At 49.5% G+C, this 56,934-nt stretch carries 54 protein-coding genes and 1 tRNA gene (2 of these 55 only partly in view); 29 read left to right on the forward strand and 26 right to left on the reverse strand.

What is annotated here, in order from left to right; all coding sequences use genetic code 11:
- The 4 genes in view from thrA to ung are tightly spaced (at most 9 nt apart) and all read left to right on the forward strand, a layout consistent with a single transcriptional unit that may run on beyond the window.
- A protein-coding gene (gene thrA / locus AC5SV9_RS15160) for a bifunctional aspartate kinase/homoserine dehydrogenase I (protein WP_475150934.1) crosses the window boundary here: on the forward strand, positions 1-1,251 show its 3' portion. Its footprint begins 1,209 nt before the window's first position; only the last 1,251 of its 2,460 coding nucleotides appear in the window; the start codon falls outside the window, past its left edge; it ends in the stop codon at positions 1,249-1,251.
- 5 nt (positions 1,252-1,256) lie between these two features.
- Positions 1,257-2,225, forward strand: coding sequence for a homoserine kinase (gene thrB, locus AC5SV9_RS15165; protein ID WP_475150932.1), 969 nt, complete (start codon positions 1,257-1,259; stop codon positions 2,223-2,225).
- 9 nt (positions 2,226-2,234) lie between these two features.
- A complete protein-coding gene (gene thrC, locus AC5SV9_RS15170) occupies positions 2,235-3,518 on the forward strand; it encodes a threonine synthase (RefSeq protein WP_475150930.1) in 1,284 nt (427 codons plus the stop codon).
- Entirely contained in the window at positions 3,518-4,174 is a 657-nt protein-coding gene (gene ung, locus AC5SV9_RS15175) for a uracil-DNA glycosylase (RefSeq protein ID WP_475150928.1), read from the forward strand. Before thrC ends, ung begins: the two co-directional genes overlap by 1 nt.
- A gap of 47 nt (positions 4,175-4,221) precedes the next feature.
- Here ung and AC5SV9_RS15180 read toward each other — a convergent pair whose 3' ends face one another.
- The 3 genes from AC5SV9_RS15180 to tal form a co-directional block, all read right to left on the reverse strand.
- The gene (locus AC5SV9_RS15180) at positions 4,222-4,395 is read right to left on the reverse strand and encodes a DUF3545 family protein (protein WP_134051760.1); all 174 of its coding nucleotides are present in this window, start codon (positions 4,393-4,395) and stop codon (positions 4,222-4,224) included.
- 113 nt (positions 4,396-4,508) lie between these two features.
- Entirely contained in the window at positions 4,509-6,128 is a 1,620-nt protein-coding gene (gene pgi, locus AC5SV9_RS15185; protein WP_475150926.1) for a glucose-6-phosphate isomerase, read from the reverse strand.
- A gap of 26 nt (positions 6,129-6,154) precedes the next feature.
- A complete protein-coding gene (gene tal / locus AC5SV9_RS15190; RefSeq protein ID WP_475150923.1) occupies positions 6,155-7,105 on the reverse strand; it encodes a transaldolase in 951 nt (316 codons plus the stop codon).
- Between the two features lie 204 nt (positions 7,106-7,309).
- Here tal and AC5SV9_RS15195 point away from each other — a divergent pair, with 204 nt between their 5' ends.
- The 3 genes from AC5SV9_RS15195 to AC5SV9_RS15205 all read left to right on the forward strand — a co-directional run bounded on the left by AC5SV9_RS15195 (position 7,310) and on the right by AC5SV9_RS15205 (position 11,105).
- Positions 7,310-8,926: a response regulator gene (locus AC5SV9_RS15195; protein WP_475150921.1), complete on the forward strand. Its 1,617-nt coding sequence runs from the start codon at positions 7,310-7,312 to the stop codon at positions 8,924-8,926.
- A 27-nt stretch (positions 8,927-8,953) separates the two neighbouring features.
- Positions 8,954-9,730, forward strand: coding sequence for a peroxide stress protein YaaA (yaaA, locus tag AC5SV9_RS15200; protein WP_475150919.1), 777 nt, complete (start codon positions 8,954-8,956; stop codon positions 9,728-9,730).
- Between the two features lie 76 nt (positions 9,731-9,806).
- Positions 9,807-11,105, forward strand: coding sequence for an inosine/guanosine kinase (locus tag AC5SV9_RS15205; RefSeq protein WP_475150917.1), 1,299 nt, complete (start codon positions 9,807-9,809; stop codon positions 11,103-11,105).
- Between the two features lie 4 nt (positions 11,106-11,109).
- On the opposite strand, the gene AC5SV9_RS15210 is transcribed toward AC5SV9_RS15205, so the two are convergent.
- From AC5SV9_RS15210 to srmB, 3 genes are all read right to left on the reverse strand, one after another.
- The gene (locus AC5SV9_RS15210) at positions 11,110-12,744 is read right to left on the reverse strand and encodes an FMN-binding glutamate synthase family protein (protein ID WP_475150915.1); all 1,635 of its coding nucleotides are present in this window, start codon (positions 12,742-12,744) and stop codon (positions 11,110-11,112) included.
- Positions 12,745-12,870: 126 nt separating this feature from the next.
- Entirely contained in the window at positions 12,871-13,926 is a 1,056-nt protein-coding gene (locus tag AC5SV9_RS15215) for a S66 peptidase family protein (protein ID WP_475150913.1), read from the reverse strand.
- A 129-nt stretch (positions 13,927-14,055) separates the two neighbouring features.
- Positions 14,056-15,279, reverse strand: a complete 1,224-nt coding sequence (gene srmB / locus AC5SV9_RS15220) for an ATP-dependent RNA helicase SrmB (RefSeq protein ID WP_475150910.1) — start codon at positions 15,277-15,279, stop codon at positions 14,056-14,058.
- Between the two features lie 72 nt (positions 15,280-15,351).
- Between srmB and AC5SV9_RS15225 the strand changes: the two genes are divergently transcribed.
- Positions 15,352-16,071, forward strand: coding sequence for a tRNA1(Val) (adenine(37)-N6)-methyltransferase (locus AC5SV9_RS15225; protein WP_475150908.1), 720 nt, complete (start codon positions 15,352-15,354; stop codon positions 16,069-16,071).
- 13 nt (positions 16,072-16,084) lie between these two features.
- Positions 16,085-17,275, forward strand: coding sequence for a winged helix-turn-helix domain-containing protein (locus tag AC5SV9_RS15230; RefSeq protein ID WP_475150906.1), 1,191 nt, complete (start codon positions 16,085-16,087; stop codon positions 17,273-17,275).
- Between the two features lie 45 nt (positions 17,276-17,320).
- Here AC5SV9_RS15230 and AC5SV9_RS15235 read toward each other — a convergent pair whose 3' ends face one another.
- Positions 17,321-18,202: a PEP-CTERM sorting domain-containing protein gene (locus tag AC5SV9_RS15235; protein ID WP_475150904.1), complete on the reverse strand. Its 882-nt coding sequence runs from the start codon at positions 18,200-18,202 to the stop codon at positions 17,321-17,323.
- A gap of 197 nt (positions 18,203-18,399) precedes the next feature.
- Positions 18,400-18,918, reverse strand: a complete 519-nt coding sequence (fldB, locus tag AC5SV9_RS15240) for a flavodoxin FldB (RefSeq protein WP_475150902.1) — start codon at positions 18,916-18,918, stop codon at positions 18,400-18,402.
- A gap of 131 nt (positions 18,919-19,049) precedes the next feature.
- Here fldB and xerD point away from each other — a divergent pair, with 131 nt between their 5' ends.
- From xerD to recJ, 3 genes are read left to right on the forward strand one after another with little or no spacing between them, the layout of a single operon-like run.
- Positions 19,050-19,967, forward strand: coding sequence for a site-specific tyrosine recombinase XerD (gene xerD, locus AC5SV9_RS15245; protein WP_475150900.1), 918 nt, complete (start codon positions 19,050-19,052; stop codon positions 19,965-19,967).
- A 19-nt stretch (positions 19,968-19,986) separates the two neighbouring features.
- Positions 19,987-20,703 carry a bifunctional protein-disulfide isomerase/oxidoreductase DsbC gene (gene dsbC, locus AC5SV9_RS15250; RefSeq protein ID WP_226767194.1) on the forward strand — a complete coding sequence of 239 codons (717 nt, stop codon included), beginning with the start codon at positions 19,987-19,989 and terminating at the stop codon, positions 20,701-20,703.
- A 6-nt stretch (positions 20,704-20,709) separates the two neighbouring features.
- The gene (gene recJ / locus AC5SV9_RS15255; protein WP_475150897.1) at positions 20,710-22,443 is read left to right on the forward strand and encodes a single-stranded-DNA-specific exonuclease RecJ; all 1,734 of its coding nucleotides are present in this window, start codon (positions 20,710-20,712) and stop codon (positions 22,441-22,443) included.
- A 6-nt stretch (positions 22,444-22,449) separates the two neighbouring features.
- Here recJ and AC5SV9_RS15260 read toward each other — a convergent pair whose 3' ends face one another.
- Entirely contained in the window at positions 22,450-23,937 is a 1,488-nt protein-coding gene (locus AC5SV9_RS15260; protein WP_475150894.1) for a sensor histidine kinase, read from the reverse strand.
- Between the two features lie 24 nt (positions 23,938-23,961).
- Positions 23,962-24,879, reverse strand: coding sequence for a hypothetical protein (locus tag AC5SV9_RS15265; RefSeq protein ID WP_475150893.1), 918 nt, complete (start codon positions 24,877-24,879; stop codon positions 23,962-23,964).
- 201 nt (positions 24,880-25,080) lie between these two features.
- On the opposite strand from AC5SV9_RS15265, the gene prfB reads away from it, so the two are divergent.
- The 12 genes from prfB to AC5SV9_RS15325 all read left to right on the forward strand — a co-directional run bounded on the left by prfB (position 25,081) and on the right by AC5SV9_RS15325 (position 37,499).
- A protein-coding gene (gene prfB, locus AC5SV9_RS15270) for a peptide chain release factor 2 (protein ID WP_331922515.1) occupies positions 25,081-26,179 on the forward strand; the annotation gives its coding sequence in 2 pieces (ribosomal slippage) (positions 25,081-25,155 and positions 25,157-26,179; 1,098 coding nt in all).
- Between the two features lie 249 nt (positions 26,180-26,428).
- The gene (gene lysS / locus AC5SV9_RS15275; protein ID WP_475150891.1) at positions 26,429-27,949 is read left to right on the forward strand and encodes a lysine--tRNA ligase; all 1,521 of its coding nucleotides are present in this window, start codon (positions 26,429-26,431) and stop codon (positions 27,947-27,949) included.
- A 171-nt stretch (positions 27,950-28,120) separates the two neighbouring features.
- Positions 28,121-28,519, forward strand: a complete 399-nt coding sequence (locus AC5SV9_RS15280) for a PadR family transcriptional regulator (protein WP_475150889.1) — start codon at positions 28,121-28,123, stop codon at positions 28,517-28,519.
- The gene (locus AC5SV9_RS15285) at positions 28,509-29,390 is read left to right on the forward strand and encodes a sensor domain-containing protein (RefSeq protein WP_475150886.1); all 882 of its coding nucleotides are present in this window, start codon (positions 28,509-28,511) and stop codon (positions 29,388-29,390) included. The genes AC5SV9_RS15280 and AC5SV9_RS15285 overlap by 11 nt, the downstream gene beginning before the upstream one ends.
- Before the next feature lie 31 nt (positions 29,391-29,421).
- Positions 29,422-30,429, forward strand: a complete 1,008-nt coding sequence (locus AC5SV9_RS15290; RefSeq protein WP_475150884.1) for a CPBP family intramembrane glutamic endopeptidase — start codon at positions 29,422-29,424, stop codon at positions 30,427-30,429.
- A gap of 235 nt (positions 30,430-30,664) precedes the next feature.
- Positions 30,665-30,988, forward strand: a complete 324-nt coding sequence (locus tag AC5SV9_RS15295; protein WP_475150882.1) for a DUF883 domain-containing protein — start codon at positions 30,665-30,667, stop codon at positions 30,986-30,988.
- 10 nt (positions 30,989-30,998) lie between these two features.
- Positions 30,999-31,484 (forward strand): hypothetical protein, encoded by a 486-nt coding sequence (locus tag AC5SV9_RS15300; protein WP_475150880.1) that lies wholly within the window; start codon positions 30,999-31,001, stop codon positions 31,482-31,484.
- The gene (locus AC5SV9_RS15305; protein ID WP_475150878.1) at positions 31,474-31,725 is read left to right on the forward strand and encodes a hypothetical protein; all 252 of its coding nucleotides are present in this window, start codon (positions 31,474-31,476) and stop codon (positions 31,723-31,725) included. The genes AC5SV9_RS15300 and AC5SV9_RS15305 overlap by 11 nt, the downstream gene beginning before the upstream one ends.
- A 14-nt stretch (positions 31,726-31,739) precedes the next feature.
- Positions 31,740-32,834: an AI-2E family transporter gene (locus tag AC5SV9_RS15310; protein WP_475150876.1), complete on the forward strand. Its 1,095-nt coding sequence runs from the start codon at positions 31,740-31,742 to the stop codon at positions 32,832-32,834.
- Between the two features lie 310 nt (positions 32,835-33,144).
- Positions 33,145-35,529, forward strand: a complete 2,385-nt coding sequence (locus AC5SV9_RS15315; RefSeq protein ID WP_475150874.1) for a TonB-dependent receptor — start codon at positions 33,145-33,147, stop codon at positions 35,527-35,529.
- 36 nt (positions 35,530-35,565) lie between these two features.
- Positions 35,566-36,270: a response regulator transcription factor gene (locus AC5SV9_RS15320; protein ID WP_475150873.1), complete on the forward strand. Its 705-nt coding sequence runs from the start codon at positions 35,566-35,568 to the stop codon at positions 36,268-36,270.
- Between the two features lie 2 nt (positions 36,271-36,272).
- Positions 36,273-37,499 carry a sensor histidine kinase gene (locus tag AC5SV9_RS15325; protein WP_475150870.1) on the forward strand — a complete coding sequence of 409 codons (1,227 nt, stop codon included), beginning with the start codon at positions 36,273-36,275 and terminating at the stop codon, positions 37,497-37,499.
- Between the two features lie 66 nt (positions 37,500-37,565).
- Here AC5SV9_RS15325 and AC5SV9_RS15330 read toward each other — a convergent pair whose 3' ends face one another.
- Entirely contained in the window at positions 37,566-38,330 is a 765-nt protein-coding gene (locus AC5SV9_RS15330; protein WP_475150868.1) for an SDR family oxidoreductase, read from the reverse strand.
- A 131-nt stretch (positions 38,331-38,461) separates the two neighbouring features.
- Between AC5SV9_RS15330 and AC5SV9_RS15335 the strand changes: the two genes are divergently transcribed.
- Positions 38,462-39,385 carry a LysR family transcriptional regulator gene (locus tag AC5SV9_RS15335; RefSeq protein ID WP_475150866.1) on the forward strand — a complete coding sequence of 308 codons (924 nt, stop codon included), beginning with the start codon at positions 38,462-38,464 and terminating at the stop codon, positions 39,383-39,385.
- 120 nt (positions 39,386-39,505) lie between these two features.
- Here the strand turns inward: AC5SV9_RS15335 and AC5SV9_RS15340 are convergent, their stop codons facing one another.
- From AC5SV9_RS15340 to AC5SV9_RS15360, 5 genes are all read right to left on the reverse strand, one after another.
- The gene (locus tag AC5SV9_RS15340; protein ID WP_475150864.1) at positions 39,506-40,255 is read right to left on the reverse strand and encodes an SDR family oxidoreductase; all 750 of its coding nucleotides are present in this window, start codon (positions 40,253-40,255) and stop codon (positions 39,506-39,508) included.
- A 586-nt stretch (positions 40,256-40,841) separates the two neighbouring features.
- Positions 40,842-42,815 carry a M61 family metallopeptidase gene (locus AC5SV9_RS15345; RefSeq protein WP_475150862.1) on the reverse strand — a complete coding sequence of 658 codons (1,974 nt, stop codon included), beginning with the start codon at positions 42,813-42,815 and terminating at the stop codon, positions 40,842-40,844.
- A 67-nt stretch (positions 42,816-42,882) separates the two neighbouring features.
- The gene (locus AC5SV9_RS15350) at positions 42,883-44,196 is read right to left on the reverse strand and encodes a sensor histidine kinase (protein WP_475150861.1); all 1,314 of its coding nucleotides are present in this window, start codon (positions 44,194-44,196) and stop codon (positions 42,883-42,885) included.
- Positions 44,193-44,867 carry a response regulator gene (locus AC5SV9_RS15355; RefSeq protein ID WP_475150859.1) on the reverse strand — a complete coding sequence of 225 codons (675 nt, stop codon included), beginning with the start codon at positions 44,865-44,867 and terminating at the stop codon, positions 44,193-44,195. Before AC5SV9_RS15355 ends, AC5SV9_RS15350 begins: the two co-directional genes overlap by 4 nt.
- 306 nt (positions 44,868-45,173) lie before the next feature.
- Complete coding sequence (locus tag AC5SV9_RS15360) at positions 45,174-45,656, reverse strand: hypothetical protein (protein WP_475150858.1); 483 nt, start codon at positions 45,654-45,656, stop codon at positions 45,174-45,176.
- 166 nt (positions 45,657-45,822) lie between these two features.
- Between AC5SV9_RS15360 and AC5SV9_RS15365 the strand changes: the two genes are divergently transcribed.
- On the forward strand, positions 45,823-46,170 hold the full coding sequence (locus AC5SV9_RS15365; protein WP_475150856.1) for a PadR family transcriptional regulator: 348 nt from the start codon (positions 45,823-45,825) through the stop codon (positions 46,168-46,170).
- Positions 46,170-47,111 carry an HAAS signaling domain-containing protein gene (locus tag AC5SV9_RS15370; protein WP_475150855.1) on the forward strand — a complete coding sequence of 314 codons (942 nt, stop codon included), beginning with the start codon at positions 46,170-46,172 and terminating at the stop codon, positions 47,109-47,111. Before AC5SV9_RS15365 ends, AC5SV9_RS15370 begins: the two co-directional genes overlap by 1 nt.
- A gap of 39 nt (positions 47,112-47,150) precedes the next feature.
- Here the strand turns inward: AC5SV9_RS15370 and AC5SV9_RS15375 are convergent.
- Positions 47,151-47,224, reverse strand: a tRNA-Gly gene (locus AC5SV9_RS15375).
- An 85-nt stretch (positions 47,225-47,309) separates the two neighbouring features.
- On the reverse strand, positions 47,310-47,789 hold the full coding sequence (locus AC5SV9_RS15380) for a DUF4124 domain-containing protein (protein WP_475150852.1): 480 nt from the start codon (positions 47,787-47,789) through the stop codon (positions 47,310-47,312).
- Between the two features lie 176 nt (positions 47,790-47,965).
- Here AC5SV9_RS15380 and AC5SV9_RS15385 point away from each other — a divergent pair, with 176 nt between their 5' ends.
- Positions 47,966-48,232 carry a hypothetical protein gene (locus AC5SV9_RS15385; protein WP_475150850.1) on the forward strand — a complete coding sequence of 89 codons (267 nt, stop codon included), beginning with the start codon at positions 47,966-47,968 and terminating at the stop codon, positions 48,230-48,232.
- On the opposite strand, the gene AC5SV9_RS15390 is transcribed toward AC5SV9_RS15385, so the two are convergent.
- Together AC5SV9_RS15390 and AC5SV9_RS15395 are read right to left on the reverse strand one after the other, a co-directional pair.
- A complete protein-coding gene (locus tag AC5SV9_RS15390; protein WP_475150848.1) occupies positions 48,210-49,253 on the reverse strand; it encodes a DUF5924 family protein in 1,044 nt (347 codons plus the stop codon). The two genes, AC5SV9_RS15385 and AC5SV9_RS15390, sit on opposite strands and share 23 nt — an antisense overlap.
- A 117-nt stretch (positions 49,254-49,370) precedes the next feature.
- Positions 49,371-51,281: a propionyl-CoA synthetase gene (locus tag AC5SV9_RS15395; RefSeq protein ID WP_475150845.1), complete on the reverse strand. Its 1,911-nt coding sequence runs from the start codon at positions 51,279-51,281 to the stop codon at positions 49,371-49,373.
- Positions 51,282-51,489: 208 nt separating this feature from the next.
- Here AC5SV9_RS15395 and arfB point away from each other — a divergent pair, with 208 nt between their 5' ends.
- The gene (arfB, locus tag AC5SV9_RS15400; protein ID WP_475150844.1) at positions 51,490-51,909 is read left to right on the forward strand and encodes an alternative ribosome rescue aminoacyl-tRNA hydrolase ArfB; all 420 of its coding nucleotides are present in this window, start codon (positions 51,490-51,492) and stop codon (positions 51,907-51,909) included.
- Positions 51,910-51,914: 5 nt separating this feature from the next.
- On the opposite strand, the gene AC5SV9_RS15405 is transcribed toward arfB, so the two are convergent.
- The 6 genes from AC5SV9_RS15405 to AC5SV9_RS15430 all read right to left on the reverse strand — a co-directional run.
- Positions 51,915-52,847, reverse strand: a complete 933-nt coding sequence (locus tag AC5SV9_RS15405) for a helix-turn-helix transcriptional regulator (RefSeq protein ID WP_475150842.1) — start codon at positions 52,845-52,847, stop codon at positions 51,915-51,917.
- Complete coding sequence (locus tag AC5SV9_RS15410; RefSeq protein ID WP_475150839.1) at positions 52,844-53,176, reverse strand: Cif family virulence factor; 333 nt, start codon at positions 53,174-53,176, stop codon at positions 52,844-52,846. Before AC5SV9_RS15410 ends, AC5SV9_RS15405 begins: the two co-directional genes overlap by 4 nt.
- A gap of 143 nt (positions 53,177-53,319) precedes the next feature.
- Positions 53,320-54,699 carry an ATP-dependent RNA helicase DbpA gene (dbpA, locus tag AC5SV9_RS15415; RefSeq protein WP_475150837.1) on the reverse strand — a complete coding sequence of 460 codons (1,380 nt, stop codon included), beginning with the start codon at positions 54,697-54,699 and terminating at the stop codon, positions 53,320-53,322.
- Positions 54,700-54,977: 278 nt separating this feature from the next.
- The gene (locus AC5SV9_RS15420) at positions 54,978-56,294 is read right to left on the reverse strand and encodes an amidohydrolase (protein ID WP_475150835.1); all 1,317 of its coding nucleotides are present in this window, start codon (positions 56,292-56,294) and stop codon (positions 54,978-54,980) included.
- A gap of 96 nt (positions 56,295-56,390) precedes the next feature.
- A complete protein-coding gene (locus AC5SV9_RS15425; protein ID WP_495473520.1) occupies positions 56,391-56,822 on the reverse strand; it encodes a bactofilin family protein in 432 nt (143 codons plus the stop codon).
- On the reverse strand, positions 56,726-56,934 hold the 3' portion of the coding sequence (locus AC5SV9_RS15430; RefSeq protein WP_475150833.1) for a M23 family metallopeptidase. The gene runs 742 nt beyond the window's last position; the window shows 209 of its 951 coding nt (coding positions 743-951); the start codon falls outside the window, past its right edge; its stop codon occupies positions 56,726-56,728. The genes AC5SV9_RS15425 and AC5SV9_RS15430 overlap by 97 nt, the downstream gene beginning before the upstream one ends.

The following is a 56,934-nucleotide window of genomic DNA, read 5'->3' on the forward strand; positions in this document are numbered from 1 at the left end:
GATGGTATGCGTCAACACCGGGGTGTGGCGGCGAAGTTTTTTGCTTCTCTGGCGCAGGCCAGAGTTAACGTGGTGGCAATAGCGCAGGACAGCAGTGAACGATCTATTTCGGCGGTGGTGGAGCAGGCAGCCTGCAAAAATGCGGTGAAGGTGTGTCATGAGAACTTTTTCAGCCATATCCCGAGCATTGATGTGTTTCTGGTTGGCTGTGGCGTAGTCGGTAGCGAATTACTCGCACAAATTCAGCGTCAGCAGGCGTTTTTACACAGCCGACAGGTAAAAGTCACGGTTTATGGTATCGCCAATAGCAAGGCGTTGCTGCTGAATAACGATGGCATTGATCTGCAGCACTGGCAGCAGCAGTTGCAAGGTGTGAATCAGCCGTTTTCGTTAACTGCATTGAGCCAGTTTGCTCAGCAGCAGCATCTGACTAATCCGGTACTGATCGATTGCACCAGTTCAGAGCAGATTGCAGCCCAATACGCCGATTTTCTGACGGCAGGTTTTCATGTGGTCACCCCTAATAAGAAAGCCAATACCGCGTCGCTGGCGTATTATCAGCAGCTTAGGCATGTTGCGCAGCAGCACCGGCGCAGATTTTTATATGAAACAACCGTCGGTGCAGGCTTGCCGGTCATTGACACTTTGCAGGGCTTGCTGAATGCCGGCGATGAACTGGTGGCTTTTGAAGGTATTTTGTCCGGTTCATTGTCATATATTTTCGGTGAGCTGGAAGCGGGTGTGTCGTTGTCAGAGGTTACCCGCAAAGCAAAAGCTATGGGCTTTACAGAGCCAGACCCGCGTGATGACTTATCCGGTATGGATGTTGCCCGTAAGCTGCTGATATTAGCCCGGGAAGCAGGTATGAAGCTGGAACTCAGTGATGTTGAGGTTGAGTCTGTTTTACCCTCAGGCTTTGCCCAAAGTGCGCCTATAGATGATTTTATGACGCAGTTGCCACAATTAGACAGTGCTTTTGCTAAGCGCTTAGCGCAAGCCGCGGCAGAAGGCAAAGTGCTCAGGTACATTGGTGAGATTGTTGAGGGGAAATGTAAAGTTGCGATAAAAGCCTTAGACGCATCTCATCCGCTGGCGAAAGTGAAAGACGGTGAAAACGCGCTTGCGATCCATAGCCGTTATTATCAGCCAATACCCTTCGTATTACGTGGTTACGGCGCCGGTGCGGCAGTGACATCTGCCGGTGTGTTCAGTGATGTCATGCGCACGCTTGGCTGGCAGCAGCAGGTGTAATCATTATGCAAATTACATCTGAACTAGCGCCGGGCGCTTATCTGAAACGTTATTACGCGCCGGCTTCTACCGGCAACTTCTCCGTTGGTTTTGATTTGCTCGGGGCAGCATTTGAACCCGTTAGTGGCGAGCTGTTTGGCGACGTACTGGATATTGTGGCAGAGCAAGCTGATATGCACCTGATGATAGTGGGGCGCTATGTACATCAGTTACCCGCTGAGCCGAACGACAACCTGGTGCTGAGCTGTTTTGATGCCTTTGAACGCAAAGTTGGCCGTACCTTGCCCAAGCTGGCGTTGCGGCTACACAAAAACCTGCCGGTAGGCAGTGGTTTAGGCTCCAGTGCCTGTTCCATCGTTGTGGCGTGCTACGCCTTTAATGATTATTTTGGCAACCCCTTATCTGAGGCCGAGTTGTTGCAACTGATGGCAGAAGCTGAAGGTGGCGTTAGTGGCAGTGTGCATTATGACAACGTGGCACCTTCTTATTTCGGCGGTTTACAGCTGATGTTGCCGCAAAGCCCGCAAATCTGCCGCAGTCTGCCATGGTTTAAACAGTGGCGTGTTGTGCTAAGTTATCCGGGGACAGTGTTATCAACCAAGGCTGCCCGTGCCGTACTACCACAGCAACTAAGCCTGGGTCAGAGTATTGCCTTTGCTGGTATGCTAAGCCGCTTCGTCAGTGCTTTGTACGTAAAAGATGAAGCCGACGCTGTGGCGGCACTGCAGGATTTGGTCGCAGAACCCGCACGCACGCCACTATTGCCTGAACTACCCGGATTAAGAGCCGCCCTTGCCGAAAAGGGGATTTTGCACCTTGGGATCTCCGGCGCCGGGCCGACACTGTTTGCTTTATGTAGTAATGATGAACAGGCACAGCTTGCTGCTGATTATTTATCGCGGCATTATGAAAAGAATCAGGATGCGACAACGCAAATTTGTCGCTTGTCACAAGGCGGCGCCAGAGCGCTGTAGGATGAAGACATGCAGTTAAGCAATATTAAAGTACCTGCCGAACAGGTCAGTTTTTTACAGGCAGTACGCCAGGGACTGGGGCAGCAGCAAGGTCTGTTTTTCCCGACCAGCTGGCCGAAGCTGGACATTGAAACCCTATTGGCGATGCCAATGGTTGAGCGCAGTGCCGCTATTTTGACGGCTTTGATAGGTGACGAATTAAGCGCAGGCGAAGTAACAGAGATGGTAGCAAAGGCTTTTACCTTTGCTGCGCCGCTGGCGCCGGTTACCGATGATATCAGTTGCCTTGAACTGTTTCACGGCCCAACCCTGGCGTTTAAAGATTTTGGCGGTCGCTTTATGGCGCAGGCCTTGGCCAAAGCGCAAGGAGGCAGAAAAACAACGATCGTGACTGCAACCTCAGGTGATACCGGCGCTGCTGTTGCCCATGCTTTTTATAAGCAGCCAGGGGTACAGGTAGTGATTTTATTTCCAAAAGGTAAAATCAGCCCGTTGCAGGAGAAACTGTTTACTACGCTTGGCGAAAATATTACTACGCTGGCGGTGGCAGGAGACTTTGATCAGTGTCAGGCGCTGGTTAAGCAGGTATTTGACCATAAAGCCTTAGTGGAGAAGCTCAGCATTAACTCTGCTAACTCTATTAATATCAGCCGGTTATTTGCACAAATTTGTTATTACTTTGAAGCTTTTGCCCAGGTACCAGCCGAAAAACGCAGTCAGGTGGTTATTGCAGTGCCAAGCGGTAATTTCGGTAATCTTACAGCCGGGTTAATTGCCAAAGCACTTGGTCTGCCAATCAAACGTATGGTCGCGGCGACCAATGCGAATGATACTGTTCCGCGCTACTGGCGCTCGGGGCAATGGCAACCTAAACCGACAGTGGCAACCTTGTCCAATGCGATGGATGTTGCAGCACCGAATAACTGGCCAAGGGTAGAGGCGTTGCTGGCGCAAGGAATGATTGCGCGCAGTGATATCGAAACGTTAATGGTTGATGAAGACGATACGGTGCTTGGTGTGCGATTGCTGTCACAGCTGGGTTATCTGAGTGAGCCACACGCGGCCGTTGCTTATAAAGCGCTAAAGCGCAGCTTGCAGGATGGTGAATATGGTATTTTTCTCGGTACTGCACACCCTGCCAAATTTAAAGAGCAGGTAGAAAATATCCTGGGTACACCTTTAGCCCTGCCAGAAGCTTTGGCCCGCTGCGCTGCTGAGCAGGGATTGAGCATTGATATTCCAGCGGATTTTGCTGTATTGCAGCAAGAGTTGCTGAAGCTGGAGCCTCGCTGATGTCGTGGCAACAGTTACTGGGTGAGGAAAAGCGTCAGCCTTATTTTGTTGATACGCTAAACCAGATTGAGCAGGCCAGGCAAGCCGGCCAGGTTATTTATCCGCCACAAAACGATGTATTCAACGCCTTTAAGCTGACAGAACTGGATAACCTGAAAGTGGTGCTGCTGGGGCAGGATCCTTACCATGGGCCGAATCAGGCCCATGGTCTGGCATTTTCTGTTCGCCGTGGCGTGCGCGTACCGCCATCACTGCAGAATATGTATAAAGAGCTGGCGCTGGAGTATCCCGAGTTTGTGATCCCAGCCCATGGCTGTCTGGAGGATTGGGCAAAGCAGGGCGTGTTACTGCTCAATACCGTATTAACGGTCGTGGCGACCCAGGCAAATTCACACCGGCATTTAGGCTGGGAGCAATTCACAGACAAAGTGATAGCGCAGATCAGCGCGCACTGTCAGGGGATAGTGTTTTTGTTATGGGGCTCGCATGCGCAGAAAAAAGGCCGCTTTATTGATAGGCAACGACACTATGTGCTGGAAGCACCGCATCCGTCACCGCTGTCTGCACATCGCGGTTTTCTGGGCTGTGGCCACTTTAAACAGGCCAATGAGCTGCTGGTTAAGCAGGGCAAAGCCCCGATTAACTGGCAACTTTAAGCTATAGCCGAAAACGACAACGCCCGCTTATCACAGCGGGCGTTGTTCTATAATTCGATATCGGCCAGTTCCGGTTCAATAGTCCAGTCGATGTCGCTGAGCTCTTTTTTCAAGCGCTGCCGCTCTTTCAACTGTTCTATTTCGCGCCATTTACGTTTTACCGCACGGGGTTTAGCGGCAGGACGTTCCAACATATTCAGTAAGTCTTCGAAGCTTTCCATAGTTTGGCCTCTCTGATAGTTGTTGTTGTTATTTTCAACAAATGATTTACCACACTTTGCCTGAAAATAAAACAACTAAGTGACCATACGATGACAAAACTGCTTTTACTGAATTATTTTTGTTGTGAAAATACCTTAATCAGTGCCTGCGTAGAGCTATCGAGTTTCTCAGCTGAACCGCCTGACAATGCCTGATATATCGGCCCGGATAACTGCTTACCCAACTCTACGCCCCATTGGTCAAAAGAGTTAATATTCCACAGCACGCCCTGGCAGAATACTTTGTGCTCGTATAGAGCAATTAAGGCGCCGAGATAATACGGCGAAAGTTCCGGTAACAGCAGGGTATTGCTGGGTTTATTGCCCGGAGAAACTTTATGTGGTGCCAATGCAGCTGCTTCAGCATCGCTCATGCCAGCAGTCTTGCATTCGGCCGTGGCCTCATCAAGGGTTTTGCCTTGCATCAATGCCTGAGTCTGGGCAAAGCAGTGTGCGGCTAACCGCTGGTGTTGGTCTGTTAGCTTGTGGGCGGGTTTAACCGGCAGAATAAAGTCAGCTGGTACGGCCAGCGCGCTTTGATGTAATAACTGATGGTAGGCATGCTGGCCATTTGTGCCGGCATCACCCCAAATCACCGGTGCAGTGGCATCCGTTAATGCCTGGCCCTGAACATCAACACTTTTACCGTTGGATTCCATATCCAGCTGCTGTACATAAGAGGGCAGTAAGCGCAAATAATGACTGTAGGGCAACAGTGCCTGCGCCTGACAACCAAAACCGTTGATATACCATATACCGAGCAGAGCCAGAATTACTGGCAGATTATCGCTAAAAGGCGTGTCAGTAAAATGGGTATCCATGGCTTCAGCACCTTTTAACAGCTCTGCAAAGTGCGTATTGCCTATCATCAGCGCGACCGGAAAACCAATAGCAGACCATAATGAGTAACGGCCTCCCACCCAGTCCCACATCGGCAAAATATTTTGTTCAACAATACCGAAGTCAGCGGCGGCACTGATGTTTGATGATGTGGCCCAGAAATGCCGCGCGATCGCCGCGCTATCAGCACCCTGATCTTTAAACCACTGCCGGATCGCCAGTGCATTTTGCTTGGTTTCCTCAGTGCCAAAAGATTTGGACGCCACGAAAACTAAGGTAGTGGCAGGGTCCAGCGTTTTGATAATGTCTGATACCACAGCGCCATCGATATTGCCGGCAAAATGCAAACGAACCGGACTGCAGTGATAAGGTGTTAATGCTTCAACTGCCATCTGCGGCCCCAGCAGTGAGCCGCCTATGCCTACCCATATCAGGTCGGTAATGGCTTTGCCGGTATAGCCGCGATACTCTCCGTTATGCAGCTGGCTGACCAGCGCTGTCATTCTGCTGCGGCATTCATTAATTGCATCACCAATATTTTCGCCATCCAGCATCAGCCCGGAGACGTCTGTTTTTCGCAACATCATATGCCAGACACTGCGCTGCTCGGTGTTATTAATTTTGTCGCCGCTTAGCATGGCACTAAGCACAGATTTTATCTGGCTTTGTTCTGCCAGCTGCTGCAGTGCCTGCCAGCTGTGATGATTGATCAGGTTTTTTGAGTAGTCGAGCCTGATGCCACAGGCTTGAGCTGCGTAGCGCTCTGCCCGCATCGGATCGTCAGCAAAGGCCTGACGTAACGAGCCTTGTTGTGCAGCCAGTGCTTTAAATCCAGACCATGGCGAAACGGACATACTCTAATCCCCTGTAATGTTGTAAGTTAAAGTGCTTGTTGAATAACCTGCTCCAGCTTACGCTGATCGATTGCAAATTTGCGGATCCCTTCTGATAGCTTTTCGGTTGCCATAGCATCTTCGTTCAAGGCCCAGCGGAATTCGCTTTCGGTAAGTGCTGCCGGCGCTGTTGTTGTCGCACCATCGTCACGTAAATGTACCGTTAGTTCACCCTGCTGCTGACTTAGCTCGGCCAATAATGCCGGACTGATCGTTAAGCGATCGCAACCTGCCAATGCCAGTACTTCACCGGTGTTACGGAAGCTGGCACCCATAACCACGGTTTTATAACCATGCTGTTTGTAAAACTGGTAGATGTCACGCACTGACAATACACCTGGGTCAGTTTCGGCAGTGTAGTCTTTGCCTGTGTTGGCTTTATACCAATCGAGAATGCGGCCGACAAAAGGTGAAATCAGGTACGCACCGGCTTCGGCACAGGCTCTGGCTTGCGCCATATGGAATAATAACGTCAGGTTACATTGAATGCCTTGCTGCTCCAGCACGCGGGCGGCCTGAATACCTTCCCAGGTAGAAGCTATTTTGATTAGGATACGATCGGTGCCAACGCCGTTTTCTTTATATAAGGCGATAAGCTGCAACGCTTTGTTAACTGTGGCTTCTGTATCAAATGATAAGCGGGCATCGACCTCTGTTGATACACGCCCAGGTACCAGTTTGGCGATGGCGGTACCAATGTCGACAGCAAATTTGTCAGAAGCTAGGCTCAGCTGCGCTGCGTTGTCACTGGTCTTGCTTTTCGCGTAAGCGATAGCATTGCTCAAAATCGGTTTGGCAAACTCCAATTGGCTGGCATTTAACAGCAAACTGGGGTTAGTGGTTGCATCTACCGGGCGGAACTGCTCGATGGCGGTCAGGTCTCCGCTGTCCACAACGACTGTGGTCACGGCTTTCAGTTGGCTAAGTAAGTCGCTCATATTGTTTTATTACCGTATTTTTGATCACATTCTAGTGATTCACTGTTTAATAAGCAATTAATGTAGGAATATTACAACAGCTTGCAGGGCTTAACAGAACTATAACCCTGATAGCCTTGTATACATAAAGTAAGTTACTATAACGCTTGTTGTGCCGGACATGTCCGGCGTTATGTCATTAATGTAAATTAGCACAGGATCTCGATGATCTTTCAAGCCAGCTTTTATAAAAGCAAAAAACTTCTGCTAATCGAAGACTGTGAGCCAGTGCGAGCTTCTATTAAGGGTATGCTGCAGCAAATTGGTTTCGACAATATTACCACGGTTGCAGATGCCGCGCAGGCTATGCCAATGGCGAGTAAAGACAGCTTTGATTTTATTCTGGCTGACTTTGACCTTGGTAGTGGCAAAGATGCATTACAGTTTTTTGCTGATCTGAGTCAGCAAGCGGTTTTACGCGTAGGGTGTTGTTTTATTCTGATGAGTGCAGAGCCAAGACGTATGCCTGTTCTTGGTTTACTGCAAGGCGCGCCTGATGCGTTTATTCTCAAACCCTTTTCATATGTTGAGCTGGAAAAGCGTCTGGCTAAAGCCTGGAACAACCGGGTAAAACTGCGCAAGGCGTATCAGGCTGTGCAGCAGCAGGATTATAAAACAGCGCAGTTAGAGCTTGACCCGGTCATTAACGCTGTTAATTCCTCATCATTACCGGCCTTACGCCTGATGGCCGAAGTGTTAATGGCTGATCACAGCTATAGCGCTGCACTTAAACTGTATGAGCAGGTTACGCAGCAGCGTGATTTCAGCTGGGCACTGCTGGGGCAGGCCGTGGCACTACTGCAACTGCAGGAATACCCGGCTGCTGAATCCCGCCTGATGTCATTAATTGAGCAGGATGATACCCGGCCTGAAGCGCTGGAATGGCTGTGTTGTTTGTATTTGCGCCAGGGCAAAACTGAGCTGGCAGCAAAGCAGTTAGCTGAGCTGATGAAGTTAAACAATGTCAGTGTACAGGCACATAAAGCGAATGGTTGCATAATGCTGCTGCAAGGCCAGCAGGAAGAAAGCGCCAAGTATTGGCAAAAGCAGATCCAGCAATACCGGTTTTCAGCCTTTGACCAGGCTGATTATTATTTCATTCTGACCCGATTGCAGTCAGAGCAGGCCCAAAGGGCCGCAAGGCCAGAGTTTGCTGCCAGGTTAAAAAAAGCGGTTGATACACTGGCTTTGATGCCGCAAAAACTCGTTAATGACACTACTGAAGCTGAACTGACGGTTTTGCGTGCCAGGCTAAGTTTGCTACAGGGTAATATCGCACAGGGACGGCAACAATTTATGCAATTGGTTGCTGATTATACTCCGGTAGATCCCGAATCGATTGTTGATAACGCCAGACTGGCATTTGCACTTGGCGAGATGAAGCAGGCTGACGCATTTCTTGCAATGTTAAAAGATTTTATTCCGGCTAAAGCCGATTTAACCGGAGAGTGCCAGCGTTTAACCGCGCAATATCTGTTGCAGCAAGAACAGCAACTGCGGGGCCAAATCAGACAGTGGAATCAGGCTGGCATGGAGCAGGCACAAGCGGGAAATCCTGAGCAGGCGTTAACATTGCTGCGCCAGGCTTTTGTATTTATGCCCTGTAATGCTGCGCTGGTGCTGAATCTGCTACAAACCCTTACGCAACTGCCAGCTGACAAAGCATTAAAACCTCTGGCGAAATCAGCTATGGCAGCGCTGGAGTTCAGCACCAAGTCGGCAGCTAACCAGCAGCGGCTGGCGCAGTTACTGCCGCAATTACCTGAGTTGTATCTCGATTAATTTTTCATACCAGAACGGACGTTTTTTATGTTGTTGTTAGTATCGCCCGCTAAAGATCTCGATTTTCAGCCTTTGGCAAAGCCGGTAAACGTTACTCAACCTGCTATGCTGGCGCAGAGTCAGCAACTGGCTGATATTTGCAAAGGTTTAACCCCGGCTGACTTATCTTCGCTAATGCACATCAGTGATAAGCTGGCAGGCTTAAACGCAGCGCGTTTTGCACAGTGGCAGCTGCCTTTTACCGAACAAAACGCTAAAGCTGCATTATTCGCTTTTAATGGCGATGTGTATCAGGGGCTGGATGCGGTCAGCTTAACTGACGATGATATTGCTTATGCCCAGCAACACTTGCGCATTTTAAGTGGCTTGTATGGCGTATTGCGCCCACTTGATTTGATGCAACCTTACCGGCTGGAAATGGGCACCAAGCTGGCGAACCCACATGGCAAAGATTTATATGCTTTCTGGCAGAGCAGTATTACTGAGCAACTAAACCGGCAGCTTAGCGCACTACAAACCGATGTTGTCATCAATCTGGCGTCACAGGAGTATTTCAAGGCAGTCAAACCTAAGCTGCTGCAAGGCCGGCTGATATCGCCGGTGTTTAAAGACTTTAAAAACGGTCAGTATAAAATTATCAGTTTTTTTGCGAAAAAAGCCCGCGGCCTGATGGCGCGCTATATCATTGAGCAGCGTCTTACCACAGCCGAACAATTAAAAGGCTTTGATTTAGCTGGGTATCAATATAGTGCGGAACAATCATCTGCCGATGAACCGGTATTTTTGCGCCACAACACTGAATAAGCACTGCGCCAGCGCTGGCTTTTTTGTTACAATGCCGCTCTTTGCCGGTAACGGCGTGCCAGTGGTGTTGTAACAAATGAAATTTCCCGGCCTGCGTAAAATTAAACATTATTTTCCGGTATCTCAGCCAAAACCGCAGTTACCCAGCTTTGAAGTGCGGCCAGAGCTGGACACCTATATTGTCGGCCTGGATCAAACTATTGTTGATGTCGTGGCTAATGTCAGTGACGAATTTCTGGTTAAATATGACATCCGTAAAGGCTTATCTAACCTGGTCGAACACGGCAAAGCTAATTTGATCTATCAGGAGCTGGTCGCACAGCAGGCCATTTCTGATCATTTTGCCGGCGGCACTATTGGTAACACCATTCACAACTACTCGGTGCTGGCTGACGATAAATCAGTATTACTTGGTGTGATGTCAGCCAATATCGCGCTTGGCTCGCCAGCGTACCACTATGTTTGCCACACCAGTTCTAAAGTGGATATGAACCATCTGCAAGGTGTGTCCGGTGATATTGGCCGGGGTATTACCATGATCACCCCCGATGGCGAGCGCACCTTTGTTATTGACCCCAGTGATATGGATGAGCTGAGCCAGGAATATATCCCAACCGACATTATTGCTGGGGCGGCTGCTTTTGTTGTCAGTGCCTATCCGCTGCGGGCACAGGGTAAGCCTATTCAGCCCGCGATGCTAAAAGCGTTGCAGGATGCCAAACAGCACAATGTCCCGGTAGTCATGAGTCTGGGTACGCGACATCTGGTAGAAGAGAACCGTGAGCAGATCCTCAGCACAATCAAAAATTATGTCAACGTGCTGGCGATGAATGAGCTGGAAGCCGAAGCTTTAACCGGTTTTGCCGATCCGCTAAAAGCGGCCGAGGCCATCCTGGATCATACTGACATGGTATTGATCACCGCCGGGCCGGAAGGTTTGTATTTATGCGGCCACACGGATGACAGCGTCAAACGCGAAAGCAGTAATCCGATAAAGTCTGCCAGCTTGGCCGATTTTAACCAGTATGAATTTAGCCGCCCCATGCTACGCGCGAACTGCGAACAGCCGCTGAAGGTATATTCGCATATCGACCCCTACCTCGGCGGCCCCGAGCGGATTAAAAACACTAATGGCGCCGGCGATGGGGCGCTGTCGGCAATATTGCACGATATGGCCGCTAACCACTTTCATAAACAGGTTCAGCCGTTATCTGGCAAGCATGAGCAGCCTTATCTGGCGTATTCCTCATTCGCCCAGATTTGTAAATACGCTAACCGGGTCAGCTACGAAATTCTGGTGCAGAACGCGCCCCGGTTATCCAAAGGCTTGCCAGAGCGCGAGGACAGCCTGGAAGAAGCGTACTGGGAGCGCTGAGTTTTTATGACTGCAGCGTTTTTAGCCCCTGTTCCGTTTCAGCAATGTAACGTTTAGGGGCAAAGCTGTCTGCACTGGCTTCATGCAATGCCTGAGCAAATTTCACAGGGCTTTTACCATTTAACAAACAGCCCGGTTCCAGATCAGTATAAATTTCGTCGAAGCGGCGCACCTCTGTTTCACTGATACGACGAAAAATATGCGAGCGGTTTAACTCCGACGTGTGTTTAAGGCCGGCACTGGCGATAATCTCCATACAGGCACGTACGGTTTCCTGATGAAAGCGGGCAACCCTGCTGGCTTTATCCGGTACCACTAAGCCCCGGGTTAGTGCCGGGTTTTGTGTCGCGACACCGGTCGGGCAGTGATTTGTATTACATACCAGCGACTGCACACAGCCCAGCGCCATCATCATGCCGCGCGCGCTGTTACAGATGTCGGCGCCCAGCGCCAGGTTTTTCACCAGATGAAAGCCGGTGAACACTTTACCGCTGGCGATAACTTTAACTTGCTGCTTCAGGCCAAATCCAGTCAGCACATCACAGACAAACGCCAATGCTTCACGCAGCGGCATGCCCACAGAGTTGGAAAACTCCAGTGGTGCGGCACCGGTGCCGCCTTCACCGCCATCGACAGTGATAAAATCAGGTGCCAGGCCGGTTTCTATCATGGCTTTACAGATCGCCACAAACTCGCTGGCGCGGCCAATTGCTAACTTTATGCCGACAGGTTTGCCGCCCGATAACTGCCGCAGTTGCTGAATAAACTGCATCATTTCCAGCGGTGTACCAAAAGCGCTGTGCGCCGGTGGTGAGTCTACCCGGGTACCGGGCTGCACCAGCCTGATACGGGCAATTTCGGCGGTGTTTTTGTCTGCAGGCAAAATGCCGCCATGGCCGGGTTTGGCGCCTTGGGACAATTTAATTTCGATCATTTTGATAGACGGTTTAGTTGCCACTAGCTCAAAAGACGCTGCATCAAAGTTGCCGTGCTTGTCGCGACAGCCAAAATAGCCGGTACCAATTTGCCACACCAGATCGCCACCATATTTCAGGTGATAATCGCTGACGCTGCCTTCTCCGGTATTATGATAAAAACCACCGAGCGCTGCGCCTTTATTCAGAGCCAAAATAGCGTTATTGCTAAGTGCGCCAAAGCTCATCGCTGAAATATTAAAGATGCTGGCCTGATAAGGCTGGCTGCAGTGCGGGCCACCAATGCTGATTTTGGTCACCGGATCGTGTGGTGCATGATGACGGGCAGCAATAGAGTGGCCTATCCATTCATAACCAACGCGTTGTGTATCCAGCTTGGTGCCATAAGGATTAGTATCCAGGCTACCTTTAGAGCGCTGATAAATGACTGAGCGGAACATCCGGTTTATCGGGGTACCATCAGTTTCTGATTCAAACAGGTACTGACGCACATAGGGCCGGATAAACTCCATCAGCCAGCGGGCATGTGCAATCAGCGGGTAGTTACGCAATAAACTGTGGCGTGTTTGCAACATATCATAGATGCCGCGCAGGATCAGAGGCACAATGATAACCAGTGTCCACCAGACCCAGGGCCAGCGCAGGCTCAGCAAGGTAACAAGCAGTAGTGTTGCGACAGACAAAATAATAAATAAACGACGCATAGCATTGATTCATTGGTGGCAGTTGTAACACACCCTAGCACAGCATAGTGCAAAGTGCAGTTTGCAGAAACGATAAAGCGATGGTAAAAAAGCTAACCTGCCGTTTGCACGGCAGGTTAGCGGGTTTTAAGCAGATTGAAATACACTGTCTAGCAAGCGGAAGCTACCCGCATCCGCATCCAGCTCAACCCGGCCGCCAACCGGTACAATAAACTGCTGCTTTATATGGCCAATCATAGCACCGCGGTAAGCGGGTATATTCAGCGGCTTGATATGATCATCAAAAATCTGGTCCATCGTCAGCCAGCCATAACCCCCGCTTGGACGGCAGTCGGTGCATTCACCAAAAATAAAACCGGCAATTTTGTCCAGCGCGCCCATCAGTTTTAAAGTACTTAACATACGGTCTATGCGATAAGGGGCTTCTTCTACATCTTCGACAAACAGAATTTTGCCGCTGAAATCGGGCAGGTAAGGAGAGCCGGCAAGGGCGGTCAGCACGGTAAGGTTACCGCCAATCAATTCGCCCTGCACCTTACCACCGATGATGGTGATGGTGCGGTTTTGTCTGGGCGCCAGCTCGTCTTTAGCATCCATCACGTTTTGGTAGTGCATTAACTCGCGGTCAAAAAATACCCGGCGGAACTGATCGGCATTAAAACTATTCCAACTGCCGGTGCCGTTCGGGCCATGAAAAGTGACCAGACCGGTCTGGGCATGAATAGCGTTATGTAAAGCGGTTATGTCGGAGTATCCAAGCAGAATTTTCGGGTTGTTGCGGATCAGGTTGTAATCCAGCAACGGTAGCACCCGGGCAGCACCTGAGCCGCCGCGTAAGCAGATGATGGCTTTGACGTCTTTGTCAGCAAACATGGCATTAATATCACTGGCGCGCTCAAGGTCAGTGCCGGCAAGATGGCCACGGCGTGATGCCAGGTGCTGGCCGGTTTTTACTTTTAGCCCCAGCGCCTGCATGACTTCGGTGGCAATTTGCAAATCTATTTTGTTGTCAGTGGCTTTTGACGGGCTGACCAGTGCGACCGTATCGCCAGGGTTCAGCGCTACCGGTAACACCCGCTTGCCCTTGTTGGCAGCAGGTGCTGCTATGACGTTGGCACAACTTGCCAAGGGGATCAGGCTGGCTGCCAGCGCGCAGTTTTTTATAAATTGTCTTTTATCCATCTGACGGCTCCACGTTTGTAATAATTTATTCAGCATACCAATAGCAGCTTTACTAAAAAATTCCAAGACGGTAGCGTAAAAATGCGACAACCGCCGCCGGTTTTACGGGCAGCGGCAATCAAAGGCAGGTTATTTTTTGGTCTTTTTTACCACTTTTTTAGCGGCGACTTTGCCCGGCTTCTTCTTTTTCACCGGTACTTTGGCTTCTTTGTTGTTAGGGCGCAGACTGTCAACAACACGGCGTTTCAGTTTTTGTTCGCTGTAGCGTTCTATTTTCGCCAGAATCGCCATGTCGTGTGCTTCTACCAGCGAAATGGCTATGCCTTTTTTTCCGGCCCGGCCGGTGCGGCCAATGCGGTGTACATACACATCTGCAGTACGGGGCATATCAAAGTTAATCACGTGGCTGATATCATCAATATCCAGCCCACGTGCAGCAACATCGGTTGCCAGCAGAATATTTACCCGGCCACTACTGAAGCGTTCTACTGCCTGCATCCGTTTGTCCTGCGGCATTTCGCCCTGCAACCAACCACAGCGCAGACCGGCGGTTTCAAGCTGGCCGGTTAAACTGGCCAGCCGCTCGCGGGTTTTGACAAATACAATAGCTTTAGTCACGTCTGGCTGTTTTAGTAAGTGAATAAGCAATGCCAGTTTATGCTGCGCATCGTCTGCCAGGTGCACCCACTGCAGAATTTTGGCTTTTTCTTTGCGTGACGGTATGGCTTCCAGCCGCTCGGGCTCTTTTAATGCCCGCTCGGCAAAACGCTCCAGGTTATTACCTTCCAGCGTGGCAGAGAATAAAAACGTCTGCCGGCGGCGGCGGGCTTCCAGCACTATACGGTTCATTTCACCAATAAAGCCCATATCCAGCATACGATCGGCTTCATCCAGTATCAGTACTTCTACTTCGTCGGCCTGAAAGCTTTCTTCATCCAGATATTCGGTCAGGCGCCCTGGTGTCGCGACCAGTATGTCGTTATTTTTTTCCAGCGTATCTTTATGGCTGCCGTAATTAATCCCCCCGGTAATCACACCTACGTTTAACGTCGTGTGCTTAGTGAAGTGTTTGAATTCGTCATACACCTGATATGCCAGTTCGCGGGTAGGGGTCATCACCAGTACACGGGCAAACCCCGGGTCTTTGCGGCCGAAGTCGAGTAAATACTGGATTGCAGGTAATACGTAGGCCAGCGTCTTGCCGGTGCCGGTTGGTGCACTGGCCAGAATATCTTTACCATCCAACGCCAGTGGGATCGCCATTTCCTGGATCAGCGTTGGCTGCTCAAAGCCGCGTTCGCTAATGGCGCGGTTAATGTCGTCATCCAGTTGAAATTCTGCGAATGTTGTCATGTAGTCCTCAGCATTATTGCCTGCCCGGTGACAGTTTGCCCGCTTCGCCGTAAACTGGCGGCGGAGGTACTGATGTCAGCCGGTTTTCAATGTAAAAAATTTTATGTAGCCCATGATCGGTGCGCGATGAAAGTCGGCACAGACGGTTTATTACTTGGCGCTTTTGCACCGCTACCACCAACTGGCAGTGCTATTCTCGATATCGGTGCCGGCTCAGGCCTTATTAGCCTGATGCTGGCGCAGCGCACTGCAGGCGCCAACCCGATTGACGCCATTGAACTTGATGCCGCTGCAGCGGAGCAAGCTGCTTTAAATGTCGCTGACAGCCCGTGGCCGGAAGCAATCCGGCTGATAAAGGGCGATATTCTAACCTATCACACTGATAAACGTTACCGCTTAATTGTGTCTAATCCGCCGTTTTTTCAGCGTGCCGTAGCCGCGCAGGATGCCAGAAGGCATCAGGCCAGGCATACAGATAGCTTACCCTTTACCCGTTTGCTCAATGTTGCAGCCGGCTTGCTGTGTGAAGAAGGCACATTAGCCATAGTGCTACCCGTTAGCAGCGCTGAAGACTTTATCCGCCTGGCGCTGTCTGGTGGCTGGCAGTTACAACACAGCTGTACCGTTTTCACTAAACCGGCCAAAGCACACCGTAGTTTGTTATGCTTTGGCCGCAGTGGCAGCGCAGGTAAACTGCAGCAGACACAGCTGTATATCCATGATGAAAGCGGTGCTTACTCATTGCAGTACCAGCAGTTACTCAGCGCTTTTTATCTGAAGTTCCCAGATTAAACAGGCCAACCTTATGCAAAGCAGCCCCTTTTCGGCACAGGAATGGATACATATTTTACTGCGGCAGCAAGGGCTGTTGCAGCCGCCAGCGTCCCTTGAAGCGGCGGTACAGCAACTGGGCTACGTGCAGATTGATTCTATTAATGTGGTACAGCGTGCTCATCATCATGTGCTGCACAGCCGTTTGCCACACTATCAGCCCCAGATGCTCGACAACGCTGTTGCCAGTGGTCAGGTATTTGAATACTGGGCGCATGCCGCAGCTTATCTGCCGATGGCTGATTATCGGTTCAGTTTATACCGTAAACACCAGCTGAAACAGGGTGAACGGCACTGGCATGAACCGGATCAGCAGATGATGGCGCAGGTGCTGGCCAGACTGCGCGAAGAAGGGCCGCTGACGGCAAGCGATTTTAATGATGATGTGAAAAGCCGCGGTAGCTGGTGGGACTGGAAGCCGGCGAAAAAAGCGCTGGAGCAGTTATTTATGCACGGTGAGGTAATGGCACTGCGGCGTGACAATTTTCAGAAAGTGTATGACCTGACCGAACGTGTCTTACCCGCTACGGTAGATACAAGGCTGCCGGACGAGGCGGAGTTTTGTCGTTATCTTATTCAGCGTTATCTGCAGGCTCACGGGTTTGGCACCGTAGGCCAGATCGGTTACCTGCGTAAAAACATTAAAGCTGCGCTGCAAACTGAGCTTACTCATATGCTGGAGCAGGGCGAATTAGCGCAGTTTAGCTATCAGGGTAAAACGCATTATTTTTTACCAGACGTTGATTCTGCCGCGATTGAAACCGGTAATACCGTCTGGTTACTTAATCCCTTTGATAATGTGCTTATCCAGCGCGACAGGTTAAAACAGTGGTTTAATTTTGACTACCAGATAGAGGTGTATGTGCCTGCGCAGAAGCGCCGTTTTGGCTATTACAGCCTGGCGATTTTGTGGCAGACGCGAATGGTTGGCCGGGTAGATGTAAAAGCTGACCGGGCCAGCAAAACCCTATTGTTGCAGCAACTGACACTGGACGATGGCGCTTACGATAGCCACGGTATGGTGAGTAGTAGCTTTATTGAGGCTTTTGAGCATGCGGTGGCGGCTTACACCCGCTTTAATGACTGTGTACGCTGGAAGTTAGTGTCATGCCATGACAAGCTGCTAAAGCAGAACTACAGGCGCTTACAGTATCTTCAGGCATAAAAAAACCACCGCTTGCTGCGATGGTTTTTTGCATTGGGTTAGAGCTTAGTGTTTACGGCGTAAACGCAGCCCCAACAAACCTAAACCCAGAATGGCGACAGTAGCAGGCTCGGGTACTTGCACCTGAGTGACAAAGCTTGGATCACGTAACCACAATGACACATGAGACAACCCGGCTGGGTTTTTACCATTTGGTGTCTTAAGAACCTTAGACATATCCCAGGTACCGCTAAACATATAGTTCTCGTCGTCTGTACCCACGACAGGATCCAGCAACAAATCTTTCAGCGAGAAATTATAAATCGCGTAATCATTACCGCCTTTAAAAATTACTGCGGCCTGATCAAAGAACTTATTGGCACCCAGGATATTCATCAGTGTCTGAGGATTATATTTAGGTGGTGTATAAGTCCAGGTGCCAGAGGTGCCACCGCTAATATCAATAATACCTTCTTCAAAGGTGTAACTGTCAAAACCATCCCGCTTCACGGTACCTGACTCGTATGCGCCGGTGTCTAAATCAAGTTTACCGACAAAAATCCAGCCCGGGTCAACAAACACGTCTTTGTCTTTTAGATCCTGCAGATCAGATTGATCAACAAAAGCGCCATAAGGGCCGAACAACGAAGTATCGTTTAAAAAGCTGGTATCTTTCCAACCCAGGTTTGAGTTAAGGCCTGGGCCAAAGTCGTAAACTCCAGCCGGATAAACAGTCTTGTCGTTATATACTCCAAGGCAGTCGCTTGGCACAGCAGTCCCAGCCGGAAGCAAAATGGGCGTACTACCTGCACTCTGTTTCTGAATACTGGTTATCTGAATAGCAGCAGGGGTAACTTCACAGTTACGGATGCTGGTCAGCGTTGCCTGTGCATTAAAACTGCCTACAACTGCAGCCATAGTAAGGCTGGTCAATACTAATTTATTCATACACAACTCCCTATCCTTGAGGAGCGCGCTGTTGAGACAGACGGCGCTTTAACAACTAATAGCGATACACTTAATAACGCTAATTCTACAGCAATATCTGTGCCTGAAATAAAATCTGTTAACATTTCATCTGTTTACAAATGTACAGCGGGAATTGGCGGGTTTAATTGTAAACAGAACTGACATATCTATCTGTTTTATAAGTGCTGAGCAATTTCCTGTAGTACCTGACTAACCCAGTCATTTAGCCGCTCGTCAGTCTGGTCATACTGGTTTTCATCGTCCAGTGCTAAACCGTAAAATAATTCACCATCTGCTGTCAGCGCTTTAGAAGCAATAAAATCGTAACCTGCGGTTGGCCAGAAACCAATTCTTACCGGTTGTTGTGGTGCTATGGCTTCGTGCAGCATACCCACGGCGTCGATAAACCATTCGGCATAGCCAAGTTGATCGCCCATACCGTAGATGGCGACTATTTTGCCGCCAAGGTTTACGTTGCTGATCTCATCCCAGTGTGCTTCCCAGTCTTCCTGTATCTCGCCAAAATCCCAGGTAGACAGGCCAAGGATCAGAATATCGTAGTCAGCCATCCGGCTAAGCGGCGTATGTTTGATATTGTGCAGCTCAACGGTATCAGCGCCAATCAGCGCCTGAATTTTCTCGGCCACCATTTCGGTGTAGCAGGTGGTTGAGCCATAAAATAAGCCAATTTTCATGCCGTTCTCATTACAACATTTGGGCGGTAAAAGTGCGCGCAGTGTAGCAGATTAGCTGGTGTTACAAAATCCCGGCTTTGCCTCAGGCCATGCTTAGGCTACCATAGCTCAGGTTTTACAGGCGGATAGCTATGGCAGAAAACACAGCCCAACTGCAGGCTGCTGACGGTGTGCTGATTACTGAGTTTCTCGACCAGCTTTGGCTGGACAAAGGTGTCAGCGAACACACGCTTAGCGCTTACGGTACTGACTTAAGAAAGTTTGCTACTTTTCTGGTGCAGCAAAGAAAGGGCTTACTGGATGCCGATGCCCAACTACTAAACCGTTATCTGGCACAACGCATCGACAAGGCATTTAGCCCCCGCAGTACGTCCAGAGCGCTTAGCAGCCTGCGGCGGTTTTATGCTTATGTGCATCAAAGTGGCAAAATAGCGCAGAACCCGTTAAGTCAGTTATTAAACCCCAAAATTGGCCGCAGCTTGCCAAAAACGCTGTCTGAGCAGGATGTTAATGCCTTGCTCAGTGCCCCCGATGTGAACGACCCTATTCAGTTTCGGGATAAAGCGATGCTTGAACTGCTGTACGCCAGTGGTTTACGCGTATCGGAATTAGTTGGGTTGTCGATGCAACAAATTAACCTGCAGCACGGTCTGGTAAGGGTAACGGGGAAAGGGCAAAAAGAGCGGCTGGTGCCGATGGGCGAAGAAGCTGCGCACTGGTTGCGGCTTTATCTGCAGCAGGGCAGGGTGTTGCTGCTGGGTGGCCAGTTGCTGGATGTCGTGTTTCCCAGTAGCCGGGCGCAGCAAATGACGCGGCAAACCTTCTGGCACCGTATTAAATTTTATGCCAAAGTAGCGCACATTCAGGCTGAGCTGTCGCCTCACACGCTGCGTCATGCTTTTGCGACCCATTTACTGAACCATGGTGCCGATTTGCGCGTTGTACAAATGTTGTTAGGCCACAGCGATTTGTCGACGACTCAAATTTATACCCATGTCGCGCAGGCACGTTTGCAAAGCTTGCACCAGCAACATCATCCGCGCCCTTAGGCGCTTAGCAGGAAAGTATATGAAGAAGTTTGTTTTAGCCTTATGCAGTATTGGATTTATCGCCTCAGCGCAAGCGCAGCTAAAAGCGCCGGAGGCCGAATATGAGCAGGTACGTGAGCAGTTCAGCCAGTTGAATCTGACAGTCAAAGCCGTGGCTGATGCGCCGCTGGATGGGTTATTGCAGGTATTTACCAACAGAGGGCTGTTCTTTACCTCAAAAGATGGCCAATACTTTATCGAAGGTAATATTTACGATCTGAAAAATAAGGTGTTGGTAAACGACGAACAAATGCGGCCTTATATTCAGAAGCAGCTGGCAGCTAGTGAAAACGACACTATTGAATACAAAGCAAAAAACGAAAAGTACGTGATTAACGTGTTTACGGACCCGACGTGTGGTTATTGCCGTAAGTTACACAAGGAAATGCAGCAATATAATGATGCAGGTATCACCGTGCGCTATCTGGCCTTTCCGCGCAATGGCCTGGGCTCTGATACCTATCTGCAGATGCAGCATATCTGGTGTAGCAAAGACAGCCAGTCTGCACTTACCGCTGCAAAAAATGGAAAAGACATTACACCTGCGATGTGCCAAAACCCGGTAAAGGCACAATATGAATTGGGCCAGTCTTTTGGTATCAGCGGTACACCTGCCATTATTCTGCCCAGTGGCCGGTTAATTCCCGGGTATCAGCCGGTAAAAGCGTTACTGGAACAACTGAAAACAGATGCATAACCTGTTATGTCTGCAGTAAACCGTTTTATTCAGCGCCGGGCTTTACCCGGCGTTTTACCAAGCTTAGCCGGTGTGCAACATCCGGTGTTGCAGCGCTTATACATCAGCCGTGGTATAACCGACATGCGCGAACTTGAGCGTGGTGCCGCGGCGTTATTGCCCTTTAACAGCCTAAAAGGCATCGACGCAGCGGTAGAGCTTCTGGTACAGGCATTGTCAGAGCAGCAACATCTGGTAATCGTTGGTGATTTTGATGCGGATGGTGCCACCAGTACCGCTGTACTGCTAAGTGGCCTCAAAGCGCTGGGCTTTAAGTATGTCGAATATCTGGTACCAAACCGTTTCGAGTACGGCTACGGCCTGACGCCGCCAATGGCCGAGCTGGCTGTCGCGCAGGGAGCTGAGCTGATTATTACCGTTGATAACGGTATTTCTGCTGTTGACGGTGTGGCGCTGGCAAAAAAAGCCGGTGTTAAAGTACTTATTACCGACCACCACCTGGCGGGCAATGAATTGCCTGACGCCGATGCTATTGTTAATCCTAATCAGCCAGGTTGCAGCTTTGGCAGTAAAGCGCTGGCAGGCGTAGGTGTGGCGTTTTATCTGCTGTTGGCGCTTAGAGCGGTATTACGTGAGCAGCACTATTTTACCGGACAGCAAAGCGAGCCTAACTTAGCCGAGCTGCTGGATTTGGTTGCTCTTGGCACGGTGGCCGATGTGGTGCCACTGGATAGTAATAACCGTATTCTGGTGCACCAGGGGCTGATGCGAATTCGTAGCGGTAAATGCCGCCCCGGTATTCAGGCACTGATTGATGTCGCAAACCGCAATGCGCAAAAGCTCACTGCCAGTGACTTTGGTTTTGCGCTGGCGCCGAGGCTAAATGCCGCTGGCCGGTTGGATGATATGTCACTGGGCATAAGCTGTTTACTGGCACCAGAGCTTGGGTTAGCAAGGCAATACGCTGCTGAACTGGACAGTTTAAATGTCGAACGCCGGGCGATTGAGCAAAGCATGCAAACTGAAGCTCAGGCATTTTTAAGCCAGTTATCTTTTGATGGCAAGGAGCTGCCCGAATGCCTGTGCCTGTATCGGCATGACTGGCATCAGGGGGTTATTGGTATTTTAGCCGGACGGATAAAAGAGCAGTTTCACCGGCCAACGATAGTATTCGCCCAAGGCGATGATGGCGAACTGAAAGGCTCAGCCCGTTCAATAAATGGCTTGCATATCCGCGATTTGCTTGAAGAAATTTCTACACAGTATCCCGGTTTAATTAAGAAGTTTGGCGGTCATGCGATGGCCGCCGGGTTAACCATCAGTGCCGAGCGGCTTGATACCTTTAAGTTGGCGTTGTCGTTAACAGCCAAGAAGCATCTGACAGCAGAGCAACTGACTGCCGTTGTTTATACTGATGGTGAACTGCCGGCAGATTGCTTCGAGCTGGATTTTGCCAGGCTGTTGCAACAGGCCGGGCCCTGGGGGCAGGCGTTTCCTGAGCCGGTATTCGATGGTGAGTTCAGCCTAATCAGCCAAAAAATGCTGTCCGATAAGCATCTGAAAATGGTACTGCAAACGGCAAGTGGTAAATTGGTGGATGCAATCTGGTTTAACGCCGACAACAAGGCCTGGCCTGATGTTAACGTACAAAAAGTACAGCTGGCGTATCAGTTGGATATTAACGAATTTCGCGATAAGCAAAGTTTGCAGTTAATTGTCCGGCATATGCTGGCATGCTAATGACTGTTATTCAGCAGGCAGGCTAAACCAAAACAGGCTGCCGCCGTCTGGCGGTGCCTCGTAACCGGTTTCGCCGCCCAGGCGCTGCACGATTCTGGCTACAATGGATAAGCCCAGGCCGTGTCCGTCAGCTTTTTTGGTATCCAGACGGTTGAACTGTGCAAACAGCGCAGTTTGTTTCTCCAGCGCTATGCCCGGGCCACTGTCTTTTACCCAATAGCGGATCTGGCCATTTGACAGCTCATTAGCCCCCAATACTACTGTAGGTGCCTCACCGCCGTATTTAATGGCGTTAGAGATGTAGTTTACCCATACCTGCTCCAACCAGGGCGAAAAACCTATTGCCTTAGGCCAATATTCGGTAAAGCGGAAATTGGCATTATGTTCACTGGCGAAGCTGGATAAGGTGGCAGCGGCTGATGTAGCTATTGCTTTGATATCAAGTAATTCTGTAGCGATATTATCAGTGCGGCGGACACTGGCAAGCATTAGCAAGGCATTAATAATGGTATTCATCTTCTCTGCACTGCTATGAATGCTTTGCAGCAGACTGCGGCGTTGTTGTTCAGACAATGCGCTGGCAGCACCCTGTAATAATGCCGTTTGTCCCAGCAATGCTGTTAAGGGGTGCTTTAAATCGTGTGCCACTGTATGAGCATAAGCATTTAACTCGGCATTCTGCTCAGACAGTTCTGCAGACTGCTGCTGTAATGTATGGTTGTTCTGTTCCAGTTCTTTTGTCCGCTCCGATACAAGCTTTTCAAGATCCTGCCGATGTCGGATCAGCTCCAGCTCAATTTCAGTGCGTTTGTTTAAATCATCCAGAATGTTCTGCCGCATTTTGTTTATCGCTTCGACAACCATATCCAGCTCGTCAGGTTGCCTGGTCGCCGGGCGGTTCAGGCTAAGCGGCTGGTCCATGTTGTCACTGTCGAGTGTTGCCGCATAACGCGCCATGTTTTCCAGATGCCGGCTAATGGCATGGCGGAATAAATACAACAGAATAAGAGCGGCAACCAGTAATGATAAACAGGTGGTGATACTGATAGCGACGGCTTTGGTTTTTAGCGACTGGTAAATGGCATCATCCATCAGCGTCACCTGCAGCTCACCAAGCAGATACTGATCATTGCCAATATGATACTGCAGCGAAAAGCTGCGGCTGTCTGCTGCCTGCTTTTCAGAGGTGTTATTGCGTTGCCAGCGGGTACCAATATCATCCAGCAAGGTGATATCGCCGACACCTGGCAAGGCTGCTAAGCCATTCAGCAGCACATTGATGCGCTGCTCATCGACAGCCCACATGGCCTCTTTCAGGCTTGGAATGTAACTTTTTTCTATCTGGTCAAACCGGTCCCGCAAAGCGGTCATTTCGCTTTTGTAAGTCAGGTAAATCTGTAAGCCGGTTACCATCACCGCCATCAGTGCAGTGAAACTGAGCGTGATAACAACGAAATAGACACTGAGCTTACGTCTAACTTGTGTTATGGGCATCGACTGTCCTTAATACAGGCTGTCTCAGTAGCCAAGCTGTGGATTAAACCATAGCTCTGGCTCTGTCAGCGGTGTCGCCTTGGGCAAATCTGGGTTAGTCAGCGTTATTACAGTACGCGAGTGCAAAGCTGACTTATTAATTGAGTCAGAAAAGTGTTTAAGAAACAAGAGTTTCATACTGCCATCTGCCATAGCCGCCCGTAAACCTTTTTCGATAGCTACTGCCAGTTGTGGTTTACCATGGCTGACAAAGAAGTACAGTGGCGCAGGGTAGTACAGCGCCCAGTGGCTATCAACGCTAATTCCATCCTCGTTATGCTGTGTTACCTCGGGCCAGATCTCAGTAGCTGAGCGCGGAAAATAACTGATACGCCGTCGTTTTAACATTGAAAACAAGCCGCTGTAGCTGGAGCTTGGGAAAACATTAAAGCCGTTTTGCTGCAATACGTTAAGATCTGGCCAGTCATGTCCCTGGCCGCTTCGCAGCTGTTTCAGTTCATTGATGCTGAGGGTGTCAAACTGTTGCTGATCCTGGCTATTGATTAGCAATAACCGCCAGCCAAGTAAACCGCGATCTATAGGGATCCGTATTGCCAATAGCTCTTGTTCGCGCGTTGTGGTGGTAAATGTCCAGACTACGTCTAAATCCCGCTCAAGCTGCACATGTCGCAGCGTACGGTATTGGCCAAGTTCATGTTTACTGGGCAGGGCAATGTAATTTTCGCCAGAGCGTGCCAGTGCCAGCTTAAGCAGGTCAATGGGGTAGTGGCCTCTGGGGTCATCAGCCATAGCTTCTGACCAGGCGTATATAACAGGAGTTTTTTCCGGGCTTGTTGCTTGCTCTGGAGCAGCAAAGGCTGCAGACACCATAAGCACAGCAACACAGTAGCCGAGAATATTAGCTTTGGTCGCCAGCAGGAGCATTGCGCTTAGTTTAAACATAACCTGAACAAAGCTTAAACGAAGAGAGTAGTGCCAAATTATAGAAAAGCCTGCAGAATGTACATCATATAGCAGAACAAATTAGCTTAATTCATGTGTAATTAAGCAAATATTGCCTCAGGACAGCTGCATCGACGGCAATAAATTTGCTACAATCGCCGCCTATTTTTTATCTGGCATTTCAAGGTTACAGACAACAGCATGTTTGAAGTCAATCCGGTGTACAACAGCATTAAAGATCTCACTGAACGCACTAACGTGCTTCGGGGGTATCTTTGACTACGATGGCAAGAAAGAACGCTTAGAAGAAGTTTCCCGCGAATTAGAAGATTCTGCGATTTGGAACACGCCGGATAAAGCCCAGGCACTGGGTAAAGAGCGCTCGGCACTGGAGCAGGTTGTTGGCACTATTGATAAGCTGGATCAAGGCCTGGAAGACGTCGAAGGCTTAGTTGAGCTGGCGGTTGAAGCCGAAGATGAAGACACTTTCGAAGAAGCCAAAGCCGAACTGGCCGACTTAGACAAACAGCTGAGCCTGCTGGAATTTCGCCGGATGTTCTCCGGCAATCATGATGCAAACGACTGCTACCTCGACATTCAGGCCGGTTCTGGCGGTACTGAAGCGCAAGACTGGGCCAGTATGCTGATGCGTATGTATCTGCGCTGGGGCGAAGATAAAGGCTTTAAACCCGAGATCTATGAAGTTACCGACGGTGATGTCGCCGGTATTAAAGGCTGTACCATCAAATTCAGCGGAGAGTACGCCTACGGCTGGCTGCGCACCGAAACCGGCGTGCACCGTTTAGTGCGTAAAAGCCCGTTCGACAGCGGTAACCGCCGTCATACGTCTTTCGCCTCGGTGTTTGTCTCGCCAGAGATTGATGACGACATCGAAATTGAAATTAACCCGGCCGATTTACGTATCGATACCTACCGCGCCTCGGGTGCCGGTGGTCAGCACGTAAACCGGACTGATTCCGCGGTGCGTATTACCCACTTGCCAACCAATATCGTGGTGCAGTGTCAGAACGACCGTTCACAGCATAAAAACCGTGACAATGCCTATAAGCAACTGCGCGCCAAACTGTACGAGTTTGAGCTGCAAAAGCAAAATGCAGAAAAGCAGGCACTGGAAGACACCAAGTCGGATATCGGCTGGGGCAGCCAGATCCGCTCTTACGTGCTGGATGACTCGCGCATCAAAGACTTACGCACCGGTATCGAAACCCGCAATACCCAGTCGGTATTAGACGGCGATCTGGACAAATTTATCGAAGCCAGCTTAAAAGCCGGTTTGTAATTGTTGATACTAACTTATTGAGTGTGAATCGGTTTAGCCTAAGCTAACCGTTGAAGGCATGGATGCCGGACAAATTCGCCGGGAGCGAATTTGAACAGCTTTGCTGATCCGCGAGGATAAACTTCTTGGATGAAGTTTATAATCGAGCCTACAGGGAAGTATTCACGGCGTGTTGGCGTGGCTAAACCGGTTCGTTAGCGCTGCAGTAATGACTTAATTAAAACTTCGACTTCAATCAGGAAATACACTATGTCTGACCAACAGCAACAACACGACGAAATTCAGGACGTAAACAAACTGATTGCTGAGCGAAAACATAAGCTGGCGCAGCTACGCGAAGACGGTTTTATGTTCCCGAACGATTTTCGCCGTGAGCATATTTCTGACGAAATCTTTTCTAAGTACAATGACTTAAGCAAAGAAGAACTCGAAGCGCAGAAAATTGAAGTAAGCCTGGGCGGCCGTATGATGACGCGCCGCATTATGGGTAAAGCCAGCTTTACCACGTTGCAGGATATGGGCGGTAAGTTCCAGGTGTACGTGGCGCGTGACAGCCTGCCAGAAGGCTTATACAACGAGCAGTTTAAAAAGTGGGACTTAGGCGACATCTTAGGCGTTAAAGGCCATTTATTTAAAACCCAGACCGGCGAGCTGACCGTATGGGCCACTGAAATCCGCTTATTAACCAAGGCGCTGCGCCCGCTGCCGGATAAATTCCACGGCTTAACCGATAACGAAGCGCGTTACCGTCAGCGTTATTTGGATCTGATTTCAAATGATCAGTCACGCCATACCTTTTTAGTGCGCAGCAAAACTGTGGCTTACATTCGTAAGTTCTTCAACGAAGAAGGCTTTTTGGAAGTAGAAACACCAATGCTGCAGGCTATCCCAGGCGGTGCATCGGCGCGTCCGTTTGAAACGCACCATAACGCATTGGATATGCAGATGTTCCTGCGTATTGCACCAGAGCTTTATTTAAAGCGTTTAGTGGTAGGTGGCTTTGAAAAAGTATTTGAGCTTAACCGTAACTTCCGTAACGAGGGCGTTTCAACCCGTCATAACCCGGAATTTACCATGCTGGAGTTCTACTGGGCCTATGCCGATTACAACGACCTGATGGATTTAACCGAAAAGTTATTCCGCGGCTTGGCGCAGCATGTACTGGGCTCAACTGAAGTGCCGTATCAGGGCGAAGTGTTCGACTTTGGCAAGCCGTTCGCGCGCATGTCGGTTACTGAATCAATTCTGCACTACAACCCAGAAATCACTAAAGAGCAATTAGCCACGCGTGAGTCGGTAGCGGCACTGGCGAAATCACTGCATATTGAAGTGAAAGATAACTACGGCCACGGCCGCCTGTTAATGGAAGTGTTTGACGAGCTGGTAGAAACCAAGCTGCGCCACCCAACCTTCATTACCGAGTACCCGGCAGAAGTATCGCCACTGGCACGCCGTAACGACCATAACCCGGAAATTACAGACCGCTTTGAATTCTTTATTGGTGGCCGCGAGCTGGGTAATGGTTTTAGCGAGTTAAACGATGCTGAAGATCAGGCCGAGCGTTTCCGCGAGCAGGTAGCACAAAAAGACGCCGGTGATGATGAAGCCATGTTCTACGATGATGACTTTGTTACCGCGCTGGAGCACGGCTTACCGCCAACCGCTGGTCAGGGTATCGGTATCGACCGCTTAGTCATGTTACTGGCCGACGCAGCCTCAATCCGTGATGTTATCCTGTTCCCGCATATGCGTTTACATCACGATAAATAAGCTCGCCTTATTATCAGAAAAGCCAGACCTAGTGTCTGGCTTTTTTGTCTCTGCCTCGAGCGGCTTGCGAGGGTTCAGCCGTGGTAAAGCAATATTCATCCAGACACTAGTGTTTAGTTAATACTAGTGTTAATCTGTCACTAGTGTTAACTCAATACTACTGGTTTTATCGTGAATGAATGTGATCAAAGCAACCAGTCTGTGCAACAGGCCGATATAGATGCTTTAACGAAAAAATTTAGTAAAGAGCTAAGTGCAGGTACCTCAGCTCTGGTGTTACTAAGTATTTTAAATAAGGCTGATAAACCTTTGTACGGTTACCAAATCGGTAAATTACTCAAGACCGATAAGCAAGGCGTGATTTATCCGGTGCTTCGGAATATGGAAGCGAAAGGCTTGCTACACAGCGAAACACAACCTTCAGAAAATGGCCCGCCACGAAAGTACTTTACGATATCGCCGTTTGGTAAAGCTGTACTGGCGCAGTGGTTACAAGTATGGCAACACACTCAGCAGCTGGTCGAGCATGCTATTTCAGACAACACGAATGGAGATCACGATGCCAGATAATAAGGTTGAGCACAGCATTGGGGCCTATTTGGCTGCATTAGCTGCCGAGTTAAAACAGCAAGACCCTGCGTTAATTCAGGATGCATTGTTTGATGCTGAAAGTCATTTTCGTGATGCGTTAGCAGAAGACAGCACTCATTCTATTAATAGCATCATGGCGCAGTACGGTACACCCGAGGACATTGCGCAATATTATATTGAAATGGAAGAAACAGTTGATTGGGCGTTAAATGGTAAGCAAAAGCAAGATGCCAATAGCGGCAAGCCCGCAGGTTTCCTGGCTATTTTTACCAACCAGCAAGCGTACAAAGCGCTTATTTATTGCTTTGCGCATTTTCCGCTGAGTATTGCCTATTTTGGCTGGACAGTTTTAGTGGGCTTAACAAGTTTAATCGCGTCGGCTTTTGTTGTTGGTTTACCGGTGTTGTTATTTTTTGTGCAATCGATGCATTATTTTGCTCTTTTCGAAGGCCGCCTGATTGAAGCCTTGCTGGGGATGCGTATGCCACGGCGCCCGCATTATGTGCCTTGGGTGGCGCAACCGACTTCAGGCAACAGTGTCGTGAAACCGCTGCTATCGAAACGAAACTGGACGACAGGCCTTTACCTGCTGCTGCAATTACCCATTGCCAGTTTGTATCTGGTCGCAGTGATTACGCCATCACTGCTTGCCCTGGTGCTGTTTTTGTCTCCAGTTGTTGACCCTATTGTTCATGCCTTTTATCCACAGCAGGACATCGACATCAACTGGTACTGGTTTCCGCTAACCACGCTGCTAAGTGGAGGCTTACTCGCGCTGTCATTGTTTTTGGCCAAACAACTGGGCAAATATCACGGCAAGCTTGCCAAAGCCATGTTGGTTTCTGTGTAGTCGGCTTGGCTTAAGGGGTAGAGGGAAAATAATGCACAGGACAATACAGTTTACACACGAGTGGCCCGTGTTCAGCTTTATTGCGCTGTGTTTTGCTATTACCTGGAGTGTCTGGTTTAGCGCACCTTTGATTGCAGGTAACGATTGGGCCTTTGTAAAAATTATCGTTGCAGCGGGGTTTGGCCCTGCACTGGCGGCCATTATTTTGGCTCAGCTACAGGGCACCGGTTGCAAGCTATGGACGCTAAAATGGTGGGGCTACTTTGGCATAGTGTTTAGTGTAATGGTGGGCATTTACGTCTCGATCCTTTGCACAGGCGATGGCATTACGTTAGCGCAATATGAACAAGCGGCAGCCATCGGTTTTACTGCGAAAAGTGTCGCTGCAGTAATGATGTCATCGGCTGTCGCTGGCTTTATTGTGGCGTGTTTAGCTTGTAGTGCTGATAAGCGCTTAAATTCATTGTTTGCCATGCCAAAGCAAAAACGGTGGCTGTTGATAGCCGTGTTTTTGCCGGCTGCCTGGATGCTGCTTGGCTGTTTAACCGCTTATATCACAGATAGCCCAATCCAGTATTTGCCAACAGATTGGTCAAATCCATCGCATCATCTGTTTCTTATCCGCAGTGTTGTATTCACGTTTGTCGTGGTCGCTATCGGTGAAGAATCCGGGTGGCGTGCATGGTTACTGCCTGAGCTACAAAAACGCTTTAGTCCGTTAGCCAGTTCTTTTTACCTGGGCCTGATTTGGGGGGGCTGGCATTTCCCGCTCTTTGTAATTGGCCAATATGACGAGTCGCCGGTGGCTACTTTTGCAAAAATGGGCGCCTGTGTGATCTTAGCGACCATGTTCACTTACCTATTTAACCGCACTAACCACAGCTTACTGGTGGCGGTATTGTTTCATACTGCATTAAATAATACGGCCAGGTTTATGCCGTTTACCGAACAGTCAGGTATTTATATGCTAGCGGTGCTAATCAGCATGATTTGCTTTGGGAAAATGTGGAGAAACGAGAAAGCCCTGCAACAGCTATAAAACTATCGATGGATAAAGTAAACAGCCAGGCTAATGCCTGGCTGTTTACTTTCTTTACCCTGTAAAGATTACTGAGCGCGGGTAACTTCTACAGTCGATTGTGCCTTTTATTTGCAACCACTATTTTCAACTAATTGTTTTTATTTGTTTTTATTGATGGCCCGACCATTGCAACAATTAATCTGCATCTGGTAGCACTTACGCTGCCATAACGTTGTTAAAAAGGAGGCATCACATGGCCAGTTCACAACAAACAACCGCTAAAACCAGCACTATTGGTAATGGTTCTTTAAATGCGCCGGTTACCGAGCGGGCTTCAGAAGTCGCGCATCATGCGGTAGATAGTATGGCGATCAAAGCATCTGCAGCTGAGGATACGCTGCGTAAAACTGCAGCAACCTCGAAAGAGGCTATCTCGCACAAGCAGGAAGAGATTAAACAGCAACTGCAAAGTAGTTACAGCAAAACGCGTTCTCTGGCAGAGCAAAACCCGCTGGCAACAGCTGGTATCGCTTTCGTCGCCGGTATGCTGGTAACCACTTTACTGCGTCGTCGGTAAGGCTTTTACCATGCAATGCAAGGAAGCCGCACAAGCGACGGCTCAGGCACCCGGAACTGGACCGGGTGCGGCTCAGCCTGAAACAGATAAAACTGTGTTGCAAAATGCGGTAAATCAGATTTCAGAAATGACCGCATTGAGCTGGTCGGTATCTGAACGTTATGCTGAGCAAATCAAGTTATCCGGGCAAACAGCAAAAGCTGAGTTGAAGTTAACAGGACGAAGCCTGACTGTCGCCGCCGGCCTGATTGTCTGCCTTGGTGCAGGCATGGTACTGATGTGGTTCAGTCTGCTGTTAGCGCTGGGGTATGTGATTTTTCACTTTTCCGGCTCACTGCTGTTAAGTTCTGCAGTTTTGATTGTGTTGCAGCTTGCTGTGCTGTACTGGTGCTGGCGCAGCCTTGATTATGTGTTATCGCAAGTTGGCTTTGGTGAGACCTGGCGCCAACTGAAACGTTTGCTGCTAAAAGCTGAAGGAGCATCTGATGCTGATTGATAAATTGCTTCGCCACCGACGGTTGGAGGTGGAACGTTTGGCTAAGGAAGGTCACCAGCGGCAAAAATTGCTACAGGCGGAAAGTTGGTTGCTGCAGCAGCGGGCAAAAACCTTTATTGGCTCAGCGCCGGGACTGACGTTGAGCTTCAGCGCAGGTGTATTGTTTCAGTTGCGGCATAACAGTGCGGTTAAAACCTTGCGCAGTGTTATTGGCCTGCGCTGGTTAAGGTCATTGCTGTAAGCCGGCAGGATCTGATGGCAGCCTATTCCGCTCAGCAGCGCCGCTATGCTTCTACTGTTGCCATGAAACTGATGGCGCTACTGGCGTTATGTTACACATTCTACTTCTGCCGGGGGTTGATTCTGCCCCTGATGATTGCAGCATTTTTTGCGCTTTTCGCCGCGCCAGCTGTCAGGCTGCTGGGAAAATGCTATCTGCCAAAACCTTTAGCCGCAGCGTTGATCATCATGTTAATGCTGACGCTGGCGGGTGCTGGCATCAGTCTGCTGTATGAACCCGCTGCCCAGTGGCTGGAACGTTTACCCCTGCTGGGGTCTCGCTTAGCTGAGCAGGTGGAAGATGTTACCGCTTCTATTGACGTGCTGAAAGACAGTGTGGCGCCGGGCAAGTCTACTACCGAGTCGATAAAGTCGGCGGTAAGCAGCGGTATTATGCCGTTACTGTCTGTATTGGCACAAACCACAGCGATTATGCTGTTTCAGCTTGCTGCTGTGGTGATGTTTACCTATTTCTTTCTGGTATTTGGTGATGCGTTGCTGCGCAATATGGTGCGGGCGCTACCATCGCTGCATGCCAAAAAAAACCTGCTGTCTACCTTTCATGCGGTGCAGGATGACATGTCACACTATGTGCTTGTCGTCAGCACAATTAATGTTGGGCTAGGGCTGGCGACTGCCTTGGCGATGTTTCTATTGGATGTGCCTGATCCGCTGCTGTGGGGGACTCTGGCAACGTTGCTCAACTTTGCACCTTATGTTGGCCCTTTGGTACTAACCGTACTGCTGACCGGGGTGGGCTACTTTGAATATCAGCAAACGGGGCAGATCCTAACGCTGCCGGGTGTGTTTTTATTGCTCAATGTGATCGAATCACAGCTTATTACCCCTCTGGCGTTGGGCCGGCGTTTTAATATGAACCCACTGGTGCTGGTGATTTGGATGTTTATCTGGGGCTGGATCTGGGGTGTTGTCGGCGTACTTATCGCGATTCCGCTATTGGTTTGCCTGAAGATTATAGCGCTGCACTTACCTGAAACACCCAGCTGGCTGGTGGTGCTGGATGCGACGACGACAGACAAAACGACCCTGCCTGATTTGCGTGAATCATAACCTCCTTTTGGCATCACCTTGTTGTCACCTTGCACTCTCTTTTTGTTTAATTGGCAATGTTTATTCAGATAACTCGCGCAAAGCCAGAAAGCAAGGGCACGGCATGTCCGCCTCAAAAGCCAATTTCCGCTGCACAAGATATCAAGCGGCCAGGTGCTGATATAGCTTTCACCTCTTAGCGACATTTTAGTCACAATGGCTTTGTTAACCTGCCTGCGTTTTATCAAAACTTACAGCGGATGGTTGGAGGAAAACATATGAGCAGGCAATTGGGGCAGGTATCGTGGGGTCATGTCGGAGGGATAGCAATATGAGCCGGCAGTTAAGACAACTCAAGTGGCTGATGCTATCGGCGTTGCTGTTGAGCTGGCCGCTTTTTGGCCAGGCGGCAGAAGCGCCCGGTGCGCTGACTATCATCGTCAAAGATCAAAATATTGACCGGCCACTGTCAGACGTACAAATCACACTAACCGAACGCGAAACGTCGGTCACGCAAACCTTAACCAGCGATACACAGGGCCGAATCGTGGTAGAGCAGCTTGGCCCGGGGCTTTATTCTGTCAACCTGAGCAAAAGCGGTTTTGCGTCGGTGTATGAGCCCAGCGTGCGGGTGGTGACGCGCAAAAATATTAAGATAGCTTTCGAGTTAAAGCCGCAAGCCATTGAAGTCGTAGAAGTCAGGGCGCAGCAAGCTGCCACTTTTGCGTCGGGCTCCAGCACCTATCTGGACAGAGAAACGCTGCGCAGTGCTGTCGGCGGTGGTGCAGATCCGCTGCTCTCCCTGGACGGCTTACCCGGCCTGGCGTCTGCCAGTGAATTTGCCAGCTTTAGCGTACGTGGCCGTGGGCCAAGAGATAACCTGATATTTGTCGATGACTTTCCGTTTGATAAAGCGGTGCACTTTGATGCTACCCTGGGCGAAGAGGAAGATGTCGGCGGTGGTGGCCGGTTTTCGATCTTCGCACCTAATGTCATAAGTGGCGCGGAATTCTCTCCCGGTGGCTGGGGCGCGGCCTATGGTGGCCGGGCCGCATCGCTACTCAAATTAGACGTTGCCGACGGCAACCCCAGCCCGTCGGCCAGTTTACGGCTTGACCTGGCCGGGTATGAAGTAGGGTACGACGGCCCGGCCGGTATCACGGATGATGCTACTATGCTGGTATCTGCGCGCCGGCTGGACTTCGGCGCCTTGTTTGAAACCATTGACGAGCTGGACATTGGCGACCCGGTGTTAAGGGATGTTATTGTAAAGTCGGTGATCCCGGTAAACCAAAACCACACTGTTGAAATTTTACTGGTTGATACGCAGGAAGATTATATCCGCGATGTCACGCACGTGTTCGCCTCGCCCAATTTTGAAGATGCCGCGCTGCTGGATTTTAAACAGGACAGCGATTTATACGGCATGACACTGCGCTCATTAATCGGTGACAAAGCGGTGCTGACCAATAAGCTGTACTATCGCAAAAGCGACAAGCTGAGTAGCGAGGGCGAGGCCTTTCCTGATCAGGTACCTGAAGGCTCGCCGGCATCCAGTTTCCCGGTTCGGGAAGACATTATAACCATCGCTGAAGATGAAACCGAGATTGGCTGGCGCAGTGATTACGAGACGGTGAATCAGTGGGGGCTGTTCAGTGCCGGTGTGCGCTTAACACAGATTGAGCTGGACTACAGCACGGTGTTAGACGGCGACTGGATCCGCTTTGTTTATGACGACGATGATTTCAGGGCAGACCCACAGCAACGTTATATTGTGCTTACGCCTGATAGTATTAATTCGGCATTAAAGCAGAAAGAAACCAGCTATGCCGGTTATGTGGAACAGGTGTTTCAGTTTGGTGACTGGGATGTTGGCACCGGCTTACGGCTTGAGCGCGATGGCTTTGCCGATGAGGGCGTGGTTGCGCCCAGGTTTAGCGTGAACTGGCAGCCAGGTAAGAAAGTCAGGTACTTTGCCAGCGCCGGGCTTTATCACCAGTCGCCACGTTATTTAGAGCTTGCCGCCAACGCATCGAACAAGCTCAAGATGGAAAAAATCAGCCATAGCAGCATCGGGTTTAAATACTTCCCCAACAGCAACTGGTCGCTGTTAACTGAGGCCTATTATCAGAGCCTGGACGATCTGGTGTTCGACCTTGACCGTGCCAGCGGTACCTTTGCCAATATCGGTGATGGCAGCTCATACGGCGTCGATATCGTGGTTAACGGCACTATTTTTGAAGGACTGTACGCCAGCGCTACCTATTCTTACAACGATGCGGTAGTTGACCGCAAAGACGGCCGGGGCGATGTCGCCGCAGAATTTAACCGCAAGCATGTTGCAACGCTGGGCCTGACCTGGGAAATCAGCGACCGCTGGAAAGTCGCGGCACGTTATAAATACCTTTCCGGAGCGCCAGATGATACCTTTGTTATTCACGCAGACGTATTGGGCCCGGGACAGCCGCTACGGTACTCAAAAGAGATCACTGAACGTAATGTCGGCCGCAAAGACAGTTCCGGCATCCTGAACGTTCGCGTTGACTACCGGCGCGCCTTTGGCCCGATTGATATCACTGCCTTTTTGGATGTGATTAACGTGACGTCTGCCTCGTCCAGCGATGATACCGAGTTTGACTATCGCCGCGGTGTGCTGGTGCAGGACGACAGTGAAGCCGAACCGTTAATTGGTTTGCGGCTGGACTATGCGTGGTAGAGGTCCAGGGAAGTGGCCAGGTAAGGGGAACAATATATGGTGCACGCACTTGGGGTAGCGCCGGTCAGGCTGCTGGTTGTCGAAGATAACCGCGACATTTGCGACAACATTGCCGGCTATCTGGAAAAGCATAGTTATGTGCTGGATTTTGCCTATGACGGCATCAGCGCGATGTACCTGGCGTTAACCCAGCCGTTCGACGTTATTGTGCTGGACCTGATGTTGCCGGGCATGGATGGCCTGAGTTTCTGCCACAAGCTGCGAACTGAAGCCAAAGTTGAAACGCCGGTGCTGATGCTGACCGCGCGCGACACGCTGGACGACAAACTAAAAGGCTTTGCTGCCGGCGCCGATGATTATCTGATCAAGCCATTTGCCCTGCAGGAACTGCATGCGCGGCTGCAGGCGCTGTACAAGCGCAGCCATGGCAAAACCGACAACCTGCTAACGGTGGCGGATCTGACGCTGAACAAATCTACACTGCAGGTGCACCGGGCAGGCCAACGGGTCGAGATAAACCCGGCCTGTCTGAAACTGCTGCAGCGCCTGATGGAGCAGGCGCCATCTGTGGTGATGCGTGATGAGCTGGAAACTTTGTTATGGGCAGACGAGCGGCCAGATGGTGATGCACTGCGCTCGCATATGTATAAGCTGCGCCAGGCGATTGACCGGCCGTTTGACCGCCCGCTGGTGCATACCGTGCATCGCATTGGCTACCGCATTGCAGAGGATACCGAGTAAAAATGTACCGCCACAGTTTACGTAAGCGTGTCGCCATTGCTTTTGCCATCTGCGTTGCGGTACTTAGCATTGTCTGGGGCTTTGCCTTTTTCGCAGCTGTCAGGCTGAGTGAAGATCGGGTGCTGACCCAACAGCTGCAGCAGGCAGCGCAAAGCTATCCTGTAATACCGGCTAACCTGCGCGGTTACGACACTGTTGCCAGCTTGCCGCCATCGTTGCAGGCGTGGGCGCAGACAAACCCCGCAGCGGGGATTTACGAATTTGAAGCGCAAGAGCTGCATGTGGCGGTGATCAGTACCGACACAGCACAGCCCGCCTTTGTGGTGTTCGACGTCGCCGGTATAGAGGCTGCTTCGTCTGAAGACTGGTGGTTGCTGCTGGTGATCAGCGCTGTGGTTGGTACCCTGGGCGTACTGGGTTTTGGCCTTGGCGTGCTGGTAATGCGCCGGGCGGTCGCCCCTGTGGTACAGCTGGCTAAAGCGGTGGCTGACATCGACGTTGAACATATATCAACCGAAGATTATAAGCGCATCGGCTCAAACCGCTTTGGCGATGACGAGGTTGGGGTACTGGCCGGTACCATTGAAAAAACGCTGGAGCGGATCAGCGCTTTTGTTGCCAGAGAGCGCTATTTTACCAGCTCTGCCAGCCATGAGCTGCGCACACCCATCACGGTTATTACCGGCGCGCTTGAGCTATTGGAGCAAAGTGAGCTGTCAAGCAGCGATGCAAAAGCGCTGGATAGGGTACGTCGTGCCACGCTGGATATGCAAACCACCATTGAAATGTTTTTATGCCTGGCCCGCGAAACCGACGACGGTTTGTATCACCAGCAGTTTTTGCTGATGCCGGTGGTTAGCAACGCGGTGGAGCTGCAGCGCCACCTGTTAAGCCGCAAACAGGTCAGTGTTGATATAGATCAGGGCGCAAACCCCAGCGTCTACGGCCACCCGCAGGCATTTGCTATAGCAGTGAATAATCTGGTACGAAACGCCTTTGAACACACGCTTACCGGCCAGGGGCCTATTACCATCCGTATTGATGAGCGCGAATTGTTAGTTACCAATCAGTTAAGTAGTGAGGCAGATGAACAGCACGCCGCAGCCGACGCTGTATCTCACGGCTATGGTTTGGGGCTGGGTATAGTAGAGCGCCTGTGCGAGCGCAACGGCTGGTCGTTTTCACTGCGCGCAGATGAAAAACGTGTAATAGCCCGTCTTTCATGGTGAAGACGGGGCTCGTTGCGTTGAAGATATAATTAATACCAACTGACTTGCAGGCAATACTCCCTGCAATCAGCTTCTGGTGATCGAGGCTCCACCGTCAACTAAAGACGCTGTTCCTGTAACAAAAGATGCGTCATCAGATGCCAGATAAAGCACAGAACGGGCAAGCTCTTCAGGTGTCGCTACCCGCTTTAACGCATGTAGCTGGGTAATGTAAGACTGAGATGCCTCATCGTCATTCATACTTCGGTACATTGGGGTATCGACAGCGCCTGGCAGTACAGCATTAACCCGAATATTTTGTGGCCCATACTCTGCGGCTAATGCCTGGGTTAAACCAATCAACCCAGCTTTGCTGGCAGCGTAGGCCGCCACCCCCGGAAAAGCAAAACTGTAACCGACAAAAGTCGACGTAAAAATGATCGAGCCAGCGCCTTGTTTCAGCATTTCAGGGATCTGATGCTTAGCACCCAAAAAAGCACTGGTCAGGTTGGTTTGTACTGTGTCAGCGAAGCCCTGTGCGGACACGTCTGTACTGGCGCCCATTTCACCTAAGGTACCTGCATTGTTATAGGCAATATCCAAACGGCCATACTGACTGATAGCTACAGCGACCAGGGCTTTAGCATACTGCTCTGACATAACGTCGCCAGCCAGAGCGACAGCATCGCCGCCTGCCGCTTTTATTTCTGCTACCAGGTTAATTAATTCGCTTTCACGGCGAGCACCGGCTACCACTTTTGCACCCTCGCGGGCAAACAGTAAAGCAGTTGCTTTGCCGATGCCTGAACTGGCTCCTGTTACTATTGCTACTTTTCCGGCTAATCTTTGCATTATGTTCCCCTGAGTTTTAGTTAAACAACATCATCTGACGTTAGGGGCGCTACTATAATGAATAGCTTTTAGTTGATGAAGAAGGCAAATATAAAGGTATTATTCATCTTTTATGAATTTAGCAGGCGGACATGGACAGGCTCAGAGCATACGAAATTTTTATGACAGTGGTGACTAAAGGTAGCTTTAGTAAAGCTGCTGACCTTTTGGATACATCACCCGCAAATGTAACCCGTTATATAAATGATCTTGAGACCTATTTGGGTTGCAGACTGTTGAATCGCAGTTCGCGTAAATTGTCACTGACAGAGAGTGGCGAAGCACTGTTCGAACGTTGTAAGTCGATATTGGCAGATGTGGCAGAAACGGAAGCGCTGGTATCGTCTAACTCTGTTAAGCCACGCGGGCGCTTACGGATAAACGCACCGTTAAGTTTTGGTATTTTGCATCTGGCGCCGTTATGGCCAGAGTTTATCCGCCGTTATCCAGAGTTGGAGCTGGATATTTCACTGATCGATCGGGTGGTCGACATTGTTGAAGAAGGGTACGACTTAGTGATCCGTATCTCCCGTGCCGGTTCTGTTAACCATGCAGCGCGTAAACTGGCCAGTTCGCATAACGTTTTATGTGCCTCTCCGGTGTATTTGCAGCAACATGGCTTACCTCAGACACCGGAAGACTTAAAAGAGCACGAATGCATCACTTACACCTATTCCGGTGATGAATGGAGTTTTATCGACAACAGCGGCAAACTCCATCAGGTAAAAGTAAAAGGCAAGGTGCACACTAACAATGGTGATACGGCGCGCGCCATGGCGCTTTGTGGGGCAGGTATTATCTGGCAGCCTACATTCTTGATAGGCCCTGATTTAGCCTCCGGAGCTTTAGTGGCCTTACTGCCTGACTACAAATTACCTGACATCGATGTACTGGCCATGTATCCGAGCCGGCGCCATTTAAGTGTTAAAGTCAGGATGATGATCGACTTTCTGGTAGAAGCGTTTGCCGGAACTGCCCCGTGGGATAAAGCAACAGATGATAAAAAAGTAAGCTAACGCAGCCTGGCTAAGCCCGGGATAGCAAAAAATGCGTTAGGGTTTTAATTCGCTAATAGCCTGGTAGGTATTTACTTAAACAGCAGAAAAATCAGGGCCTGTTTTTCAGGCCCTGCCATTTTATAATTGGCTCATACCACCATCAGCAATCAATTCGGTGCCGACAATAAAGGCTGAGTCTGACGAAGACATAAACAGCACTGTTTTGGCCAGCTCTTCAGAGGTACCAAAACGGTTCAGCGGAATTTGCTCCTGAATAGCCTTTGCCATCTGCTCCAGCTGTGCAGATTCCATCCCTAAACGGCCGTACAGCGGTGTGCTAACCTGGCCTGGGCTAACCACATTCACCCGTACACCCAGCGGCAACAGTTCTGCAGACAGTGTTTTCGCAAAAGAAATCAGCGCGGCTTTACTGGCAGCATACACAGAAGAAGAGGGCATACCAATATGGGCATTAATAGAGCCGTTTAATACGATGGCGGCATCGCGATTTAGTAATGGCGTTAATGCCTGTATCGTAAAGAACGCACCTTTAACATTGACGTTAAAGGTTTGATCCCACAACGCTTCGTCTATATCCGGCAGCGGGGCAAACTTCGCAATGCCGGCGTTTAAGAAAATAGCATCCAGTTTAATGCCCAGTTCTGTCAGCGTACTGGCAAGCTTGCCAGCAGCTTTAATATCACCCTGATCGTTTTGCAAAGCGACAGTGTTGGCGCCAATCAGTTGTTTGGCCTGTTCCAATGTTGCCTGATCGCGGCCGGTGATCACTACACGGGCGCCTTCCTGAGCATATTGAATGGCGGTTGCCAAACCAATGCCGCTGTTGCCACCTGTCACTAACACTGTCTTGTTGGTAAATCTGTTCATAAATAACTCCGGTTCTGTTGGGTTTGGCTGTCGCGTCTACTGTTGTGCACCGCGCAGCATGCTAAAAAAATCTACCCTACATGCGATGAGTAACTTAGGTCACAAGGCTAACTCGTAGGCAGTGAGTGAAATATAAGCAGTCAGCATTTCTTAAACAAACCCCAAAGTATTGATGGTTGATTCAGCTTTTATGAACGATATAAGAATATGCAGAGCATCAGGCAATCCTGGAATCCGGTTTACCAAGTTTTTAAAATCAGTAGGTTGGGTTTTCTAGATATGAGTTTTTTCAGCAGTGAAGATGACAATTTTGTTCTTCTTACACGTATCTTTGTATGTAAATTCATATCCGAAGCGCTTCGCGGCAACTAAAGAAGTCAAACTATAGAGGCAGTACAATATTGCAGATATATACATCCCTCAATCAGATAGACTTTGGATAAGGAAGCTTACATAGAGATGAGCTCAAGAATATAACGAATATCTACTTTGCAATATTTTCAGATATTCGATTTATTGAGCCCCTCCAAAAGTACCCCTTTTCGGCAGGTTAAATTCAGAGCTCTAATATATAGAAAGACAATTTCTATTTCTCTATATTGTTCAAGGGCTTAATAAATGGCGACAATCTATCAGCCGAATTTCCCACCCTTTCCAGCTTTGGATATCGAAGTGTGCCTTTGTAATCTATGGTTACAATGCGTCGTTGTCCATCTTGCTCAACTTCTAACATAATCGGTGTTAGGTGAGCGTCTCGTACCGCATTGATAATTACCTCTCGGCTATAAGGCTTGCCTGCAACACTCAGTATTCTTGTGTACGGAGACAGCCCCGACAAAAACGCAGGACTTTGCCAGCTAACGTTGGCTATATTGCCATCCTCTCTGACTGAAAAGCCTACCGAATATGACAAATCTGTGACTTCGTTATCTTTTTCATTTTGGAGATATGTCTCAGTTGGTTTGCTTCTATAAGTCAAAACCCAGCCAAGTTTCTGCAATGCGTCTAAAGGATTTGAGTCATATCCATCAAGTTTGTGGTAGAAAAACTCTTTCCAGTTATACGACGCAATGCTCATAAGCTCAGAACATAACGATTCAAATGTATATGTTTTCTTCGTGCCTGTTTGTGCGAAAAATGAACGGGAAAAGTCATCTAGGCCTCTCTTGCCTGCTGTTTGAGAACGGATGATACCTTCAACTTCCAGCCACAAAAGAACTCCTTCACGGTAGTAGTCTTTATAGCGCTGCCAGTCTCTCCAAGGAACTCGTTTTCGCATCATAAAAGAGGGATAATTAACATCATCAGACAGAGGACGCCATGATCTTCCAGGACGATTGGACATTTCAGCAGCATCTAGTGCTAACATATCTAAGGTTTCTTGCTTAGAACGGAGTCCAGAACGAGCGGCAAGCACGCGTCCCCACATCTCGGTTTGACCTTCATAAACCCATAAAAGGCTAGTTTCTTGTCTTTCATTTGGTGTTGGAACCCATAAATCAGCAGGAATAAGAGATAGCCCATTCCAGGCATGAACCAGCTCATGGGGAATGATGTCTCGATTAATCAGTTGGTGTTCCCATTCAGTAAAAAATACTGATGACCCCATAATCTCACTCGATGTTGCGTGCTCGCTGCCACCGCTGTATCCGTCATCTGACAGCCTCACTATGAAATCGTAACGTTGTAACTGTTTAGGTCTGAAAATTAGTAGCGTTTGTTCTACCATTTTTTTCAGCTCCTCGATTCGACTTTTTGGTACTACTGTGTCTGATGCGCGCTGCGCTATGATGTTAAAAAAAACCACCGGATTTTTAGATGAAAGCTCAATACGATTGACGTGCCGTGCACTATAGAAAGGAGTATCTAGCAACGTTTCAAGCGAGGTCTTTGATATCTTTATCCTATGATTCGCTAGTGTATTATGCTGAAGCGATGATATTGTTTGCAGTCCAGGTGGGATATTGATTTCAATATTGTATATCAAGTTGCTAGCATGCCAGCCAGCAGGATACATAATGATTTTCTGCCATTGTATATTAACTAAGTCAGGTATTAATTCATCAGATCCAGAAATTATTTGATAGGACACATCTAATGATTTTATTCCATCAGGCACATTTATATGGAATGCATGTGGGTTGCTAGTAGCTCTATACCATTTCAGCCTTTGCTCATCAGCTTTAATAATCAAGCCTGCAAGATTTGCGACATTTAAACTTGGACCATGGCTAGCTGTTTCTGTTCTTGGATAGAGAAGTGTCAAAATACCTGCTTTCTGAACAGGGATTTTTTGGTTAACCCAGAATATTTTTCTGGAAATATCAGTTGCATCTATATCTAACTCAATGACGCCAATAAAATCTTTGTCGACCGGGTTTGGAACGTCAAGATGCCGAATTTGCTTGATTGTCCTGTGGGCATAACTCGAGTCAACCAGATTTCCAACTGTAGGTAAATTTGGTTCCGTTTTATCTACACGTATTATCTCAGCATTAGAACTACAAAATGTTACAACAGAAAGAAATATCGATAAGACAAAAATTTTGGTGGTTTTCATTTAAAGAATCGCTTCTATGACATTAATATAGGGAGGTCATAATTTAAGTTTGGTATCCAGTTCAATGCTAGTTGAATTTAACCCGGAATATCGCCCCTCCTCTTGTAGACGTACGAATTGAAATATGACCGTTGTGCTTTAAAATCACCTGTTGAACAAGATTAAGACCAAGGCCGCTTCCAGTATTTCTCGGTTTAAGTCGATGGAAAGGTTCAAATACTCTCTCGTGTGCCTCTTCTGGAATTCCTGGACCGTCATCATCTACTTCGAAACCACTTTCGACTATTCTGATTATGACATTTTTGCCACCATGTTCGATCGCATTCTGAACTAGATTAGTTATTACACGTTCAATAGCACCATGATCTCCTCGTATAAAACACTTTGAAGATACGAAGAGCTCTATCGAACAACCTAGCTCCACTAGCAATGGCGCGATATCTGCTGCGACATCACGCACTAACTCACTTAGGTTAATTTCATTTCTACAATTGACCATTTCCAAACGTTGTAGATCTAATAATTGTTCAGAAATATTGGCAAGCCTGACAACATCGTGAATAAAGTCTCGACTAGCTTGATTATCTGAAGCTTCTAACTTTGCCCGTAATATTGCAATAGGAGTTCGAAGCTCATGGGCTGCTGAGGCAATAAATCGTTTTTGACTCTCATAACTTTCTTCAAATCGTTCCAAGGCTTCGTTTACAGCGCGAACAAGCGGAAGTATTTCGACAGGTACCCGATTTTCACTGAGCCGACTTCCTTGCTGCATTACGTCAATTTGTTGAGCTTGTTTAGCAATTGCAGATACGCCGGATAGTGTTTTTCTTACAAGAAAAGGCGTCAGAACAAGTGAAATCAATGTAAATGCAACGAAAATTGGTATAAAAAAAGCGCTTGAAGCAAAAAACACTGTCAAACTCAGTTGATATAGTTTGCCATGTCCCAGAATGGTGAGAACACCAATTTTCGATTTCTCTTGTCTAATTACTGCAGACAAATTGTATGGCGATGAACGATCCCTAATCTGCGCGTAAGAAAGCTTGCTTAGATTACCGCGCAAAGATTTGTACTCAGAGGGAACCTGACCGAATTCAACGTGCTGCCCGGCTTCATCCTCAACAACAAACCACAATGTTGGTGTTTCGCTGAGCAGATTTTTTAACTCAGGTGTTATTCTAATGGTCAAACTTCCATCATCAACACGTATGATTGAGCTTGCAATGACTGGGGTAATGGATTCATCTGTGTAGTTACCACCACTATCTAAACGCAAAGCGTAGGCTACCAGAACTATAAAAAACAAAAAAAGAACGGTAAGTTGGAGAAGTAAAGGGAAGGTAATTAACGTTCCTTTCAAGGAAGGGTTTTTGTTTTTCATATCGCGGCTCTCAGAAAATATCCAATACCCCGGATCGCATGTATTTCAATGCCTGCTTTAGCCTTGGTAAGCTTACGCCGTAATCTTGATACGTGAGAATCAAGAGTGTTGGATTGCACATCATCGTCAAACCCATATACTGCCCGTTCAAGTGACTCCCTAAGTAACACTCTTCCGCGGCGCTTCATTAGCGCGGCAAGGACTCTTAGCTCACGGCGGGTTAGTTGCAGTCTCTTTCCATCCACAGTAGCTTCGTCGTTCGATAAATCGAACACGAGTTGTCCGGCGTGAATCTCTGCTACTTCTTGAGTATTAGGGCGTCTTCGAACCGCTCTGATACGCGCTAACATTTCCTCCAATGCAAACGGTTTAACAAGATAATCATCAGCACCTTCATCTAGACCCTCTATACGGTCGTTGATTTCTCCTCTCGCACTTAAAACAATAATTGGTAAACCCGGATGATTTGTCCTTATTTCTGAAACCAACAACAGCCCATCACCATCTGGCAATGTGCGGTCTAGGAGGATGAGTTCATATGATCCAAAGGGCAATACTTCACGTGCGAACTTTATTTCGGTGACATGGTCAACGACAAAGCAATCGCGCTCTAAAACACGTTTTAGAGTGAGCGCTAGACTTACCTCATCCTCTATTAGCAGAATTTTCATTTATTACCCATAAGAGTCTATATAAAACGTATTGAGTAAGCATGCATTAGGTAGTGGCCAAGAACTAGCACTAAACTAATGCAGCTAAATCATATTTATACATTTATTTATTCCTAGATTTATGCGTGATTTTGTAACCGAACAAAATCCAGCAAGTTAATATGAGTAGGGAGTAATCGACTGAATCGCTGTTACAGGATTTATTTGTCTATGACAAGATAAACCCTATAACAGTGGTCATATTCCATGACACAGGGCGAGTCTCAATCAGCTCAAATAGATTATTACATTAGCAACTGCGTTTAGTTATCGGCAGTCCCTTGGTTTTTCGCCCCGTTTACGTTCTTTTTCAGCTTCACGCTCACAGCCAAGTCGACGTACTGTTTCTGTATTGTTCCTTGTAGTTTCAGATAAAGCACGCTGCATCTCAGCTGCTTTAAGTGCAGCGTTATCACGCCGTTCTTGCTGTTTTAACATGCATTCTGCATATTCTTTTGAGCCGAGTACTGTGCCAAAGTCAAGACAGGTTTGACTATCGTTTTGCCGGGCAAGGCGCTCGCGTTCCTGTGCGGATTGACAAGCGCTAAGCGTTACTATCGCCATGAAACCAACCAGTAATGAGCTTGACCTTACCACAGCTCGTGCATTCAAATTTCGCATAAGTTCTCCTTGTAAACTCGATTGTTGCTCGTTGAAACATCTAAAGGATAAAACACGAACATTGCCTGAACATGGTCTGTACTCAATTAGTTTTTTACGGTCCACTGTTATGTGCAACTGCTTTGCCATTCAAGCAAGATTTTCTCACTGCTAGATTTGGATTCCAGAATTATCTGACGCTCAACACTGTTGATCTTTTTTTAAGCAAAAACTTGCCTTTTTACTGTATGGCGCATAGTATGTGTTGCATGGTGTGTACTGCACAGTATGTGCTGCACAGTATAAGGGAGAACGTATGACTACTGCACAACTAGACAAAATGCGGCTTGAGCTGCGCCGGGGCGTGCTGGTGCTTGCCGTACTGGGCTCGCTTAAGCAGCCGCACTATGGCTATTCATTGCGCAAGCAGTTGCAGGATGGCGGCATCGACATTGACGAAGGCACGCTGTACCCGTTGATCCGCCGCCTGGCTGATCAAGGCTTACTGGACAGCGAATGGCGACAAGGCGAGGGGCGCGAGCGGCGTTATTATCAGCTATCAGAGCTGGGCAGCACATTGCTGACGCAGCTGACAGATGAATGGCAACACCTTAACTCAGCACTGGCAATACTGCTGAGTGATACCAAAGAGGAGCAACAATAATGGAACTGGTAAAACGTTATATTGCTGCGGTGCAGCGTGAATTACCCGATACCAAGCGTGACGAGATAGGCCGTGAGTTAAATGCCAATATCATGGATCAGCTGGACGCACTGCAAGAACAAAAAGGCCAGCTGACGGAGTTTGATATCGCTGCGGTGTTAAAACAAATGGGCCACCCGCGCGCCGTTGCTGAACAGTTTGCTCCGCCACAGCCGCTGATCAGCCAAAGCTATATGCGGTTATACAAACACACCTTATTTATGGTGCTGGGCATACTGTTTTTACTGCAGGTTGTTGATAGCACGTCTGCCTGGCTTAGCAGCCAGATGGGGCTGATTGGCTATTTACATAGCCTGGCCAGTGGTTTTATCGAGGATGTGGTGCTGGCTTTTACCAGTATCACGGTCGCATTCTGGCTGATGTCGCGCTACAGCCCGGCTCAGGATCGCCAGTGCAAGCAAAACTGGCAGCCGGAGCTATTACCCGAAGCAGGCCCGGGATGGCAGCATATACCGTTGCAGGATATTTTTACTGATTTGGCAACCTATCTGTTTTTGCTGATCGTGATTTGGCACCCGCTATGGCTGTCGGCAGAGCAACTGGAAGCGAGCCGGTTTCTGCTGACCGACAGTGCGCATCAATTGTTGAAATGGGCCAGCCCATTGCCACTTCTGGGCATTGCTAATAGCCTTTGGCAGCTGCGGCAGCGGTTATGGAATAAGCAAATGCTGATTGCCAATGTGCTGCTGAATGCTGCTTTTGGCATCGCCATATTGCTGCTGGCAACAGTGGATCCTTTGTTAAATCTTGACCCGGGTGCCTGGCAACGTGTGTTTGAGCTGCATCAGCTGGAACGTGCCGCAGAAACCAGTTTAGTGATTACAGCCATGTTCCCGCTGTGGGAAGTGCTGCGTGATATCTTACGGCTACGAAAAAGATAAGTTTCAGACCCTGGCTGGCTCGTACCCGGGCCAGCATTGTGGAGCGGGCGATGGGAATCGAACCCACGGCTCTAGCTTGGGAAGCTAGGGTATTACCATTATACGACGCCCGCATCAGTTACTGCGCTACGTTACTGTAGCGCGGTAAAGCACGCAACCGGCTGGCATAAATTTTTTTCTGGCCTGGCGTAAAACACGCTAAAGCGTTTTTAGTTCATCGTTTAAACGGTCTATCTCAGCATCAACTGCTCTGACATCCGTATCATACTGTACTGCTATTGCCGCCATTTCTTCTGACAGGCTGTCTTCCCATACTGCACCTGCCAGATTATTGTTGGCAGAACGTTTAGCGCTTTTCAGTTTTGCTATTTTGTTATCGCGCTGGCTTTGCAGCCTGGCCTTATCCGATTTCAACCGGTTGATGGCAATACGTAAATCCCGCTTTTTTATCGATTCACTTAGCCGGTCCATCGTCGCCTGGGCTTCTTCTGCCGACTTGTTAGTTTGTGGCTGTGATGTGCTGCTAAGCTGTTCTGTGGTGTATTCTGTGATCTGTGCATCGTGGTTGCACGGAATTTGACTGTAAGTTATGACACCTTCAATATCACACTTATATACGTTTGCAGAAGCCAGAGCAGAAAAGGCCGTGGCAAGGATTAGACAAGAGGTCATTTTCATTTTGATAACCAATAAGATAAATTAAACGCCATTAATATTATACAAATAGGTACAAAATTTCATCCATCGCTGCATTTAAATGCCGGATGTTTTTCTGTCAGCCTGGCAAGACAGCGTTACTGTTTAGCTGCCGATGCCACTGCCGTAAAAACTGCCATGACAAACGAAAGGAGACTATGAGGCGCATTATTTTAGCTTGTTTGCTGTTGCTGCCGACCGCTGTGGTGGCGCTACCGCAGTTTAGTCAGCAAGAATGCCAAAAACTAAATGCCGAGCGGCGGGAGATCCGCCTGCAATTACGCCAGCCTTACACGGCGGTGCAAGGTAAGCAGTTGCAGGCGCGTGAGCAGGAGTTGCTGCGGCTGTTAAAAGCCCATTGCCGCCAGCCAGTGAAAGTGCCGCCAGCGCCAGCCGCGGCTGTTATTGGGTTGGCGCGGGCGTGACAGTAAAACGGGTCAGGCCAATCAGTTGCTCGGATTCTGTCACCACTTTAACCTGCCAGTGGCCTTCAGCATTGGCCGGGAAATTTTGTTTATGAGTCCAGGCGCGGTAGCCTTGTTCCCTCCCGCCACTGATATCCAGCAAGATGCGATCAACCACTTTGCCGTTTTGTAGCCAGACATGGTAAATCTTTTCGTTTAGCCCGCGCGGTGCTTTGACAGCCGTAAAGCTAAACAGCCCCTGGCGGTGCAATGTGGCTGCATCCAGCTGCTTTATGCCGGGGCCGGGTTTACGTTGCTGGTAATCCACTTCGTGTGACAAGGCGACAGTGGTTAAACGCAATGCTGCCGGCGGCACATAGCTGCGCAGCTGCCATAAACCGGCGCACAGTGCAGCCAGTAACAACATCGTTACCGGCATACGCCACCAGTAGCCGTTTGGCAGCAGGGTGCCCAGGCTTGGGAAGCTCAGTATCACGGCGATCGCCATGGCGGTGGCTAAACTCTCACTGGTGGTCAGTTGCAGCAGTATCGGCAAGATCACCAGCAGTACAACGAACAATGAAAAAGCATGAAACACCACAAATAAGGTGCGCCGGGGGGCCAGCTTTTTGTAGTACAGCGGATCGATAAGCGAGATTAATGCACACAGCATAATCAGTGCCGTGAAAACAGCCTGGCCGTGGTTCCAGCTGGTGACGGCAAGAAAAAATGGCAAGGCAAAAAACAGACTTTCCTGGTGCACCATTTGCAACACAAACCGTACCAGCGTGGGCGACAAAGTGATGCCAAAACGTTGCTCGATACGCTCGCGTAACCAGTTATCCAGTAGCAGCCATAACCAGCTGACCAGCAGAAATAGTGCAATTAACTGTGCCAGTGATTCTTTGCGGTCAACCAGCACATAACTGGCAATGCCCGAGGCAAAGGCCAGCACTGCCATCAGGCCGGGGTAACGTTGTAGCTGCTCGGCCAGTTGTAGCAGCAGGTTTTTGGCGGAAATCTGTTTTTTCAGCAAAAGCATGATAAGGGCAGGGCCTTGTCTTACAGCATGTATATAGATGACGTCAGCTTATCAGAGCTGCGCAGCCATCACTATCGGTAATACCGACTTTATGACAGCTGCAGCAGGCTATGCGCTTCAGGGCGCGCTGACTAAACCTCTTGCCGCCATCAGTGCGGCAATTTCCGGCAGGCTGGCCGGGTCATCTATCGTTGACGGCACGCTGTACTTACTGCCATCGGCTATCTGTCGCAATAACTTGCGCAAAATTTTACCCGAGCGGGTTTTAGGTAGCCGCTGCACAATAATGGCTTGTTTAAAGCACGCCAGGGCACCTATTTCTTGCCGTACCATCGCCACCAGCTCTGCCTGCAGTATGGTTTCATCCACCTCGACGCCATTTTTAATCAGTACCAGTGCCAGCGGTTGCTGGCCTTTAACCGGTTCGGGAATACCGATCACGCAGCACTCGGCAATGGCCGGGTGGCTGGCAACAATTTGCTCCATTTCGCCGGTTGATAAACGATGCCCGGCAACGTTTATTACGTCATCGGTGCGGCCCATGACAAACAGATAACCGTCTTCATCGATATAACCGCCATCGCCGCTGGCATAGTAACCACTGAAGCTACGCAGGTAACCATCAACAAAGCGTTCATCGTTTCCCCAGATAGTGGTTAAGCAGCCTGGCGGCAAGGGCAACTTCAGCGCGATATAGCCCTGCTCGTTAGGCCGCAGTATTTTGCCGCTTTCATTGAGGATCTGCACATTAAAACCGGGCACCGGCATACAGGACGATCCGGGCTTGGCACTGAATTGGGTTAAACCGGTCGGGTTAGCCGCAATGGGCCAGCCGGTTTCGGTTTGCCACCAGTGGTCAATCACCGGTTTATGCAGTTTTTCGACCACCCATTGATACGTCGCAGGGTCCAGCCGTTCGCCGGCCATAAAAATGCTGCGCAGCTGCGATAAATCGTAGTGTTGTAATGCCGCGTGCGGATCTTCTTTACGGATAGCCCGAAACGCGGTCGGCGCGGCAAACAGAATATTGACGCCGTATTCAGCGCATACGCGCCAGAATGCGCCGGCATCGGGCGTAAATACCGGTTTGCCTTCATATAAAATGCTGGTGCAACCTGCGATCAACGGGCCGTATACGATGTAAGAATGGCCGACGACCCAGCCAACATCAGATGCCGCCCAGAATACATCACCGGCTTTGGCGTTATACACCGCCTGCATACTGTAATTGAGGGCTACGGCGTGACCACCGTTGTCGCGCACTACGCCTTTGGGTTTGCCGGTAGTGCCGGATGTGTACAGAATGTATAGCGGATCGGTGGCTTTAACCGGCACGCAAGCGGCTGACTCCGCTTTGGCTACGGCCTGTTGCCAGTCCAGATCGCGGCCGGTTTGCATGTCGGCCTGCAGTTGCGGCCGCTGGTAAATAACGCAGTAATCCGGTTTGTGGTGTGCTTTGTTTATCGCCTCATCCAGCAAGGGCTTGTAAGCAATTAACTTGTTCACCTCAATACCACAGGACGCGCTGACCACAACTTTGGGCTGGGCGTCGTCAATACGCAGTGCCAGTTCATGCGCGGAAAAACCACCAAATACGACTGAATGCACGGCACCTAAGCGGGCAACGGCCAGCATGGCTATCGCAGCTTGTGGGATCATCGGCATGTAAATCACCACCCGGTCGCCCTTTTGCACGCCAAGAGCTTTCAGTACGCCGGCAAACTGTGCCACAGCATCGCGCAGTTCGCGGTAACTGAAGCGCTGCTTATTGCCTGTTACCGGGGAATCATAAATCAGCGCGGCCTGTTCGCCGCGGCCTTGCTCAATATGATGATCCAATGCCAGATAAGCAGTATTCAAAACGCCGTCGCTGAACCACTGGTAATGATCTTCATCTTGCTGTGTTAATACGGCATTGGGTGTTTTATACCAGCTAAGTGCAGCAGCTTGCTGCTGCCAGAATGCTTCAGCTGTCGTGCTGGCTTGCTGGTAGTGTTGCTGATACAGGTTGTCAGAAGTGTTTGCCATATAGATGCATCCTCGCGTCGATAACGGTTAATGGCTTTGTCTTACTGTAGCTAAAAACCTGTGTTAACGAACTTAGACTTAAGGTGCATAGACTTTAGGCGTATATCGCAGCTATTTTTGCGGTTACCAACAGCAGTGGGGTTCTAACCTTGTAACACGGCTAGGGTTATGGTCTGATCGCATTATGCTGAATTAACAAAGGCCGCTGATGGCAATTCAAATCTCTAACGCTGTGGCGCTGAACGACGCTGAACTGGAGTGGCAGTTTATCCGCTCCAGTGGGGCGGGCGGGCAGCATGTGAATAAAGTCTCTACTGCAGCACAGCTGATCTTTGATATTAATGCGTCCAGTTTGCCGGCGTTTTATAAAGAGCGGTTGTTGGCAAAAGCTGATCACCGTATTACGCAAAGTGGCAAGATTATTATCAAGTGCCAGCAAAGCCGTAGCCAGGAAATGAACCGTGAGCAGGCCTTAGCGCAGTTTATTGAACTGGTGCAGTCGGCAGCAAAGGTGGCGAAAAAGCGTGTTGCCACTAAAGCCACTTACGGCAGCCAGCAGCGCAGGCTGGAAAAGAAAAAACAGCGCGGTGCCACCAAGGCGCTGCGTCAGCAGAAGCCGGATAGCTAGAGCCGTTAACCAGCTGGATATCGTGCCAGTATTGCCTGGCTTTGCTGGCGCATTTCGTCAATTAATTCAACCGGTGTCAGCACGGTAGCGCTGTTACCCAGGCTGAGCAGCCAACTGGCCAGGCTGCGCCAGTCGCTGCAGTTTAGTGTCAGTAGTACAGTATCTGCCTGATAAACTTCGCCACTGACACCTTGCCACCATTCACGTTTTGCGCGGTCTGCTGCTGCCGGCGTAAAGCTGACTGTGGCTTGCAAAGGCGCGTCGGGCATGCTCTGGCGGATAAAATCGCGGGCGTTAAAATTATCGCGGCTTGCCACACTATCTGGCAGCAGTTTCAGCTGGCTGATGCGGTCGGTACGAAAATCCCGGTAGGCGCTGCGAAGCCGGCACCAGGCAATAAAATGCCAGCGGCCAAGATAATAGATTAACCCAGCGGGTTCGGCCAGGCGCTCGCTCTGGCTTAAATCGGCCTTTTGGTAACAAAACTGTACCAGCTGGCGCCGTGCAATAGCTTGTTGCAGTAAGCTCAGATCGGCCTGCATCGGCGGGGCACTGGTGGGTGTTGCCATCGCATCGGCTAAATGCTCAAGCCGGCTTTTACTTTCGGCCGGCAGCACGGCTTTAACCTTATCGAGCGCACTCTGCATCAGTTGCAGGTAGCTTTGGCTGGTCATGCGCTGGGCCAGCATCAGGCCGGTGCTTAGGGCCATTGCTTCCTGTTCGGAGAAGTTGACCGGCGGCAGCAAATAGCCTTTCATCAACCGGTAGCCTAAGCCCGCTTCTGCCATGACCGGTACGCCAGCCTCCGCTATCGCGGCCAGATCGCGGTATATAGTGCGGACACTTAAACCAAAATGTTCGGCCATCATCTCTGCGGTACAATAGCGGCGGCTTTGCAGATACAAAATAATGGCTAGCAGCCGGTCTACCCGGTTCACCTGATATTGCTCCTGGTCTGTACTATCAACCGGCTTATTTTGCCATCTTGCAGCGCAAATACATACTGGCAATCATCGGCGTCATTTGCCGCTTTGTGCCAGCGGGTTTGCAGATAAAACTCGCCAAAATGGCGACGCACGGCGGTAATTTCCAGGGTGTGATCAGCAGGTTGCAGCTGTTGCCAGCGGCAAATAGCCGCATGCCCGACCCAAATCTGATCCTGTGCCAATATGACGGCTTCGGGATCGAAAAACGATACTATGGCTGCGGTATCGTGGCGGTTGTGTGCCTGAATAAATTGTGCGATGGCAGGTTCCAACTGGTGCATGATGCTGTCCTCCGAACGTTGACGGCATCATTCTGAGCTGTACTACTGACAACCCTATGTCAGTAGTACAGCAAATTTTTGCTTATTTATCAGTACCGGTTCCGGTATCAATGTCAGGCTGTCAGATACGCTGTTATCGCGGCTTACAGCATTCTGGCGCGGATACTTTTGCCTTTAATCTTGCCCTGTTGCAGCAGTTGCAGCGCCAGTTTCACTTTACTGCGTTTTACCGCCACAAAGCTCCAGATGTCGTGCAGCTGAATTTTGCCCATGTCGTCGTTGGTTAACTGTTTGCTGGCGGTTAACGCGCCGACGATATCACCGGCGCGGATTTTATGTTTTTTGCCACCATCGAGCTGCAGGGTGGCCATGGTTGGTTTGGCTGGTGTCAGTGCCGCGTTGGCCGGCGGTAGTTGTTCTGGTGTAATCGCTATACCAAGGCCGTCTTCCAGTGTCACTAACTTACCGGCATCGCTGGCGGTAAATAGACTTAACGCAATACCACTCTGGCCGGCGCGACCGGTGCGGCCAATGCGATGAGTATGGGTATCGGCATCATGTGCCAGCTGATAGTTAAATACCGCATCTACGCTGCTGATATCCAGGCCCCGTGCAGCCACATCAGTAGCCACCAAAATACAGGCACTGCCGTTGGCAAATTGCACTAAGGTCTGATCACGATCTTTTTGCTCCATATCGCCATGCAGCGCCAGTACACTAAAACCAAAAGCGTGTATGGCATCAGCGACATCCTGCGTTTCGCGTTTGGTATTACAAAACACCATGCTGCTCTGGCCCTGATAGTTCAGCAGTAACTGGTGCAGTACATCTAAGCGCGCATTGTTGTCTGTCACCTGGAAAAACAGCTGCTCAATACTGCTTGCAGTATGCTGTTGCTCTACAGTGATCTGAACCGGTGCAGTAAGTAAACGCTCACTGAGTTTGGCGATAGCATCCGGGTAAGTTGCGCTGAACAGCAAGGTTTGCCGCTGGGCCGGTGCTTTGGCGATTACAGCATCAAGATCGGCACTAAAGCCCATTTCCAGCATGCGGTCTGCTTCATCCAGCACCAGTGTGGTTAAATCAACCAGGCTTAAACGGCCTTTTTCCAGATGATCAATGACCCGCCCCGGAGTGCCGACAATAATGTGGGCGCCGTGTTCTAGCGATCCTATTTGCGGGCCAATCGGTACACCGCCACACAGCGTAAGAATTTTAATATTGTGAATACTGCGCGCCAGTTTGCGCAGTTCTGCTGCGACCTGATCGGCCAGTTCCCGGGTAGGGCACAATACCAGGCTTTGTACGCGAAAGTACTTCACATCCAGTTTAGCCAGCAAACCAAGGCCAAAGGCGGCGGTTTTGCCTGAACCGGTTTTGGCACGGGCAATAACGTCTTTGCCTGCCATTATTTCAGGTAAGGCCCGGGCCTGAATATCGGTCATGTTGTTGTAGCCAAGGTCGGCCAGATTGCCCAGTAACGCTGCAGGTAAATCGAGGGTAGAAAATGCTGTGTTGCTCATTGGCGCTCCGCAAAATTGAATACTGCGGGCCTGAGCCTGCAAAAGGGGCGGCATTGTAGCAGAATGCTGTGGCTTTGCACCTTTCACTGCTGAAAAAAACAGCTAGTGTTTATCTACGGTAGTCGGACAGTTCGGCCGAATCGGTATACCCACACCAACACGCCGTAAACGCATCCGTGGGGGCTCCTCTCAGCCCGTCCAGGGCTGAGACGGTTGGTTTAGGGTATACCGATTCTGCTTCAGCTGAAATTAAGGCCTCGCTACTTTAGTTTCGCTTTTCATTTTGCGGGCATTAAATCCAGCAATGCGACGACTGTCGCCTCGACACCTTTGGTTACCGCATGTTCGGGGCTGATTTTAAACAGCGGGCTGTGATGGCTGGGTACAGCCGGGCCGCCGGCTTTTTCCGCTGCAAAGTCAGCCGCTGGCGTACCGCCTACCGCAAAGTAAGTGCTGGGAATATACGGCTCAGTGGTAAAAAACGGGAAATCCTCAGCACCCATACCTAAGCGCTTATAGTTTTCGTCAAATACCGGTTGGCCCATACTGGCAGTCCAGGCCTTTTTCAGCCGTTTGGTCAGTGGTATATCGTTAACGGTGGGTGGGGTCGGTTCATCGCTGATACGCACTTCCGGCAGTTTATCTTCCGGTAAGCCCGCTGCCCGGCCCATGTTCTCGGCAACCCGTTTAATCGCCGCCATTAAATACTCGCGGGTTTCCCAGTTGTCATTACGCACCGTCAGCTGTAAATGCGCTTTATCAGAGATAATGTTGTGTTTGGTACCACTATGAAAAGCGCCAACGGTAATAAGCGCCGGTTCTTTCGGGGCAATTTCACGGCTGACAATAGTCTGCAGCGCCAGCACAATTTGCGAACCTAACACTATGGGGTCTTTACCGCGATGCGGGCTGGCGCCATGGGCTCCCACACCATGAATAATAATGTCGACGCTGTCTACGCCGGAATAAGGCGAGCCCTCTACCGCCACAATCTTACCGGCTTCAATTTCCGACGATACATGAAAGGCCAGTGCATAATCGGGCTGGCCAAAGCGGCCCCAGATATTATCTTCCATCATGCCTTTAGCGCCGCCAACCCGTTCTTCCGCCGGCTGGCCAACCAGCATCAGGGTGCCGGACCATTTGTCTTTCATCGCTGCCATCCGCCGTGCTGTACCTACCAAACTGGTAATGTGTACATCATGACCACAGGCATGCATGACATGCACTTCATTACCGTCCCAGTCGGTCTGTTTGGCTTTAGATGCATAGGGCAAGCCGGACTTTTCTTCCACCGGTAAGCCATCCATGTCTGCCCGCATCATCACCAAAGGCCCTGGGCCGTTTTTCAGCATAGCGACCACGCCGGTTTTACCGACGCCTTCGGTTACCTCAAACCCTGCAGCACGTAGCTCTTTGGCGAGGCGTTTTGCCGTTTGGGTTTCCATGTGGGAAAGCTCAGGGTGTTGGTGGAAGTGGGTAAACAGTGCGCCAAGATGCTGCTGATAGTCTTGCTGGATCTGATCAGATAAAGGTGTCGCAGCCGCAGAAAGGCTACCCAGAGTGAGTAAAGTGGCGATAAGCGTTTTTTTCATTGTTATTGTGCCCATAGGTTTAAACATTCTGTTTAACCTACCGCTGGCGTTTAAAAAACGCCAGCCTTTGCGACCAATAGCAATGGTGCCGCGTTGTTAACCTTTTTCGGCTTTATTTTCCAGTGATGGCTTGCCTGGGGCGTCTGTATCCTTGGGCAGGCTGATAACCTGATCAGACGAGGTTGGCAGTGTTTTACCCAAAAAGCTGCCGCCGCGCTCAATACTTAAATCGTCGCAATGAATAACACCATGAGCTTTACCCTGCGGCAGTATTTCAACGCTGTTGGCGTAGCATTCGCCATCGAATAAGCCATTGATAATGACTTTGTCAGCAGTGACTTCACCTTTAATCCGGCCTGAAGCACTGATGATCAAAGAGCGGTCACAGACAATTTTGCCTTCAATATAACCGTCAACCTGTATGTCGCCGCTTAGTCGGACGTTGCCGTTAACTGAACATCCCTGTGCGATGACAGTTGCAACTGTGTGCTTGCCTTCGTTTCCAGCATGCTTACCAAAGAATCCCATTTAATGCTCCTTTCCTTCTCAAACACCAGATCAAAGTTAGAAGAATCCCAATCCATAAAGCTTTGCGGATTCAACGCCCGATCAAGGAAATGTACTTCATAATGCAAATGTG

Source organism: Rheinheimera sp. ATLC3, assembly GCF_059429535.1.

Excerpts from the sequence above, each read along its gene's own strand:
- thrB (WP_475150932.1), top strand. The coding sequence starts at position 1,257 with ATGCAAATTACATCTGAACTAGCGCCGGGCGCTTATCTGAAACGTTAT.
- thrC (WP_475150930.1), top strand. The coding sequence starts at position 2,235 with ATGCAGTTAAGCAATATTAAAGTACCTGCCGAACAGGTCAGTTTTTTA.
- ung (WP_475150928.1), top strand. The coding sequence starts at position 3,518 with ATGTCGTGGCAACAGTTACTGGGTGAGGAAAAGCGTCAGCCTTATTTT.
- AC5SV9_RS15180 (WP_134051760.1), bottom strand. The coding sequence starts at position 4,395 with ATGGAAAGCTTCGAAGACTTACTGAATATGTTGGAACGTCCTGCCGCT.
- pgi (WP_475150926.1), bottom strand. The coding sequence starts at position 6,128 with ATGTCCGTTTCGCCATGGTCTGGATTTAAAGCACTGGCTGCACAACAA.
- tal (WP_475150923.1), bottom strand. The coding sequence starts at position 7,105 with ATGAGCGACTTACTTAGCCAACTGAAAGCCGTGACCACAGTCGTTGTG.
- AC5SV9_RS15195 (WP_475150921.1), top strand. The coding sequence starts at position 7,310 with ATGATCTTTCAAGCCAGCTTTTATAAAAGCAAAAAACTTCTGCTAATC.
- yaaA (WP_475150919.1), top strand. The coding sequence starts at position 8,954 with ATGTTGTTGTTAGTATCGCCCGCTAAAGATCTCGATTTTCAGCCTTTG.
- AC5SV9_RS15205 (WP_475150917.1), top strand. The coding sequence starts at position 9,807 with ATGAAATTTCCCGGCCTGCGTAAAATTAAACATTATTTTCCGGTATCT.
- AC5SV9_RS15210 (WP_475150915.1), bottom strand. The coding sequence starts at position 12,744 with ATGCGTCGTTTATTTATTATTTTGTCTGTCGCAACACTACTGCTTGTT.
- AC5SV9_RS15215 (WP_475150913.1), bottom strand. The coding sequence starts at position 13,926 with ATGGATAAAAGACAATTTATAAAAAACTGCGCGCTGGCAGCCAGCCTG.
- srmB (WP_475150910.1), bottom strand. The coding sequence starts at position 15,279 with ATGACAACATTCGCAGAATTTCAACTGGATGACGACATTAACCGCGCC.
- AC5SV9_RS15225 (WP_475150908.1), top strand. The coding sequence starts at position 15,352 with ATGTCAGCCGGTTTTCAATGTAAAAAATTTTATGTAGCCCATGATCGG.
- AC5SV9_RS15230 (WP_475150906.1), top strand. The coding sequence starts at position 16,085 with ATGCAAAGCAGCCCCTTTTCGGCACAGGAATGGATACATATTTTACTG.
- AC5SV9_RS15235 (WP_475150904.1), bottom strand. The coding sequence starts at position 18,202 with ATGAATAAATTAGTATTGACCAGCCTTACTATGGCTGCAGTTGTAGGC.
- fldB (WP_475150902.1), bottom strand. The coding sequence starts at position 18,918 with ATGAAAATTGGCTTATTTTATGGCTCAACCACCTGCTACACCGAAATG.
- xerD (WP_475150900.1), top strand. The coding sequence starts at position 19,050 with ATGGCAGAAAACACAGCCCAACTGCAGGCTGCTGACGGTGTGCTGATT.
- dsbC (WP_226767194.1), top strand. The coding sequence starts at position 19,987 with ATGAAGAAGTTTGTTTTAGCCTTATGCAGTATTGGATTTATCGCCTCA.
- recJ (WP_475150897.1), top strand. The coding sequence starts at position 20,710 with ATGTCTGCAGTAAACCGTTTTATTCAGCGCCGGGCTTTACCCGGCGTT.
- AC5SV9_RS15260 (WP_475150894.1), bottom strand. The coding sequence starts at position 23,937 with ATGCCCATAACACAAGTTAGACGTAAGCTCAGTGTCTATTTCGTTGTT.
- AC5SV9_RS15265 (WP_475150893.1), bottom strand. The coding sequence starts at position 24,879 with ATGTTTAAACTAAGCGCAATGCTCCTGCTGGCGACCAAAGCTAATATT.
- lysS (WP_475150891.1), top strand. The coding sequence starts at position 26,429 with ATGTCTGACCAACAGCAACAACACGACGAAATTCAGGACGTAAACAAA.
- AC5SV9_RS15285 (WP_475150886.1), top strand. The coding sequence starts at position 28,509 with ATGCCAGATAATAAGGTTGAGCACAGCATTGGGGCCTATTTGGCTGCA.
- AC5SV9_RS15290 (WP_475150884.1), top strand. The coding sequence starts at position 29,422 with ATGCACAGGACAATACAGTTTACACACGAGTGGCCCGTGTTCAGCTTT.
- AC5SV9_RS15295 (WP_475150882.1), top strand. The coding sequence starts at position 30,665 with ATGGCCAGTTCACAACAAACAACCGCTAAAACCAGCACTATTGGTAAT.
- AC5SV9_RS15300 (WP_475150880.1), top strand. The coding sequence starts at position 30,999 with ATGCAATGCAAGGAAGCCGCACAAGCGACGGCTCAGGCACCCGGAACT.
- AC5SV9_RS15305 (WP_475150878.1), top strand. The coding sequence starts at position 31,474 with ATGCTGATTGATAAATTGCTTCGCCACCGACGGTTGGAGGTGGAACGT.
- AC5SV9_RS15310 (WP_475150876.1), top strand. The coding sequence starts at position 31,740 with ATGGCAGCCTATTCCGCTCAGCAGCGCCGCTATGCTTCTACTGTTGCC.
- AC5SV9_RS15315 (WP_475150874.1), top strand. The coding sequence starts at position 33,145 with ATGAGCCGGCAGTTAAGACAACTCAAGTGGCTGATGCTATCGGCGTTG.
- AC5SV9_RS15320 (WP_475150873.1), top strand. The coding sequence starts at position 35,566 with ATGGTGCACGCACTTGGGGTAGCGCCGGTCAGGCTGCTGGTTGTCGAA.
- AC5SV9_RS15325 (WP_475150870.1), top strand. The coding sequence starts at position 36,273 with ATGTACCGCCACAGTTTACGTAAGCGTGTCGCCATTGCTTTTGCCATC.
- AC5SV9_RS15330 (WP_475150868.1), bottom strand. The coding sequence starts at position 38,330 with ATGCAAAGATTAGCCGGAAAAGTAGCAATAGTAACAGGAGCCAGTTCA.
- AC5SV9_RS15335 (WP_475150866.1), top strand. The coding sequence starts at position 38,462 with ATGGACAGGCTCAGAGCATACGAAATTTTTATGACAGTGGTGACTAAA.
- AC5SV9_RS15340 (WP_475150864.1), bottom strand. The coding sequence starts at position 40,255 with ATGAACAGATTTACCAACAAGACAGTGTTAGTGACAGGTGGCAACAGC.
- AC5SV9_RS15345 (WP_475150862.1), bottom strand. The coding sequence starts at position 42,815 with ATGAAAACCACCAAAATTTTTGTCTTATCGATATTTCTTTCTGTTGTA.
- AC5SV9_RS15350 (WP_475150861.1), bottom strand. The coding sequence starts at position 44,196 with ATGAAAAACAAAAACCCTTCCTTGAAAGGAACGTTAATTACCTTCCCT.
- AC5SV9_RS15355 (WP_475150859.1), bottom strand. The coding sequence starts at position 44,867 with ATGAAAATTCTGCTAATAGAGGATGAGGTAAGTCTAGCGCTCACTCTA.
- AC5SV9_RS15360 (WP_475150858.1), bottom strand. The coding sequence starts at position 45,656 with ATGGCAAAGCAGTTGCACATAACAGTGGACCGTAAAAAACTAATTGAG.
- AC5SV9_RS15365 (WP_475150856.1), top strand. The coding sequence starts at position 45,823 with ATGACTACTGCACAACTAGACAAAATGCGGCTTGAGCTGCGCCGGGGC.
- AC5SV9_RS15370 (WP_475150855.1), top strand. The coding sequence starts at position 46,170 with ATGGAACTGGTAAAACGTTATATTGCTGCGGTGCAGCGTGAATTACCC.
- AC5SV9_RS15380 (WP_475150852.1), bottom strand. The coding sequence starts at position 47,789 with ATGAAAATGACCTCTTGTCTAATCCTTGCCACGGCCTTTTCTGCTCTG.
- AC5SV9_RS15385 (WP_475150850.1), top strand. The coding sequence starts at position 47,966 with ATGAGGCGCATTATTTTAGCTTGTTTGCTGTTGCTGCCGACCGCTGTG.
- AC5SV9_RS15390 (WP_475150848.1), bottom strand. The coding sequence starts at position 49,253 with ATGCTTTTGCTGAAAAAACAGATTTCCGCCAAAAACCTGCTGCTACAA.
- AC5SV9_RS15395 (WP_475150845.1), bottom strand. The coding sequence starts at position 51,281 with ATGGCAAACACTTCTGACAACCTGTATCAGCAACACTACCAGCAAGCC.
- arfB (WP_475150844.1), top strand. The coding sequence starts at position 51,490 with ATGGCAATTCAAATCTCTAACGCTGTGGCGCTGAACGACGCTGAACTG.
- AC5SV9_RS15410 (WP_475150839.1), bottom strand. The coding sequence starts at position 53,176 with ATGCACCAGTTGGAACCTGCCATCGCACAATTTATTCAGGCACACAAC.
- dbpA (WP_475150837.1), bottom strand. The coding sequence starts at position 54,699 with ATGAGCAACACAGCATTTTCTACCCTCGATTTACCTGCAGCGTTACTG.
- AC5SV9_RS15420 (WP_475150835.1), bottom strand. The coding sequence starts at position 56,294 with ATGAAAAAAACGCTTATCGCCACTTTACTCACTCTGGGTAGCCTTTCT.
- AC5SV9_RS15425 (WP_495473520.1), bottom strand. The coding sequence starts at position 56,822 with ATGGGATTCTTTGGTAAGCATGCTGGAAACGAAGGCAAGCACACAGTT.